The sequence below is a fragment of the Enteroscipio rubneri genome (assembly GCF_002899715.1).
Classification (GTDB): domain Bacteria; phylum Actinomycetota; class Coriobacteriia; order Coriobacteriales; family Eggerthellaceae; genus Enteroscipio; species Enteroscipio rubneri.
The window spans coordinates 1-45029 of the sequence record NZ_PPEK01000017.1; the positions used below are offsets into that span (position 1 = coordinate 1).

Annotated in this window: 32 protein-coding genes; 20 read left to right on the plus strand and 12 right to left on the minus strand. The window is 62.6% G+C overall.

The features are described from left to right. Nucleotides 1–344: 344 nt before the first annotated feature. Nucleotides 345–1340 (minus strand): LysR family transcriptional regulator, encoded by a 996-nt coding sequence (locus C2L71_RS10620; protein ID WP_103265735.1) that lies wholly within the window; start codon nucleotides 1338–1340, stop codon nucleotides 345–347. Nucleotides 1341–1756: 416 nt separating this feature from the next. Here C2L71_RS10620 and C2L71_RS10625 point away from each other — a divergent pair, with 416 nt between their 5' ends. Both C2L71_RS10625 and C2L71_RS10630 read left to right on the plus strand, forming a co-directional pair. After that, nucleotides 1757–3091: a phenylacetate--CoA ligase family protein gene (locus C2L71_RS10625; RefSeq protein WP_103265736.1), complete on the plus strand. Its 1335-nt coding sequence runs from the start codon at nucleotides 1757–1759 to the stop codon at nucleotides 3089–3091. A gap of 187 nt (nucleotides 3092–3278) precedes the next feature. Beyond that, nucleotides 3279–3938 carry a LysR family transcriptional regulator substrate-binding protein gene (locus C2L71_RS10630; RefSeq protein ID WP_103265737.1) on the plus strand — a complete coding sequence of 220 codons (660 nt, stop codon included), beginning with the start codon at nucleotides 3279–3281 and terminating at the stop codon, nucleotides 3936–3938. A 102-nt stretch (nucleotides 3939–4040) separates the two neighbouring features. On the opposite strand, the gene C2L71_RS10635 is transcribed toward C2L71_RS10630, so the two are convergent. Beyond that, nucleotides 4041–5798 carry a lipopolysaccharide biosynthesis protein gene (locus tag C2L71_RS10635; RefSeq protein ID WP_239926636.1) on the minus strand — a complete coding sequence of 586 codons (1758 nt, stop codon included), beginning with the start codon at nucleotides 5796–5798 and terminating at the stop codon, nucleotides 4041–4043. 398 nt (nucleotides 5799–6196) lie between these two features. On the opposite strand from C2L71_RS10635, the gene C2L71_RS10640 reads away from it, so the two are divergent. Genes C2L71_RS10640 through C2L71_RS10650 form a run of 3 tightly spaced genes read left to right on the plus strand, consistent with a single transcriptional unit; the run spans nucleotide 6197 to nucleotide 9506 of the window. Next, entirely contained in the window at nucleotides 6197–7381 is a 1185-nt protein-coding gene (locus C2L71_RS10640) for a 2-oxoacid:acceptor oxidoreductase family protein (RefSeq protein WP_103265738.1), read from the plus strand. Further along, nucleotides 7378–8583, plus strand: coding sequence for a transketolase C-terminal domain-containing protein (locus C2L71_RS10645; protein ID WP_103265739.1), 1206 nt, complete (start codon nucleotides 7378–7380; stop codon nucleotides 8581–8583). Before C2L71_RS10640 ends, C2L71_RS10645 begins: the two co-directional genes overlap by 4 nt. 2 nt (nucleotides 8584–8585) lie before the next feature. After that, nucleotides 8586–9506, plus strand: a complete 921-nt coding sequence (locus C2L71_RS10650) for a thiamine pyrophosphate-dependent enzyme (RefSeq protein WP_103265740.1) — start codon at nucleotides 8586–8588, stop codon at nucleotides 9504–9506. A gap of 178 nt (nucleotides 9507–9684) precedes the next feature. Here C2L71_RS10650 and C2L71_RS10655 read toward each other — a convergent pair whose 3' ends face one another. Beyond that, nucleotides 9685–11415 (minus strand): FAD-dependent oxidoreductase, encoded by a 1731-nt coding sequence (locus C2L71_RS10655; protein WP_103265741.1) that lies wholly within the window; start codon nucleotides 11413–11415, stop codon nucleotides 9685–9687. 283 nt (nucleotides 11416–11698) lie between these two features. Here C2L71_RS10655 and C2L71_RS10660 point away from each other — a divergent pair, with 283 nt between their 5' ends. Beyond that, nucleotides 11699–13090 (plus strand): LuxR family transcriptional regulator, encoded by a 1392-nt coding sequence (locus C2L71_RS10660; protein WP_103265742.1) that lies wholly within the window; start codon nucleotides 11699–11701, stop codon nucleotides 13088–13090. A gap of 154 nt (nucleotides 13091–13244) precedes the next feature. Next, nucleotides 13245–15818, plus strand: coding sequence for a leucine--tRNA ligase (gene leuS, locus C2L71_RS10665; RefSeq protein WP_103265743.1), 2574 nt, complete (start codon nucleotides 13245–13247; stop codon nucleotides 15816–15818). A gap of 31 nt (nucleotides 15819–15849) precedes the next feature. On the opposite strand, the gene C2L71_RS10670 is transcribed toward leuS, so the two are convergent. Further along, nucleotides 15850–17325: an ATP-binding cassette domain-containing protein gene (locus C2L71_RS10670; protein WP_103265744.1), complete on the minus strand. Its 1476-nt coding sequence runs from the start codon at nucleotides 17323–17325 to the stop codon at nucleotides 15850–15852. A gap of 609 nt (nucleotides 17326–17934) precedes the next feature. Between C2L71_RS10670 and C2L71_RS10675 the strand changes: the two genes are divergently transcribed. From C2L71_RS10675 to C2L71_RS10690, 4 genes are all read left to right on the plus strand, one after another. After that, on the plus strand, nucleotides 17935–18615 hold the full coding sequence (locus C2L71_RS10675) for a SanA/YdcF family protein (RefSeq protein WP_103265745.1): 681 nt from the start codon (nucleotides 17935–17937) through the stop codon (nucleotides 18613–18615). Between the two features lie 492 nt (nucleotides 18616–19107). Further along, a complete protein-coding gene (locus C2L71_RS10680) occupies nucleotides 19108–20640 on the plus strand; it encodes an MDR family MFS transporter (protein WP_239926639.1) in 1533 nt (510 codons plus the stop codon). Continuing rightward, the gene (locus C2L71_RS10685; RefSeq protein ID WP_103265746.1) at nucleotides 20637–21113 is read left to right on the plus strand and encodes a CBS domain-containing protein; all 477 of its coding nucleotides are present in this window, start codon (nucleotides 20637–20639) and stop codon (nucleotides 21111–21113) included. The genes C2L71_RS10680 and C2L71_RS10685 overlap by 4 nt, the downstream gene beginning before the upstream one ends. Before the next feature lie 221 nt (nucleotides 21114–21334). After that, a complete protein-coding gene (locus tag C2L71_RS10690; protein ID WP_103265747.1) occupies nucleotides 21335–22348 on the plus strand; it encodes a DmsC/YnfH family molybdoenzyme membrane anchor subunit in 1014 nt (337 codons plus the stop codon). A gap of 66 nt (nucleotides 22349–22414) precedes the next feature. Here C2L71_RS10690 and C2L71_RS10695 read toward each other — a convergent pair whose 3' ends face one another. Further along, complete coding sequence (locus C2L71_RS10695) at nucleotides 22415–24034, minus strand: helix-turn-helix transcriptional regulator (protein ID WP_420841327.1); 1620 nt, start codon at nucleotides 24032–24034, stop codon at nucleotides 22415–22417. Between the two features lie 253 nt (nucleotides 24035–24287). Here C2L71_RS10695 and C2L71_RS10700 point away from each other — a divergent pair, with 253 nt between their 5' ends. The 6 genes from C2L71_RS10700 to C2L71_RS10725 all read left to right on the plus strand — a co-directional run bounded on the left by C2L71_RS10700 (nucleotide 24288) and on the right by C2L71_RS10725 (nucleotide 31102). After that, nucleotides 24288–25226 carry a DmsC/YnfH family molybdoenzyme membrane anchor subunit gene (locus tag C2L71_RS10700; RefSeq protein WP_103265762.1) on the plus strand — a complete coding sequence of 313 codons (939 nt, stop codon included), beginning with the start codon at nucleotides 24288–24290 and terminating at the stop codon, nucleotides 25224–25226. Between the two features lie 279 nt (nucleotides 25227–25505). After that, nucleotides 25506–27902: a DMSO/selenate family reductase complex A subunit gene (locus C2L71_RS10705; protein WP_103265749.1), complete on the plus strand. Its 2397-nt coding sequence runs from the start codon at nucleotides 25506–25508 to the stop codon at nucleotides 27900–27902. 27 nt (nucleotides 27903–27929) lie between these two features. After that, complete coding sequence (locus C2L71_RS10710) at nucleotides 27930–28550, plus strand: 4Fe-4S dicluster domain-containing protein (protein WP_103265750.1); 621 nt, start codon at nucleotides 27930–27932, stop codon at nucleotides 28548–28550. Between the two features lies 1 nt (nucleotide 28551). After that, complete coding sequence (locus C2L71_RS10715; protein WP_103265751.1) at nucleotides 28552–29412, plus strand: dimethyl sulfoxide reductase anchor subunit family protein; 861 nt, start codon at nucleotides 28552–28554, stop codon at nucleotides 29410–29412. A 106-nt stretch (nucleotides 29413–29518) separates the two neighbouring features. Further along, on the plus strand, nucleotides 29519–30160 hold the full coding sequence (dmsD, locus tag C2L71_RS10720) for a Tat proofreading chaperone DmsD (RefSeq protein WP_103265752.1): 642 nt from the start codon (nucleotides 29519–29521) through the stop codon (nucleotides 30158–30160). 6 nt (nucleotides 30161–30166) lie between these two features. After that, complete coding sequence (locus tag C2L71_RS10725) at nucleotides 30167–31102, plus strand: dimethyl sulfoxide reductase anchor subunit family protein (protein WP_103265753.1); 936 nt, start codon at nucleotides 30167–30169, stop codon at nucleotides 31100–31102. An 87-nt stretch (nucleotides 31103–31189) separates the two neighbouring features. Here C2L71_RS10725 and C2L71_RS10730 read toward each other — a convergent pair whose 3' ends face one another. Then, nucleotides 31190–34729 (minus strand): EAL domain-containing protein, encoded by a 3540-nt coding sequence (locus C2L71_RS10730; RefSeq protein WP_103265754.1) that lies wholly within the window; start codon nucleotides 34727–34729, stop codon nucleotides 31190–31192. 194 nt (nucleotides 34730–34923) lie between these two features. Between C2L71_RS10730 and C2L71_RS10735 the strand changes: the two genes are divergently transcribed. Beyond that, nucleotides 34924–35403: a universal stress protein gene (locus C2L71_RS10735; protein WP_103265755.1), complete on the plus strand. Its 480-nt coding sequence runs from the start codon at nucleotides 34924–34926 to the stop codon at nucleotides 35401–35403. A 101-nt stretch (nucleotides 35404–35504) separates the two neighbouring features. Here C2L71_RS10735 and C2L71_RS12455 read toward each other — a convergent pair whose 3' ends face one another. The 4 genes from C2L71_RS12455 to C2L71_RS10755 form a co-directional block, all read right to left on the minus strand. After that, a complete protein-coding gene (locus C2L71_RS12455; RefSeq protein ID WP_275664991.1) occupies nucleotides 35505–36953 on the minus strand; it encodes a helix-turn-helix transcriptional regulator in 1449 nt (482 codons plus the stop codon). A gap of 38 nt (nucleotides 36954–36991) precedes the next feature. Further along, on the minus strand, nucleotides 36992–37729 hold the full coding sequence (locus C2L71_RS10745; protein WP_103265757.1) for a TorD/DmsD family molecular chaperone: 738 nt from the start codon (nucleotides 37727–37729) through the stop codon (nucleotides 36992–36994). A 68-nt stretch (nucleotides 37730–37797) separates the two neighbouring features. Next, nucleotides 37798–38379 carry a 4Fe-4S dicluster domain-containing protein gene (locus tag C2L71_RS10750; RefSeq protein WP_103265758.1) on the minus strand — a complete coding sequence of 194 codons (582 nt, stop codon included), beginning with the start codon at nucleotides 38377–38379 and terminating at the stop codon, nucleotides 37798–37800. Nucleotides 38380–38381: 2 nt separating this feature from the next. Beyond that, a complete protein-coding gene (locus C2L71_RS10755) occupies nucleotides 38382–41084 on the minus strand; it encodes a molybdopterin-dependent oxidoreductase (protein WP_103265759.1) in 2703 nt (900 codons plus the stop codon). 298 nt (nucleotides 41085–41382) lie between these two features. On the opposite strand from C2L71_RS10755, the gene C2L71_RS10760 reads away from it, so the two are divergent. Continuing rightward, nucleotides 41383–42462 (plus strand): hypothetical protein, encoded by a 1080-nt coding sequence (locus C2L71_RS10760; protein WP_103265760.1) that lies wholly within the window; start codon nucleotides 41383–41385, stop codon nucleotides 42460–42462. 20 nt (nucleotides 42463–42482) lie between these two features. Here the strand turns inward: C2L71_RS10760 and C2L71_RS12370 are convergent, their stop codons facing one another. After that, nucleotides 42483–42713, minus strand: coding sequence for a 4Fe-4S binding protein (locus C2L71_RS12370; protein ID WP_420841326.1), 231 nt, complete (start codon nucleotides 42711–42713; stop codon nucleotides 42483–42485). A gap of 92 nt (nucleotides 42714–42805) precedes the next feature. Further along, nucleotides 42806–43261 carry a flavodoxin family protein gene (locus C2L71_RS12375; RefSeq protein WP_239926643.1) on the minus strand — a complete coding sequence of 152 codons (456 nt, stop codon included), beginning with the start codon at nucleotides 43259–43261 and terminating at the stop codon, nucleotides 42806–42808. Between the two features lie 110 nt (nucleotides 43262–43371). Between C2L71_RS12375 and C2L71_RS10770 the strand changes: the two genes are divergently transcribed. Beyond that, complete coding sequence (locus C2L71_RS10770; protein ID WP_103265761.1) at nucleotides 43372–44046, plus strand: DNA-3-methyladenine glycosylase family protein; 675 nt, start codon at nucleotides 43372–43374, stop codon at nucleotides 44044–44046. Nucleotides 44047–45029 lie beyond the last annotated feature (983 nt).

Here is a 45029-nt window from a genome sequence, read left to right on the forward strand (position 1 = left end):
AAGTACGTGGCCGAGAGCGAGTGGGGCTCGAGGCGCTATCTGGACGTGACTCTGCTGGAGGGGTAGCCGCACCGGACGGCGGGCTTATGAGGCTGTCGGAAAAGTGCGCAAGATTCTTGACGGTACCAAAGAGCATTGTACGTACGAAATAGGTACGCTCAATGCTCTGCGACGCGCATCGTACGTGCCAAACCGGCCTGTTTTCTGGCAGTCCGAAGGACGATGCTTTAGCATGCTAAAGCATCCCGACCACGTTCTGCGGCTACTTCTGCGTTCTGTACGTGCTCTGCATCCTGCGGCTGCCCTTCGTTCTCGGCGCCTGGGTTCGAAGGCCGGTTGGCTAATCATCGGCTGCGCCGAGGTTCGTCCTGCGGATGACGCGCCCGGGTTGCGCTCGATGTGGAATGAGGCTCGCCATCCTCGCGCGCGGCGACGGTCGGGTTCTGCTTGATGATGGCGTGCAGCTCGTCGATGTAGCGCAGGAGAAGTGGACTCGGACGACGTTCGTTATGCATGATATAGCCTACTTGCATGGTCTCGTCGACGTCGAGCGGGATGCTCGCGATTCCCGACTGCATTTCGGCTGAAAGCACGCCGGTGGATAGGGTATAGCCATTATGGCTGGTCAGCAGGTTGGTAAGCGTGCCTCGGTCTGAAATGCGGATGTTTCCTTTGTGCGGCAGGTAGCTGAGCGGCTCTTCCGAATAATAGAACGAGTTGGCGGTGCCCTGCTCGAACGAGTAGCGTGGATAGCGTTCCAAGTCTTCAGGACGCAACAGCTTGGCTTGCGCGAGAGGGTGCTGCTCGCCGACGAACACATGGGCCCGCGCGTCGAACAGAGGATTGTAGGCTACGTTTGCGTCCGCGAATGCCTTGTACAGCACGCGACGGTTGAAGTCGTCGGTGTAGAGGATGCCTACCTCGCTGCGAAACGACCGCACGTCATCGATAATTGAGGCCGTCGTGCTCTCGCGCAGGATGAATTCGTAGTCGTCGTTCTCGCATGCCTCTACCACGTTGACGAAGGCTTGCACGCTGAATGCGTAGTGCTGTGTGGAAACGGCGAGTCGAAGGTGCGCGGCGTTCTTGTCCGCATAGCGGCTTTCCAGCATGTCGGCCTGCTCGATGACCTGGCGGGCGTAACCGAGAAGCTCGGTTCCGTCGTTCGTGAGCGTGACGCCTCGATTGCTTCGGGTGAAAATGCCGATTCCCAGTTCTCGTTCGAGCTCTTTGATGGCGGTGGAAAGATTCGATTGCGAAGCGTACAGGTTCTGAGCTGCGGCGTTGATGGAGCCGTACTCGGCTATGGCGATGAGGTAGCGCAACTGCTGCAAGGTCATGATGTCTTCCGTCCTGTCGTCCGAGCGACCGCAGCGGATCGATACTCTCGAGCGGCCGATCCGAGTACCCTTAGCTTGCGGCCTTCTTCCTGTCATTGTACCGGGTTATAGTAAAGAACGATAGCGGCGCATCAAAACATCGAATGACCTGAGCGGTTGTGTTCAGCACGCGTTCGTGGTTTCATGCAATACGCTGCATGTTCCGGAGGGCGGGCAGATGCGCCTGGGATAAGCAAACGTTCCACAGTGAATATCCGAAGACTGAAATGCTCCGGCGTTTCAGCAGCGGCATCCGGACAAAGAACGAGCTTGACGAACAAGGCTGGCGAATGCAGGGCGATGCAAGAGGCGACGGCCGCCGGCCAACGTGGAGTGCGAAAACGGCGACGAAAAAGCATGACGAACAAGGAGCAACCATGGCGAAAAACATCCCCTACGATCAGAAGTACTACGATCCGGAGATCGAATGCATGCCGCGGCCGGAACTTCAGGCGCTGCAACTGCAACGCCTGAAGGATATGGTGGCCTATGCATACGACAACACGGTGTACTACCAGCGCGCGTTCGACGAGGCCGGCGTGAAGCCCGCCGACATCCAGACGCTCGACGACATCGCGAAGTTCCCCTTCTGTGATAAGAAGACGGAGCGCGAGACGCAGCATGTGGGAAGCTTCTTCGGCGAGATGTGCAGCGTGCCCGAAGAGGAGGTCATCTTCATGGCCACCTCATCAGGCTCGACGGGCGTCCCTACGGTCAGCCCCTTCACGCAGGAGGACTTCGACCTGTGGCAGGATACCGAGGCGCGCCTGTTCTGGCAGGCGGGCATGCGCCCGAACGACCGCTACGTGCACGGCCTGAACTTCGCCCTGTACGTGGGCGGCCCCGACGTCATCGGCGCGCAGCGCCTGGGCGCGCTGGCCATCTGGGCGGGGGCCGTGCCGTCCGACCGCCTGCTGTTCGTGCTCCAGCAGTACCAGCCCACGGTCATCTGGACGTCGCCGTCCTACGCGTGGCACCTCGGCGAGATTGCGAAGCAGAAGGGTTTCGATCCGAAGGCGGACTTCAACATCCACACCATCATCGTGGCCGGCGAGGCGGGCGGTTCCATCACGTCCACACGCGAGGCCATCGAGAACCTGTGGGGCGCGAAGGTCGTTGACTTCTACGGCCTGTCCGACATCTACGGCGCGTGTGCGGCCGCCTGCGAGGCGCACGACGGCCTGCACATCGTGGAGGACCAGATCCTCGTGGAAACGGTGGATCCGACGACCGGCAAGGTGCTGGCGCCGGGCGAGACGGGCGAGCTCGTGTACACGACGCTGTGCAAGAAGGCCCGCCCGATGATCCGCTTCCGTACGGGCGACATCGGCTACGTGAGCACCGACACCTGCGAATGCGGCCGCACGCTGGCCCGTATCCACGTGACAGGCCGCAAGGACGAGATGTTCATCGTGGGCGCCGTCAACGTGTTTCCCAGCGACATCGAGTACGTGGTGCGCGGCCTGGACGGCCTCACAGGCGAGTACTCCATCCGCGTGTACGAGAAGAACTTCACCTGCAAGTACGAGGTGTCCGTCGAGCGTTCGCTCGGCAGCGACGAGCCCTACGACGAGGTGGCGAGCCGCACCGAAGCTGCGCTCAAGGCGCACACGGGCGTGCGCCCGGCCAAGGTCATCGTGTATGATGCAGGTAAGCTGGGCACGTCGTCCGAACACAAGGCATCGCGCTTCATCGACGAGCGCTGTCAGTAGGTTCCGCCGTTCTGCCGAACGGCGGAACGGCTCGACGCTGCGGCTTCGCGTGACGCTCGATCTCCGCACGCTGACGAAGACTCGCGTACCGAAGTACGCTTCGCCTTCGCCATCGCACGGATCTCGGGCACCACGCGAACCCTCGCTGACTTGTTTGGACCTATAGGATTACAAGAAGGGACCTCCTATGACCACTGAAACTACCTTCGCCGTTTCTGGCCAGCATTATCTGTTCAACGTGCAGACATTCGCGCACACGGTGCTTGCCCTCGGTGGCGATTCCTTTCGCTATGCCTTGCGCGACCGCACGACGCAGGGCGTCATTGACGACGTCGTGAGCGGGAAGAGCGAGCTGGGCGTGTTGTTCGAGACGTCGGCCACGGCCGACGAGGTGAACGCCGCGCTCGACGCGGCGGGTCTCGAGTTCGTTGAGCTCATCCAGTCGGCTCCGCGCGTCGCGCTGCCGAAGAGCCACCCGATGGTGAACGCCGCTAGCTTGACGCTGGAGGACATGGAGGATTTCCCGTACCTCTACTTCGAGCAGGACGAGGACTCGCCGGTCGCCTTTGCCGAGGAGGCGCTCGCCAGCGTGCCGCGCGCCAAGAGCATCGCGTGCACTGACCGTGCGTCGCTGTCCGAGCTTATCGTGGCGCTCAACGGCTACACGGTGACCAGCGGCATCCTCGTGGGCATCTCCGACGGCGCGGGCCTCAACACCGTGCCGCTCGACACCGACGTGAAGCTGCATCTCGGCTACGTGGTGCGCAAGGGCGAAGCGCTCAGCGACATCGGCCAACGCTTCGTCGACACCCTCAAGAAGAACCTCGTGAGGTACGCGCGGTTCTAGGGGTTCCGGCGATCGGCCGACCACCGGAATGAAGCCGACGCTGCGGCCGGCCTCGCTGACTTACTACGCCAATCGGGACGCCTTCTCGGTCGATCCCGCAACTTACTGCGGCTGCGGGTTCTCGTCGTCGGGGGCGCTCAGGGCGCTGAAAGGCTCTTCGGAGCGGGCACGGGCCTTGGCATGGGCGGCTGCGCGGGCGGGGGACATGGAGCGCGTCGTTGCTGCGTCTTCGACCTCCAGCTCGGCCTTGATCGCGCGGACGCGCACCTTCTCGTGGGCAGCGGCGCGCGCCGCTGCCGTCGCGCCGGAACCACGGACGCCGATCGGGCTGCTGACTCCCGCCGCCGCGTCTTCGGTCTCCTTCGAGAACCCGAGTCGGATGCCGATGTACTCGCTCACCAGCAGCACCAGCAGGATGCACATGACAATGAGGTAGCCGATGACCGCGCCCGGCAGCCCCGTGAAGTTCACCAGCAGAAGCGGCACGAACAGCGAGAACCCGAACGTGATGATGTAAAGCCTCGTCACGGCCCGCTGCCGCCGCAGCACGGTGATGACCTGGTACAAAAAGTCGATGGCCGCCGTTACGCCGCCCGCGGCAATCATGATGAACAGGAGGCCACGGAACTGCTCGAAGTCCAGTCCGTACAGGAAGCTCATGATGGGAATGCCGATCCAACCCATGACGAGCGCCGTCGCGCCCGTGTACGCTACGATCACGCCCATGATGGCAACGATGATGAGGTCGAACTTCCCCCGTTTGGCGGGGTCGTTCCACGCTTCGGCCATGCGCACCAGAAGCGGCTTGTAGATGAGCCCGATGGTGAGCAGGATGCCCTGCGCGGGGAAGTACAGCGCGTTGAAGTACAGCTGGTTGTCGTAGCTGAGCACGCCCTCCATGACGAACTTCGGCATGTTGTCGATGAGCGCGTACAGGAACAGTGCCAAGAACAGCGGAAAGCAGTTTTTAAACAGCATGGTCACGCTCGAGGGGCTCACGCGGCGAGATTTCGGCGTTTCGAACAGCGCAAGCGGGAAGGTGAGCACCACGAATGTGACGATTGCCGCCACGGCCATGACGATGCAGGCTACGGCGAGATTGTGCGTGACGAGCAGGGCGAGCGAGAACACCACGAGCACCACGATAGAGCGGAACGCCTGCGAAATGCCGGCGAGGTACAGCTTGTCCACCTGCTGCAGGCGGCCTTCGTACACGTCGGCCAGTCCATCGACCATCTTGTACATGTACACGCCCAGACTGATGGTGAACATGTCGCTGGCATATCCGCGGATCGAACAATACGCGAAACCGACTGCTACCATGATGGCGCAGGTGATCCAGCGATTCAGCTGGTAGTCGGAGAACGAATGCCGCTCGTCCAAATCCGACACCTGGTAGGTTCGCACGCCGTAGTTCGCCAGGTACATGAGCAGCATGCCGGTGACGAACGCCATGGAGAACATACCGGCCTGCTCAACGCCCACCAGCTGCGTGACCACGACGGTGAGGATGGGAAACACCATGCCCCAGGCCCCGATGCCGATGGAGTTCCACACGTAGTCGCGCGTGGTGCGATGCGCGGCGTACTGCTCCTCCTGGGCGGCCAGTGATCGCTCCGACACGGCGCCGAGCAGGCGGTTGCACCAGTGGTTTACCTGTCGAGTGATGAAGTTGGGCTTGCGGGGTTTCTTGGTGGCCTCGTCCTGGCGGGCGCGCGCGGATGCGCCGAGGAAGGGCGTGGTGTCCGAAGGGGAGGCGGATGCGTGGGCGCCGTGTCCGCGCGCGGACTGCGCATCGTCCTCGGACGTGCGGACATGGCGCGCGGAGAGGCCGCGATCGGCCGGGCGCGGGTCGCGCATCTCGGCTCGTCCGTTCTCGCGCGCATGACTGCGGGGTTTGGTGGCTGGATCCTTCTCAAGACGTCTCATAGCTCCGAATTATAGTTCATCGTCCGCGCTATTCCCGATATCCACAGCAGCATCAAACGCGGTTTTCGACGCGCTCCTCGAAGCTGATTGGCAGGTTGATTCGTGTGCATTGCCATGGTGGAAGACTTGCGCGCCAAAGGGAGTAGAAACGCGCTCGAATTTGCTCGCATCGGCTCGCGCTCAGGTCTCTTGGCGCTCGAATGCCTGTGCGATCCAGACCGCTTGCCGTCGGCAGGGTTCTGCGAGCTTCGCGCCAGGCTTCGCGAGGCTATTCTGCGCCGGAGCGCTATACTTGCAGGGATATTATCAAGGGCGTACGGGAGAAGCTCATGATCGAAGTACTCTGGCATGGCCGAGGGGGGCAGGGCGCGTTTACGGCAGCGCGCCTGCTCGGCGCGGCGGCATCGTTGATAGATGGGAGGCACGCGCTCGCGTTTCCTTCGTTCGGACCCGAGCGACGCGGCGCGCCCATGCGCGCATTCACGAAGTTGGCCGATGAGCCCATTGGCGATCGGAGCGCTGTTGCGCGGGCTGACTACGTGGTGTATCTGGACGATACCCTGCTCGGTGATGAGTGGGCCGACGAGCTTAAACCCGGCGGTCTCGTGCTTGTGAACAGCGTGCTCGCTTTTCACGACCCTCGCATCCTGTCTATCGATGCCGACGGCATGTCCGCCGCCGTCCTCGGGCGGCCCATTCCCAACACGGTGTTCCTGGGGGCGATTTCGGCCTTGTGCGAGCACGTGAGAGCCGAGGATGTGAAGGAGGCCATACGTCAGTACATGCCACCCAAGCTGCATGCGAAGAACATATCCCTCGTGGATGCGGCGCGCGAACTGGTGGAGCGGCTCAGCTGCGACGGCGCGTTCGGCAGCGCGTGCTCCGAGGCGGATGGCGCGCCGCATGCAGGAGCGGCCGATTCCGAGCGCTCGGAAAGTGCAGCTGCGGAATCCGTTGATCGAACCATCGACCGCTTCGTCGCTCTCGCGGGTGCTCCGCAGCCGCCGCGACCGGACGGTTGCGCCATTCCTACGCTGCGCTGCGATGAGCTGCAACCTGAGAAGTATGCGCGCTCGACATGCTATGAAGCAGGCTTCCTCGTTGCGAAGAACGCCGGGTGGCGCAACGTCCGCCCCGTGGTGGATCGCGTTGCGTGCACCGGTTGTTTGGAGTGCTATATGCACTGCCCGGATGGAACGATTTACAAGGTTGATGCGGACTTCGACGATGCCGTTGGAGCGAGCACAGGCGCAGATGCAACCGAGGTGGACGGTGCGAAACCGAAACGGCGACGGCCGGCGCTTGTGGCGGTGGACTACGATTTCTGCAAAGGATGCGGCGTGTGTGCGAAGGTATGCCGTTTCGAGGCGATCGCCATGGTATCCGAGCGAGAGGCGCTTGCCTCTGAGCGCACAGCTGATGCGCCGACTGCTGTCGAAGGCTCTGCCGCGACTGCGGGAATCGCGTTTGCATCGAACGCAAGCGAGCAAGCGAAGGGGGCGGATGCCCGATGAAGCGGTTCCTTTCCGGCGACGAGGCCCTCGCCGAAGGCGTGCGGCTGGCGCGCCCGCAGGTGATCAGCGCGTATCCCATCACGCCGCAGACGGTGGTGGTGGAGCGCCTGAGCGAGATGGTGGAGGACGGCTCGCTGGCCGCCGAGTACGTGCACGTGGAAAGCGAGCACTCGGCGCTCTCGTGCGCCATCGGCGCGTCGGCCACGGGCGCGCGCACGTTCACGGCCACGTCGAGCCAGGGCCTGCTGTACATGGCTGAGTGCCTGACCTACGCGTCGGGCGGCAGGTTCCCCATCGTCATGATGAACGCGAACCGTGCGACGGCGCTGCCGTGGAACATCTACGGCGACCAGCGCGATTCACTTGCGCTGCTCGACCACGGCTGGATCCAGGTGTACGCCGAGAACAACCAGGAGGCGCTCGACCTGGCCCTCATGGCCTATGCGGTAGCCGAGGACCCGGCCGTGCGCACGCCCGTGATGGTGAACCTGGACGGCTTCGCGCTCACGCACACCTACGAGACGGTGGACGTGCCTGCGCCCGAGCAGGCCGACGCGTTCCTGCCGCCCTACGACGGCGTTGGCAACCGCTTCGACTTCGATCACCCGACGAACATCGGCTATTCGGCCGGCCCCGAGTACAACCGCTACTACAAGTACTGGGAACATCGCGACATGATGAACGCCCCGGCGGTCATCGAGCGCGTGGAAGCACGTTTCGCCGCTGTGTTCGGCAGGCGCTATTCCGGTATGATCGAGACAGTGGCCTGCGACGATGCGGATTTCATTATTGTGACGCTGGGATCGACGGCGGGACTCGTACGTTCAGTGATCGAGCAGCTGCGCGCAGAGGGCGTGCGCGTGGGGCTCGTGCGCATCCGATATCTGCGCCCGATGCCAAGTGCCCTCGTCGTGGAGGCGCTGCGCGGTGCGAAGGCCGTTGGCGTGCTCGAGCAGGACATTTCGTTCGGGGCAGAGGGCACGGTGTGTACAAACGTGGATGCTGCCCTGCATCAGGCGGGCGTTATGATGCCTACGTACAATTTCGTGGGCGGTCTGGGCGGCGACGACATATCAGAGGCACAAGTGGCCGGTATCTTCCGCGTACTGCAGCAGGCGGCCGAGGGCGCGGACGTGCCCCGCGTTTCATTTCTGGGAATTGATTCGCCGGCGGATGTGCTCGGTGCGGAAGGGGGCCGATAGCCATGGCCGTGAACGCGAGAACCATCGCCGACGACGAGTTCTTCTTCGGGCACAAGGCGTGCGCCGGCTGCGGCGGGTCGCTCGCCGTGCGCGCAGCACTTAAGGTGCTCGGGCCGAACGCCGTGGCCGCTCTGCCGGCCGGCTGCATGAGCGCCGTCGGGTTCAACTTCCCGCAGCTCTCATTCGCGAATAACGCCATGATCACGCCCTTCGCCGCCACGGCCAGCGTGCTGACCGGCATCGAGGTGGGGCTGCGCGCGCAGGGCAAAAAGCCCGACGATTGCACCGTGGTGGGTTTCGCGGGCGACGGCGGTACGGCTGATATCGGCATCCAGGCGCTCTCGGGCGCCATCGACCGCAACGACGACGTGCTGTACATCTGCTACGACAACGAAGCATATATGAACACGGGCATCCAGAAGAGCTCGCTCACGCCGTTCGGGGCCAAGACCACCACCACGCCAGTCGGAGCGAACGCACGCGGCTGCCTGACGCAGAAGAAGAACCTGTTCGAGATCGTGGCTGCTCATGGCATTCCCTATGCCGCTACCGCGAGCGTGGGGTATCTCAACGATTTCATCCGCAAAGTGGAGCGGGCACGGGATATCGAAGGCACGCGCTACATCCACGTGATCGCCCCGTGCCCGACCGGCTGGGGCCGCGCCGAGGACGAGATGGTGGACATGGCGAAGGATATCGTGGACTGCGGGCTGTGGTATCTGGCCGAGTACGAGGGCGAGCAGCTGAGCGGCCAGCCGGGTGGGCGCTTCCATCTGAGCCGCAACCCGAAGGAGTTCGGCAGCGTCGAGGCGTACCTGAGAAGCCAAGGCCGCTTCAAGGCGCTCACCGACGAGGATATCGCCGTCGTCGAAGCCGCCCGCGATGCGAAATGGGAGGTCATGCAGAGGGAGTGGCAAGGGTAGGCGGATACCTAAATCGGTGGGTGAAAGTCTGTTTCGGCGGCGGACCTGCAATTGGCTTTCGGTATGCTGCAGGAATGCCGCTGGAGCTTCTCGCGCAGCAACTGCGCTTTCGAAAGCGGCATCGCGTCCTGAACATGCTGGGACGCGATGCCGCCAGAGGGGTAACAGGGGAGCCCCGTTAAGCGCGCGCGAGATCCCTGCCAACCAGATAGCCGAACGTGATGCAGTTCATGCCTAGGTTGTGGCCTTCCACGCCGAAGTTGTAGAGGGTGCCGTACGAATCGCCCACCATAACGCCCAGGTTGTACAGGCCGTCGATGGGGACGTCGTTCTCGTCGCAGACCTGCATGTTCTCATTGGTGCGGAGGCCGCCGGTGACGCACAGGAACGCAGAGGGATCAACCTGGTACTTGAATCCGAAGAACGGCCCCGTTTTCACGGGTGCCAAGTAGCGCGGATCCTTGTGGAAGTCCTCGTCCACGCCGTTTTCGCAGTACATGTTGTACCGCTCGAGCGTGGCTTTCGCCTGCTCGGCATCTATGCCGTCAAGCTGTGAGAGCAGCTCTTCGATCGTATCGGCCTTCACGTACGCCCGATTTTCCGCTGCAGCCTCCCATTCAGCCAAAATCTCCTCCGACGTCTTCGGCTTGGGGCCGTTGTCCTGGTCGATGGTGGTTCCGCCAACGCACCAGGTGTCATAGCGGTATGCGTAAGCGGCTTCCCAGATGAAGTAGGCTGTGCGCTCCGGCTGGTTCATGACGCTCATGACCGAGTAGGTTGCCGTGGTGTCTTCGTTCATGTAGCGCTCGCCGTTCATGTTGAGGTTTGGCCCGGTGTAGTTTTGCACGCCGATCTGGGACGGCAGCTGGGCGGCTATCATGCCCAGAATCATGGGGGCGTTTGGATACACCTTCTGCCAGCCTGCCCCTACCCACAGCCCCATCTTCTGGCCGTCGCCGGGATAGAGGCCCCCGAATTGAAATCCCGCATCGTAGTCAAGGCTCCAGTTCTCATCGAGCAAGTCCATCGCCCACGGGCAGTACTTCTCCATCATCTCCCGGTCGCCGGAGAAATCGCCTGTCGCCAAGACGACGGCTTTTCGGCCGATGTACTTGACGTAGTCGCCCGCCTCGTTCTGCGCAACGACCGCGCTGACGCGGCCGGTGTTATCGTCATCGCGAACCAGGTGCTGCGCCACGGTCCGGTAGTCAATCCGGCAGCCGTTTTCGAGGATGATCCTCTCCAGTTCGGAGACGACCAGCCCTTGGCCGTTCGCGGATCCGTTGGTCACCTCGTCGCTGATCCAGTTGTGGGCTGACGGCTGGAAGCTGAACACGCCGTCAGGGTCGTCGTAACCGACTTCGATCGTGGTTTCCCAGCCGGCTTCTTCCATGACGTCAATGAGCCAATCCATCGATTCGGAGCTGTGGTTGATCCATTTCCACCATTTCTTTTGATCGATCAGATACCCCGCGTCGGCCATCTGCTTCTTGATCATGGGCGACAGGTTGTTCGCGTTGTAGTCGATGCCGTAACGCTTCTGGGCTTTGGTCCCGATGCCATGGTTCGAGCCGCCCCTGAACACCGGTGCCGTGCTGGCGGCGAACAGAATCACGTCCGCCCCCTCCTGCGCTGCGGACGCGGCGCACACCATACCGGACACGCCGGCGCCGACCACGACGATGTCCGCTTCATACGTCTCTGCGATCTGGGATTCCTCGATAGACTTGGGCGGCGTTTCGAACGAATAGCGCTTCGCGCCCGCCTCGGCGGACGCCGATGCATTCCCAGACCCTGACGCAGCTCCGCCCTTGTTCGGGGCGGCCGCGCATCCGGCGAGGCCTGCTGCGGTCGCGGCGACTCCCGATACTGCCATACCCTTAATGAAAGAACGACGATCCATGCTCATAGCTCCCTCCTTGTTTCATGCGGCCGGCTTTTTCGCCGATGCATGCATCGTAGGGTTGTGGGGCGCAGCGGGCTTCCTCCCCCGTGCGGGAAAAGCGCTACGGGGCCTCACATCCCAGATGTGAATTCCAGCATTGCATATATGACGGAGGTGAACGAACGGGAGGCGGGAAACCTTCGGGGCTTATAATGGGGTTGGGAAACGGATAAGCGTGCAGGCTTCATGCGGCGGGTTTTTAAAAGGGGACGCATCGGAGGCGCGCGCGTTTCTGGAGGGGGTTTCGATGCGCCGGCATGTCGCGCCGTGTTTGGGGTGGGCCTTTTACCTGCTGTCCGTTACCATCCTCGTATGGGACGGCTCTCGCACGCCGGAATCGAGCCTGCTTTCAGGAGAGGCCGCGTTCACGTTCGGGCTTGTGCGCCTCCTGTTCTTTTCAGGTGGCTTCTTCCTCGGCGCGTACTGCGCTTGGAAGCGACGCGGGTCGTATCGATTCGGGCGCGTCCTCTGCGTCGCCGCTGGCCTTATCGCTCTCGGGGGCCTGTCGGTTCTGGCGGCGAGTCTCGTGTCTGTTTGGATGGCCATGCTGGGGGCAGGCTTCATAGGGATTGGGAGCGCCGTGCTCTTTATGCTGTGGCAAAAGGCGTTCTCCCTGCGTGGAATCTTCGTTGCTGGCTACTGCCTTATGATTGCAAGTGCCTTAGGGGTCCTGCTGTTCTTGGCGGTTTCGCTCGTCGGCTTTTTCGGTTATCCGATTACGATGAGCGTGTGCGCAGCCCTGGTGTCGGCTGGCATCCTATGGGCGGTGGGAAAAGACGCTCCATCAGATGTGTATCCTGCGATGCTCGGATGGGCGCGTAAGACGCCCTTTCGGGACCTTTGGAAGCCTGTACTGTGTGTCTCGGCGTTCGGGTTCGTGTGGCAGATCGTGTATGCGCTCGGTTTGAGCAATCCGTCGCTCTCTGCTGTCCTGCAGAGCTCGTTTGTGTTTTCCCAGCTGCTTGCCTCGCTCGCTCTCGGCATTGCTTGGTATCGGTTTCACGAATACGTGCATATTGAGCTGGTATTTCAGCTTCTGTTCCCCATTATGGCGACGGGGTTTCTGCTGATGCCCTTTTTCGGATACAGCTATCGGGTGGCTTTCATATCGTTTTCGCTGTTTGCGTTCGGCGTCATGTCCATCCTCATGCAGCTCGCCTGTCTGCAAAAATCGGAGAGCCTGCACGTCGACCCCATTATTGTTGTGGGCGTGTTTGCGGGATTCGTGTACTCTTCGATGACGGCCGGATTCGTGGTGGGCCACGCGCTGCAAGGCGGCAGCGACTTCGGTTTTGCCCACCTGCTGGTTTTGGCGCTCGTGTTGGTGTACGGCCTCTCAGCCGTATTCTTCGCGATCAAGTTCCGCTGGAGGGAGTCGAAACCGGCGGGTGCGGTGGATGGCGAAGTCGAGGGTGCACGGGATGTATGCGGCGCCATTGCGCGCGATGCGGGTCTGTCGGCGCGCGAGACGGAAGTGTTCGGCCTCATCGTGAAAGGGCGTGATCTGCCCTACATCGCCGATAAGCTGGTGGTGTCCAAGAACACCGTGCGAACGCACATGAAGAACATCTACGTGAAGCTGGGTGTGCATAGCAAACAGGAGGTCATCGACCTCGTTGATGCGTTTGAAAAGAGATAAGCTGTTGATCGCTTTGCTTTCAGTGGGTGCGAAGCGCTTCATCCGTGTATGCCGCTTGACCGGCAACGTAAGCGAATAACTTCCTGCGCGCTTGCCACACCTGCTACAATAGGCAATTACGATTCGCCCCGCTCGTCCAAGGAAAGACACCGCCATGAAACAGTACAACCCGCATGAGATCGAGCCCCGCTGGCAGAAGGCGTGGGCCGACGCCGACCTGTACAAAGTGACCGAGGATGCCTCCAAGCCGAAGCGCTACGTGCTGGAGATGTTTCCGTACCCCTCGGGCGACATCCACATGGGGCATGTGCGCAACTACACCATCGGCGACGTCATCGCGCGCTACTCCAAGATGCGCGGCTTCGACGTGCTGCACCCCATGGGCTGGGACGCGTTCGGTCTGCCGGCGGAGAACGCGGCCATCAAGCACCACAGCCATCCGGCGAAGTGGACCTACCAGAACATCGACACGCAGAAGGCGTCGTTCAAGCGCATGGGCTTCAGCTACGACTGGGACCGCACCGTGGTGGCGTGCGACCCCGAGTACTACCGCTGGGGCCAGTGGATCTTCCTCAAGATGTGGGAGAAGGGCTTGGTGGAGCGCCGCAACAGCCCGGTGAACTGGTGTCCGAACTGCGAGACGGTGCTCGCGAACGAGCAGGTTACCGAAGGCGAGTGCTGGCGCTGCCACGGCGCGGTGGAGAAGCGCGACCTCACGCAGTGGTACCTCAAGATCACCGACTACGCCCAGGAGCTGCTGGACGACCTGGACCAGCTGGACGGCTGGCCCGAGCGCGTCAAGCAGATGCAGGCCAACTGGATCGGCCGCTCCGAGGGCGCCGAGGTCACGTTCACGCTGTGCGGGCCCGACGGCGAGGCGCCCGCCGAACCGACCGAGGACGACCTCATCACCGTGTTCACCACGCGTCCCGACACGCTGTTCGGCTGCTCGTTCTTCCTGTTGGCGCCCGAGTACAAGGGCCTCATGGACCTCGTGGCCGGCACCGAGTACGAGGCCGGCGTGCGCGAGGTGGTGGAGCAGGCCGCCAAGGTGAGCGCTGTGGAGCGCGCCCAGGGTGACCGCGAGAAGCACGGCGCGTTCACCGGGCGCTACATGGTGAACCCCATCAACGGCGAGAAGGTGCCCGTATGGGTGGCCGACTACATCGTCAGCGACTACGGCACCGGCGCGGTCATGGCTGTGCCCTGCGGCGACCAGCGCGACTTCGAGTTCGCGCGCAAGTACGACCTGCCCATCATCCCCATTATCCTGGGCGAGGACGACCCGCTGTATCCCCAGCTCAACGGTGTGCAGGAGCGCCGCGTGACGTCGGTGGACTGGGACCATGCCTACGACGCCGAGGGCATTCTCGTGCAGTCCGGCACGTACACCGGCATGGTGGGCGGCAAGCACAGCCCGGCCGTGGACGCCATCATCGCCGACCTCGAGGCGGCCGGCCGCGGGCGACGCAAGGTGGAGTTCCGCCTGCGCGACTGGCTCATCAGCCGCCAGCGCTACTGGGGCAATCCCATCCCGGCCGTCTACTGCCCGGAGTGCGGCCTGGTGCCCGTGCCCGAGCGCGACCTGCCGGTGCGCCTGCCCAAGGACATCGACCTGGCCGCCGGCGAGACGCTGGCCACGCACGAGGCGTTCGTGAACACCACCTGCCCCGTGTGCGGCGGCCCGGCCAAGCGCGAGACGGACACCATGGACACGTTCACGTGCTCCAGCTGGTACTACATGCGCTACACCGACCCGCATAACGAGGAGCTGCCGTTCGCGCCCGAGAAGGCGAACCGCTGGCTGCCGGTGGACCAGTACATCGGCGGCATCGAGCACGCCATCCTGCACCTGCTGTACAGCCGCTTCTACACGAAGGTGCTGCGCGACCTGGGGCTCGTGGACTTCGACGAGCCGTTCGCGAACCTGCTCACGCAGGGTATGGTGCTGGACGAGCACGGCGAGGTCATGAGCAAGTCCAAGGGCAACGTCATCTCGCCCGAAGAGATGATCGCCGGCTACGGTGCCGATGCCGTGCGCACGTACATCCTGTTCATGGCGCCGCCCGACAAGGAGCTCCAGTGGAACGAGGACGGCCTGGCGGGCATCTACAAGTTCATGAACCGCGCGTGGCGCATCGTGAACGACCTGGTGGGCCAGGCGGGCGACGAGACGTTCTACCAGGAGGGCGCCTCGCGGGAAGAGGGCGAGAAGGCGCTCGAGAAGTTCGTGCGCGAACGCCACCGCGTGGTGGGCAAGGTGGCGGACGACTTCGACCGCAACAACTTCAACACCGCCATCGCCGCCATCATGGAGCTGTGCAACGCCGCGGGCGACTATCTGCGCAAGTGCTCGGCGGATCAGCGCGCCGCCTGCGCGTTCTCGCGCACGTTCGACCACGAGGCCGCCGAGGTCATCGTGAAGCTCATGGCCCCCATGGCCCCGCACTGGGCCGAGGAGCTGTGGCGCAGCGTGCTGGGCCGTGAGGGCTCGGCCTACGAGCAGCCGTGGCCGGAGTTCGACCCCGAGCAGGCCAAGGCCGACGAGGTGGAGCTGGCCGTGCAGGTGAACGGCAAGGTGAAGGCCAAGATCACGGTGGCCGCCGACGCCCCCGAGGACGACGTGCGCGCCGCCGCCCTCTCCGCCGTCGAGGCGGCGCTCGGGGGCAAGGACGTGAAGAAGGTCGTCGTCGTCCCTGGCCGCCTGGTGAACATCGTCGCGAAGTAGGGGCGCGGCAACGCGCACTCCAGTTGTCGGATCATCTCGCGTTCACACGCCCTTCTTCGACGGTCCAGCGGATGCTCGTGCAGGCGTCCAGGAAAGCCTCGTCGTGCGAGACGACGATGAGCGCGCCGGGGTACGCGGCAAGAGCTCGCTCAAGCGCTTCTGCTGAATGGAGGTCCAGGTGGTTCGTGGGTTCGTCCATCACAATGAGAGACGGGCCGTCGAGAACCCCCTCGGCCAACATGAGCTTGCGCATCTCGCCGGGGCTGACGTCGCGGCCGGCCAGGATGCGCTCGGCGCTCGAATTGAGCTGCGTGACAAAGGAGAGCAGCCTGCCGCGTCGCATCTCATCGGCGTCATGCAGGCGTGCGAGAACGCGGCCGGCCTCGTCCCGTTCCACCTCCTGGGGAATGACAAGCGTGGGCACGTCGGCGGGAAGCTGCTCGAGCACATGCCGCACGAGAGTGGATTTGCCGCCGCCGTTCGGCCCGCTCACGCCCACGTGGTCGGTGTGACCCAGCGTTAGCTTCGGCAGCTGCAGGCTTCCTTGGCCGCAGGCGATGTCGTGCTCGTCCATGAATAGGAGCGTCGCGCGTGGATGGGGACGCGCATCCATCCAGAGCGATCCATCGTAGCGTTTCGCGATGCGGATGGCGGCGGCCTTTTCGCTCGCCCGGGCAGCGCGGGCGTCCATGCGCGAGGCGAGCACGCCGGCCTGGCCGTCTTTTCCAGAGTACACGGCCAGTTGCCTACGCACCCGTCCGTCACGGTCGTGCCTGTCCAGATGCCGCGCGCTCAGGCGGCTGGCCGTGCGCGCTGCCAGGTGCGCTCGGGCGTCGGCTTCCGACGCGAGGCGCGCGGCCTCGCGCTTGGCGGCCTCTTTGCAAGCCGATGCCTCGACACGCTCGCGCTCCTGCTCGCCATGCGCCCGGTCATAGCCGCCGGGGCGCATGGTCCAACTGCCTGCTTCGTGCATGAGGCAACGATCCGCCAGCCGATTCAACAAGGCGCGATCGTGCGAGATGAGCAGGCCGATGCCGCGAAAGCCTTCGAGCGCGTCCGCGAGGGCATCGCGGCAGGGCGCGTCGACATGGTTCGTAGGCTCGTCGAGCGCCAGCACGGTGGGATTCTGCCAGAGCGCACACGCCACCTGGAGCTTCTTTTGCTCTCCGTAGCTCAAGGCGCCGAATCGCCAGGGCATGTCGTCCTCGATGCCAAGGCTCTCGCGCAGGCGCTGGGCTTCGCGGGAGAAGTCGCAGGCAAAGTCTTCCAGCATCTCAGGCGGGGTGGACGCGTCCTGAGGGCAGTACGCGGCCGACAGGCGCGGGAACGTCGAACCGGAATCGGGTGCGAGCAGACCGCAGGCGATGCGCGCGAGCGTGCTCTTGCCGCAGCCGTTGTCGCCTACGATGCCGCACCAGCCTTCCGCAAACGTGGCGGATACGAGGTCAAGCGCCGGTGCAGGCGAGCCGGGGTAGGTGTAGCGGATGTCGTGCAAAGTGAGAACCATGGAGGCCTCCTTCGTGAAGGGGCCTGTGCGGATGCTCGCGGGCGGCATGCGTGCGAAGCGCGTGAGGGAGAGGGCGGGATGCCTATGAAGCTGCGATGCGGATCCGCGCAAGCCCGGCGCCATGCAACGCCAAGGGATACGTCGAGATGGGGGCATCGCTACAACTTCATGTATCGCTCTCCTTGCAGAAGCGGCCGCTTGGCATTGGGGCGGCTGCGGGGTGATGATGCCGTCCAGTGTAGCATGCGTCGGGATATGACGGCAAGTTGCACGTTCCTATGCCCATGCCGATGCGATACCGGATCGAGCGATCCGAGAGTTTGCTTGTCGGCGGACTATGCTGCATGCCTGCATTTGAGCGGGGAAGATGGATGCCGGCGCGCAAAGGCCGTCGAAAGGCAGAGGACCGAAGGCTTATTCTCGTCAACGGCGGCCAGCATACTCCGTCTCCGTATGCTCGGCCCATTCGGCACTTGCGCTTCGGGGGCAAGATCTTTGCACGCAGGCACCGTCTTCGCCCCGCAATTTGCGTGGATTCGGCTTCGAGTTTCGATGGCGAGGCGGCTTGCTCCGTTCGGGCGTGCAGCGTCTTTGCTATCATCGGGATCTATGAGCGCTCATGGAAACAAACGGTGGTTGAAGCGTGCGGCTGGCGTGCTGCTTGTCGGCGCGGTTGCGGCTGCCCTTGTCGTTGCGTGCACGAACGCCGCAGTGATCGCGACCTCGAAGCCCGCCATCGTCAGTATCGAGGAGACGACCGCCTACGATGCCGACGCCATCGTGGTGCTGGGCGCTTCAGTGCTCTCCGACGGCACGCCGTCTCGCATCCTGCAGGATCGTCTCGATGTGGCCATCGAGCTGTATCTTGCTGGAGCAGCGCCCAAGCTCATCATGAGCGGCGACAACAGCACGGTGTCATACAACGAGGTCAGAGGCATGAAGAACTACGCTATCTCGCAAGGCGTGCCGAGCGAGGACGTGTTCTGCGACCATGCCGGGTTCTCCACATACGAGACCATGTATCGTGCCAAGCATGTATTCGGAGCCGAGCGCATCATCATTGCGACGCAGACCTACCATCTGTACCGCGCAATCTACGACGCCAACGGGCTGGGCATGGAAGCCGTGGGGGTGGCGAGCGACTCCCGTTCATACAGCGGTCAGACGTGGTACGATCTGCGCGAGATCCCCGCTCGCACCAAAGACTTCTTTTATGTGATCGCGCAGACGCCCTCGACGTTCGTCGGCGACTCTATCAGCCTGCACCAGTCGGGCGACGTCACAGACTAGCACGTTGGTCCGACCGCCCTGCCGGTTGGAGTATCGCGCTCGACTGCATGAGCGGGATTGTGAAATTCGCTTGAAGCGGTGCACTTTCTCGGAACCACGGGGGGTTGCGGCTCCGCTATACTTGCCCGTCATGCAATCGACTTCCTTCGCATATTCCTTGGCTGCCGGCCGCCGTCGGCGCGCCTGTTCGGGCGCGTTCCGTTTGGCGGGCGAGGTAGGCCCGGGCGTGTGGAAAGGCAGCTTGTGAGCGCGCACGCACGTTTCATCGCGCCGCTCGATACGCAGCTTTTCAGCATGAGAGCGTAGGCCCTCGGGCCGTTCGGCCTTTCGAGAGCTTCGCTGCGACCGCGTGCGAATTTCCATCTCCAACGTTCCATACGGTACATACCCTGTCGACGGCCTCGCGATAGCGTCTCGGCTGCGTTCCGTCTGTACGCTTGGCTGCGTACGCCGTCAGGCCTGTCGACGTGCGATTAGGAAGATGATGTCATTTTGAACGAGCAACAATTGATAGCCCAACAGCACAAGGTAACCCGCAAGGAGATCACCGTCATCGGCATCGTGCTGGCCGGTGCGTTCCTCGCCATCCTGAACCAGACCGTCCTGTCGCCCGCGTTGCCGAAGCTGATGGACGCGTTTTCCATCTCGGCCGGCACTGCGCAGTGGGTGACGTCCATCTACATGCTGGTCAACGGCATCATGGTGCCTATCACCGGGTTCCTCATCGACCGTTTCTCCACGCGCAAGCTGTTCTTCGTCTCGCTCGTCTCGTTCATCGTGGGCACGGCGCTGTGCGCGGCGGCCCCCTCATTCGAGCTCCTCATCGTGGGCCGTGTGCTGCAGGCGGCCGGCGCAGGCGTGCAGCTGCCGCTCGTGGGCGTGGTGCCCATGCTCATCTTCCCGCCCGAGAAGCGCGGCACGGCCATGGGCATGGCCGGCATCGTGATGAGCTGCGCGCCGGCGGCCGGCCCCGTGCTGGCCGGCGGCATCATCGACGCGTGGGGCTGGCGCATGATGTTCTGGGCGATGATCCCGCTGGCCATCCTCGTGCTGGTGGTGAGCTTCTTCCTGCTCACGAACGTGGGCGAGCTCAAGCGCCCGCACCTCGACGTGCCGTCCATCATCCTGTCCACGTTCGCGTTCGGCGGTCTGCTGTATGGCTTCTCCAGCGCCAGCACGCTGGGTTGGGGCCATGCCGTGGTCATCGGCAGCATCGTGGTAGGCGTGGTCGCGCTCGCGTGGTTCATCCATCGCCAGCTGTACATCGACGAACCGCTGCTGCAGCTGCGCGCCCTCAAGACGCCCACGTTCGCGTACTCGGCCGTCATCGTGACGGTGGTCAACTCGGCGCTGGCCGTGGGCAGCGTCATCCTGCCCATCTACCTGCAGAACGTTTTGGGACTGACGGCGTTCGAAACCGGCATCCTCATGACGCCCGGCGCCGTGGCCACCATTTTCCTCAGCCCTATCAGCGGCATGCTGTTCGACAAGTTCGGCCCGCGCGTCATCGCCATCGTGGGACTGACGGGGCTCACCGCCTCGCTGGCGGCGCTGTCCTTCGTCGACGACAAGACGATGGTCGCGTACCTCGTGGTGTTCTACGTCATCCAATCCTCGGGGCTGACGCTGGCGAACATGCCGGTGACCACCTGGGGCATCAATGCGCTGTCGAACGACATGATCGCGCACGGTAACGCCATCAGCAACACGGGTCGCCAGGTGGGCGGCGCGGTGAGCACGGCGCTCATCGTGACGGTGATGACCATGGTGACTGCGGCGAACGCCGAGGCTGGTCCTGTGCTGTCCACGGCGGCGGGCATCGACGTGGCGTACGGCATCTCTGCGGCGGTGGCGGCGGTCGCGCTGATCATCGCCATCTTGAAGGTGCGCAATCCTAAGAAGCCGCTTGTGCAGGCAGGGGCGAAGGCGCCGTCTGCCCGACCGGACGAAGGCGCGACGGGGACTGTGGCGGTCGCATCGTCGACCGCATGCATGGAGGAAGCGACGGAAGGAGCTGGACGATGAGCCAGACGATCGGCGACATCATGGAGCGGGACGCGTTCACGTGCCGCTACGACCAGACCCTCGGCGAGGTGGTGGCCCTGTTCAACGAGCTGGGCACGAGCGGCCTCGCCGTGGTGGACGAAGAGCTCCACGTGGTGGGGTTCATCAGCGACGGCGACATCATGAAGGCGGTGGCCGCGCAGAAGACGCGCTCCATCTTCGGCGGCGGCTACGCCAACATGGTGCTGTACGACAACGAGTCCTTCGAGGAGAAGGCTCGCGCGCTCAAGCATCGCAACGTCATGGAGCTGGCCGTGCAGAAGGTGCTGTGTGCCACGGCCGACCAGACCGTGGGCGAGATCGCCGACGTGCTGGCGAAGAAGAAGTTCAAGAAGGTGCCGGTCATCGACGAGGACGGCAGGCTCATCGGCGTGGTGCGCCGCGCCACCATCACGCGCTACCTGTTCGACGTGTTGTTCGGCGAGGAGGGGTAGGCTGCGAGCGTCAAGGTTACTGCGAACGCCCGCAGATCGCGCACTTTTTACAACCGAATTCACCGGCACAGGCATCGTACGCTCATCGCGGATTCGCTTCGAAGCGGAAACATCTGAGAGGAATCGAGACGAGCGCCGCGACAGCATCTTCTCGAGTGCCTACGATGGCCGCACTGTTCCTGCGACCTAAGAGCGTTCGGCTCTGAGGAGGTTGATGCCCAATGGATTTGGTGTACATGCAACTACCGCTCGTGTTCTTCACGGCGGCCGCGCCCATGGCATCGGGCGCATTCATCGGTTTGGCCTGTGCGTTTCTCACAACGCGTTTTTCGGTCGACACGCTGAGGCGTATCGACCGCTGGACGCTTCTGCCTCTGGCTATCCTCGCCGTCGGGGTCGTTGCCGCTGTCGTATTCCTCGCTTCTCCGCAAAGCGAGCTTCTGGTTATCCAGGGGATCGATCCCGGAGCGTTCGGGTTTGCGGCGTTCATGGCGGTCGCATTCGCCGTCGTGGCTCTGGTGTACTGGATCGTTGCGATGATCGGACGCCTGTCATATGGAGCGCGTAAAGCGTTTGCCACGGTTGCGGCCGTATCGGCCGTCGTGTATGCGGTTTCCATCGGCGTGGCCTACATGATGTCGGCTGTGCCGCTGTGGGCATCCATCATCGTGCCCATCGGGTTCGCCGGCTTCAGCCTGGCAAGCGGCGTCCCGCTGGGCATGCTCGTGCTGGCGCTGGCGAAGGCGCTTCCCGAGGCGCGGGCGACCCGGTTCGGTGCAACCGCTCTGGTTGTTGCGCTCGTGGGCACCGTGGCGGCCATCTTTGCAGTGACGGTGCAGCTCCTCAATGCGCAGGCCACGATAGCTGCATTCTTCCCGGGCGCCGACGCCGTGCCGGGCTCGTGGGTGTGGCTCATCGTATCCATCGCGGGCTTCGTCGCGACGCTGGCGCTGATGCGCGGCTCTCTGAACGGTCCGCGCGTGGAACGTTCCGCCGCTCCTCTCGGCAGTACCGCCGGCGCTGCCGCCATGCCATGGGATTCCGTCGATGCGCTGGACGACGATCCGATTTCACGTCGCGATGATGCCGGCTTCCGCGTGGTTGGCGCCGAGCGCGCACGTGCGGACGTTGACGCCGATGCGGTGTCGGCTGTGCCGATGCTGGTAATCGCCAATGTCGTCGTGCTCGCAGCCCTTGTCGCGGCTCGCGTGCTGTTCTACGCCCTGCAGTTCTAAGCGCGGTATCGCTATATGCTCTCGGCCCCTCCCGGAAGATAGCCCATCGGGAGGGGCGCTTTGTATTCAGGAAGCGGAAGGCGGCTTTGGCCGCATGCAATCCGTCAGATCGCGCGGGTCGAAGGAATCCACGAGATCGAGCAACTCCTGTTTCTTGTGGATGGCGAGCTTTGCGTAGATGCGCTTCGAATGCGTACGAATGGTATTCTCCGACACGACGAGGTCCTCGGCGATGCGTGCAACCGTGTTTCCGCGTGCGATGAGCTCCATGACCTCAGTCTCGCGGGCGCTCAGACGGTAATGCCGCTGAAGGAGGGCAGCCTGCTTCGAAATGCGGTCCTGGTACGTCGGCTCTCCCAGGCCGCGCTTTCGTGGGACATCGGGTGTCGTGGACGGCGTCGTGCGGGCGCGCTCTCCTCGAAATCCGCGCGCTTTCATGTCGGCATCGTGACGTTTGCGCGAGTCGTCGAGCGCTTCCGGCGGTCGTAATGCGACGAGCTCGATGCTGGCTGCGTCGTTCTCGCGTCCGAGGACCTTGCGAAATCCGCCCTGACCGACGAAGTACATGAGTCCTAGAAGGTACAAGGCAACAAGCGCAACGACTGCAAGAGGGGCGATGCCCATGATGGTGATCTGCTCCGCGAACGTGCCGCCCAAGAGCCCGGCATCGTGGAGCGTGTACACGATGCCTCCGAAAAACCCGTAGATGAAGATGGGGTTGATGCCGCGGTCGCGCGACGCTTGGGCGCACTGGATCATCATGAGCATGATGGCTGCGCTGTAGACGGCGTATAAGATGGCGGCCAGCCAGCGAGCGTAGGGCAGGGGCAAAAACGGCAGCAGCAGAAACGACGTGATCACGAACGGGAAGACGATGCGGTAGGCGCCCACCACGTTGAGGCGCAGGTTCTTGAATCGCCATAGTGCGAGCACGACGACGGCGACAACAAGTGACCCGCCCATTGAAAGCGCATTCACGAGTGAGCCGACCTGCGGCTCGCCGATTGCCAGCGAACGCATGATGCCCGTGCAGAATCCGAGCGCCCCCACGCACAGCGCACTGCGCCAATAGTCGTGCAGGACGCGTCGGTAGACGTTTGGATGCTCGCGCGGCACGTCCTGGAACATGGCCTGATCCCGGTCGATCTGTCGACTTTTCAGCACAATGGTGAGGCCGAACAGCGGAAGGAACACGAGTGGGATGAGGAATGCCGTCACAGCCACGGGAATAAGGTACAGCGAGAAATACAGCACGGACGCATACGCCGTTCCCACGATGAGGTCGCGATTGCCGGCATCGGAATCCTGGCTTGCGAACAGACGCTGCCATAGCATGTAGAATCCCGCTGATCCCAATCCCAGCTGCGCGCCGCCTGCGATCACGAGAGCAAGCGCGTATTCTTCAAGGTAGATGGCGGCGATGAGGCATCCCCAGCCAGACAGGTAGGGGATCGTCGCCAGCCGCACGAGGAAGGAGCGCGTCGGCCCTGGCAGGAAGTATACGCCCAGCGCGCTGGCGAAATAGCTTGCGGAGAAGACAAGCGCCTGGGCGAGAAAGAACCAGAACACGATTTCCTGAGTCTGGAACTCGAGCGGCAGGAACGGGAACACGCCTCCCCAGACACCGGCGGCATTGATGGCCAAGAAGAGCGCGTAGCCAAGTGACGTGACATTTGGCTTAAGCATACGTGCGAGGGTGCTGACTGCCACGGCGGCTCCTTGAGAATCCGATGCGCATGATGCGCGCGGGCGTCTTCGCGCGAGCGTTCGCCCGTGCGTGCGGCAAGTATACCCGACTTGTCGCTTGACGCGGTGCGCACGCCGCGTCAACGCCTTCCTGAACTTTTCGACGGTGCGGGCAGGGAGGGCGCGCGCACTTTAGCATGGTGGCAGACGATTACTGCAAAGGGATCTCGCAGATCCCAGGAGGTGCATGCTCATGGAACTAGCCACACTACAACTACCCATGGTGCTCTTCACGACGCTCGTGCCTATGGCGTCGGGGGCGTTCATCGGCCTCGCCATCATGTTTTTCACAACGCATTTCTCTGATGCATGCCTCAAGCGCATTGATCTCTGGACGCTGCTGCCGATCGGCATCACGGTCGTGGGCTTCATCGCCGGCGTGGCTTTCCTGGCGGATCCGCGCAGTGCCGTCACCGTGTTCCAGGGCATCGATGCGGGCTCCATGATCGTGCTGTCCATCATCGGATCGCTTCTGGGCTTTTTGAGCGTAGTGTACTGGGTGATCGCGGGAGCGGGCATGCTGTCGTATCGGCCGCGCATGGTGTTCGCTGCTGTGCTCGGCGCCTCTGCGCTCGTCTATTCGCTTGCCATCGGCGCCATCTACGTGGGTTCCTCGGTGCCTACCTGGAACTCAGTGCTCGTGCCTATCGGCATGATGGGCTTCTGCGTGGCGGGAGGCGTGCCGCTTGGGGTGCTCGTCGTTGCGCTCGCCGGCGGCTTGCCCGCTGCTCGCACAACCGCGTTCTCCACTGCAGCCTTTGCGATCGCGCTTGTGGGCGCGGTGGTGGCCGTATTCGCCATTGCGGCCCAACTGCTGTTCGCTCAATCCATCTTCTCCTCTGCGCTTCCCGGCGTGGACGCGGTGCCGGGCGCGTGGGTGTACGTGGCTCTTTCCGTGATCGGCTTCATCGTTATGCTCGCAAGCCTGCGCGCGACATTGCGCCCGAACGGACGCTCGGCTGCGCCGGTTGGCAGGACGGCGGGGGCGGCTGCAGCCATGCCATACGGAATGGTGGAAGAGTCCGAGCCGGTGGGCGTGCGCGCTGCCGTGCCGCTGCTGCTTGTGAGCAACGTGGCGGTGCTCGCGGCCATTTTCGTGGCCCGCATGCTGTTCTACGCGTTGCAAGTGTAGAGGAGCAACCGATTGATTCCGGGGCCCGCAGCGATGCGGGTCCTTTCGCGTGGGGGAGCGCGAATGCGGTCCGATCTGATACCATGACATGTTGAAACATATTTCTGATCAGGTCTTTCAAGAAATTCCCACGTTTTATGTGACAAGCTCTTGCACGAGTGCGAGTATGGTTTCCCCGGTTTCAGACCGGTATCGGCACCGTGAGGATGCCGAGCGGTTCCGCAGCGCGTCCGATAATCTAACGTGACGCGCGGATCGCATGGAAAAGGGGGAACACCTATGCAAGAATCGATGCCGCGCATAAGCCGACGCTCCTTCGTGAAAACGACGGGTGCGCTCGGAGCGCTGGCGGCGGCGGGTGGTGCTGCGACGGCGACGGGTTCTCTGTTCGGCGTCGGAGCCGCGCATGCCGACGCCGACGCGCCGGACGAGGTGGTGTGGGGTCACTGCGCCATCAACTGCCCGAGCCGTTGTCCGCTCAAGTTTCACGTGAAGGATGACGAGATCGTTTGGGTGGAGGCCGACACATCGTCCGACGCTGCGTTCGAAGACCGCCAAGCGCGCGCCTGTTTGCGCGGACGCTCCTATCGGCGTTGGATGAACAGCCCAGATCGTCTGAGCTACCCGCTCAAGCGCGTCGGCGCTCGCGGCGAGGGCAAGTTCGAGCGCATCAGCTGGGAAGAGGCGATCGACACCATCGCCGGCGAGTTGACTCGCGTGATCGAGTCGTACGGCAACGATGCGGTGTACATCGACTATGCGACCGGAGTCGAGGGCGTAACCACGGGCCAGCCGTTCCAGCGCCTGCTCAACCTGTGCGGCGGCTACCTCGATTACTATGGCAGCTACAGCGCGGCGCAGCTGGCGTACATGCAGGCGACGGTGTTCGGCGCATCCGGCGGAGGCAGCGCGCTCAAAACGGCTGAGGACGCCGAACTCGTTCTCGTATTTGGCAGCAGCCCGATCGAAACGCGGCAGGGAGGTCTGCACACCCACTACGATTACGTGGCCCTTCGCGAGAAGACAAAAGGGAAGATCATCGTCATCGATCCCCGCTTCAACGATTCGCTTTCAGGTCATTCGGATCAGTGGCTGCCCATCAACCCGGGAACGGACGCAGCGCTTGTTGCGGCGATCGCGTACGAGCTTATCGCCGCAGATCGCATCGATGTGGACTTCTTGCATACATACTGCTCTGGCTTCGACGAGGAGTCCATGCCCGAAGCCGCGCGCGGCAAGCATCTCAGCTACAAAGACTACGTGTTGGGCGAAGGCTACGACAAGGTGGAGAAGTCGCCCGAATGGGCCGCTCCCATCACCGGCATCGACGCGGACGCCATTCGCGCGCTTGCTGCCGAGATAGCCGAGGCATCTCCGTTGTTCGTCACACAGGGCTGGGGTCCTCAGCGGCGCAGCAACGGAGAGTGGAATTTCTGGTCCATCTGCCTGCTTCCCCTGCTCGTGGGCCAAGCGGGCAAGCCGGGTACGAACAACGGCAATCGTGAGAGTCGCTTCATCATTCCTCTGACCGACTTCCCCTCGGGCGAGAATCCCGTTGAGGCGTCCATCTCGTGCTTCCTGTTCACAGACGCCATCGACCACGGCACGGAGATGACCAAGACGAAGGACGGCGTGCGCGGTGCGGATCGTCTGTCCAACAACATCAAATTCCTCATCAACTACGCAGGCAACTGCCTGACGAATCAGCACTCCGACATCAACAAGGCCCACGACATCCTGGCCGACGAGTCGAAATGTGAGTTCATCCTGGCCGTCGACACGGTCATGTGCGACTCCGCGAAGTACGCCGACATCCTGCTGCCCGACCTCTTCCGCTCGGAGCAGGTGTCGCTGGCCAGCACCGGCAGCAATACGGCCTACATCGTGACGGCCCAGCCGTGTACGTCGCCGAAGTTCGAGCGCAAGACGGCCTATGAGATGTGCGAGATGCTGGCCGAGAAGCTGGGCGTGCGCGACGAGTTCACCGAAGGCAAGACGCAGGCAGAGTGGATCGAGGAACTCTACGAGGCCGACCGCGAGGAGGACCCCGAGCTTCCCAGCTATGCCGAGCTCGTCGAGATGGGGGTGTACAAGCGGGAGCGTCCCGGCAATATCGCGCTCGACAAGTTCGTCGCCGATCCGGTGGAGAACGCGCTCGCCACGCCTTCGGGGAAGATCGAGATCTTCTCGCAGAAGATAGCGAAGGCCATGGAGGAGTGGGAGTTCGCCGAAGATGAGACGGTGTACCCCGTCCCCGCCTACGTTCCCGAATGGCACGGCGTCGAGACCACGACCGACGAATTCCCGCTCGCCCTCTCCGGTTTCCACTATCGCGGACGCGTGCATTCCTCGTGGGGGAGCATCGAACTGCTCAAGGAGGCCAACCCCCAGGAGCTTTGGATCAATCCGGTTGACGCCGAGTCGCGTGGCATCAAGCAGGGTGATCGGGTGTCCGTGAAAAACGAGTTTGGCGAAACGCAGCTGCTTGCAAAGGTGACGCCGCGCATCGTTCCCGGGACCGTGGCGATGGCGCAGGGAGCCTGGCACGACGCCGACATGCAGGGCGATCGCATCGACCGCGGAGGCTGCATCAACACGCTCACGACCCAGCGCCCCTCGCCTCTGGCGAAGGGCAATCCCCAGCATAGCAACATCTGCAACGTATCGAAAGCCTAAGCGCGCCAAGAAAGGAGATGATCGACGATGAGCCAGTACGCATTCCATTTCGACGGCACGCGCTGCACCGGTTGCAAGACGTGCGAGTTCGCTTGCAAGGACTTTCGCGACTTGCAGGTGGGTTTCGCGTATCGCAAGGTGTACGAGGTGACGTACGGGGAGACAACCAAGGACAGCAACGGCTGCTTCGCCACCTCGTGCACGAGCTATCCGCTTTCTCTGGCGTGCAACCACTGCGACGATCCAGCGTGCACGCACGTGTGCCCGACCGGGGCCATGCACAAGGACGCCGAAACGGGACTCGTGTCCGTGGACGCAGAGAAGTGCGTCGGCTGCGGGTACTGCCATATGGCCTGCCCCTACAATGCGCCGAAGGTCGACCGCGAGAAGGGGCACTCCGTGAAGTGCGACGGCTGCGCCGAGCGTGTGGCTGCTGGCCGCAAGCCGGTATGCGTCGAGGCCTGCCCGGCCCGCGCGCTCGATTTCGGCATCGCGGAGGACATGGCTGCGAAGGGCGAGCGGGCTGCCATCGCGCCGCTTCCCGAGCCGTCGTACACGAATCCGAACCTGTACGTCAAGCCTTCCGTTGACGCCCTGCCCGCAGGCAGCGCCGACGGCAAGGTCGTTAATCCCCTGGAGGTGATGTAGCATGGAGGCCGCTTTCGCAGAACTGCCTTTGGCGCTGTTCACGACCCTGGCCCCGATCGGCGCCGGCGCGTTCGTCGCGCTTGCGATCGCCTTGCTCACGACGCCGTTCAGCGACGAGCAGCTCAAGCGCATCGATCGAATGACGCTCATCCCGCTCGTAGTGGTGATCATGGGCTTCGCGGCGTCGTTCTTCCATCTTGCATCGCCGCTCCATGCTCCCGGTGTGTTTGCGGGTGTAGGGGGTTCGCCGTTGTCGAACGAGATCCTCGTCGGAGCGATTTTCACGGTGCTCGCTGTCGTCTACGTCGTCTGCGCGCTGACCGGCAGGCTCTCAGGCGGAGCGCGGAAGGTGCTCGTGGTCGTCGTGGCGGCGTCGGCACTCGTGTTCGCCTGCTTCACGGGGCTTGCCTATGTGATGGAGACCATCGCGTCGTGGAACAGTCCGCTTTCTCCCGTCCAGATAGTCGGTTTCGCCCTTGCAGGTGGCATCGCGCTCGGCACGCTCGTCCTGGCGCTTTCCGGAGCGTTGCCGACTGCGCTTCAGGGAGCGTATAGGCAGGCGGCCCTGATCGTGGTGGTTGCAGGCGCCGTGCTTGCTCTCGTCGGATTGTGCGGCCAGGCTGCGCTCGTGGGCAGTCTGGCCAACCCGCACGTGGCGGGCGCCGATCTCGTGGCTGCGGCCATGCCGTGGCTTGCAGGCGCCGTCGTCTGCCTCGTCCTCGGATGCGCTGCGACGGTCGTTGCGCTTCGCGGGCGCAGTGCCGTCGTTGCAGCGGTCTCGGCCTCGACGCTGGTCGTCGTGGGTGTGTTCGTTGCGCGTCTCGTGTTCTATGGCTTGCAGCTGTCGGTGGGGCTGGCCTAGGCGTTCGAGGCTGTTTTCGAAGCGGAAGGCAGGGTGCGCTACAATGGGGGCGCATCCTGTCTTCTTACCGATTGCGTGCACCGTGCACGACCACAAGGGGGGTTCGATGAACGACAACGATACCATGATGGAAGCCGTGGCCTTCGTCGGGGAGACGCTCGCCCCGTTCTTCCTCCAGGATCCGCGCACGGGTGATGCGGGTCCTTCCTTCCAGGTGCTGTCTGCTCTCGATGCGCCCATCGCGGCAGCCGAATGGCCGTTCGTCGACGAGGTGGTGGCGCGCGATACGCTCTGCCTCATGGTCGAAGGTCTTTCCGCAGGCGTCGATGATGACGCCCTTGTCTGGGAGTATCGCCGCCTATTCGTCGGGCCGGCGGCGAAGCCGGCTCCTCCATGGGGTTCGGTCTACACCGATCGGGAGTGCGTGGTGTTCGGCGCGAGTACTCTCGCTTTGCGCCAGTGGATGCGCGATCAGGGCATCGAGCGCACGACCGACGATCGCACGCCGGAGGATCATATCGGCCTCATGCTCGCTCTGATGGCATGGATTGCGCGCAATCGGCCCGAGGTGCTCGACGAATATCTGCGCGAGCATCTGCTTACCTGGTCATCGCACTTTCTCGACGCGTTAGCCGCCGCATCAGAGCACCCGTTCTACGAAGGACTCGCGCGCTTGACCAAGGCAAGCCTCGAGGGCATTCGCGACGAGTTGGGCATCGATGTCGTCTACTCGAGGTTTTTCCGGTAGGCTGGCATGGTCTCGGGTATCGACACGGCGCTCGGTGAGATCACGCTCGTGTTGTTCACGACGCTGGCCCCTTCGGGCGTTGTCGCGTTCGCCATCATGGGGCTATTCATCGTGCGAGGCGGCCTGTCAGACGAAGCCCACCGTCGCATTGATCTGTTCCTCGCCATCCCTCTCGTCGTTTCCATGGTGGGGCTGGTTGCTTCGGCGACGCATCTCGGGAATCCGGCAAACGCGCTTTTCGTGTTCATGGGCGTGGGGCGGAGCCCGCTTTCGAATGAGGTGTTCTGCGCTGTCGTGTTTCTGCTGCTGGCCGGCGTGTACTGGCTGTATTCATTTGCCGAACGGCCGCACCGTGCGGTGCAGCGGGTTTGGATGGCGCTTTCGATTGTGGCCGGAATCGTGTTCGTGACCTCTGTTGCGTTCGCGTACAACGCCGAGACCATTGTGTCGTGGTACACCGTCTATGTTCCGTTGGGCCTCTGGCTTAATGCGCTGACAGGGGGTCCGGTGCTGGCGATGCTCGGTCTGCGGGCGGCGGGATGCGCGTCGGCGGAGGGACGGTGCGGTCGCATGCTGGTGCTCTGCTCGGTTGCCTCGCTTGCGGCGAACATGATGGTCTATGCGATGCAGGCTTTCCAGCTGCCCTATCTGGAGAACTCGTTTACGACGGCGGCCGAACTCGTGCCCTGCTACGGGGGTATGATCGCGGCGTTCGGCGTGCTGGGCGGTGCGGGGATAGCGCTCGTGGCGCGTACGCTGCGAGACGGCGACCCGTCTGCGTCGCGGGAGGATGGCGACGTGCGCGGTTTCCCAGACAGTCGGCGTGATGCCCTTCGCTTGACGGTGCGCTCCGCGTGGGCCAGCGCCCTCGTGCTGGCTGGCATCTTCGTCATGCGGTTCGCGTTCTACCTGATGCACATGACGGTCGGCCTTGGCATTTGAGCGCTGTTGCGAGGCCATGCGCATGGCGCAGCGCGGTCGCGTCCTTTTCTGAGGGCATGCCCGGCCGCGGCTCTTCGTTGCGGGACATTACGCGGAAGCGTTCTTGCGGCTCGTTTCGCCCTCGTCGCGATCATGTGCGGTTATGTGGGGCTGCATACCGGTCTCGTACAAACGGAACTGTGCTTTACCCTCCGATTTTGCCTGATAGAGAGCCGCATCGGCCCGCTCGTAGACCGTGGTAAACCGCGTGCCGTGCTCGGGTACCATTGCGACGCCGGCCGATACGGTCAGCGCGACGGTTGCGCCGGGACCCGCCTCGGTCTCCCAGGTTTCCGTGCAGAGCCCGCGCACACGTCGCTCGATGTCATCGTAGCCGATGTCGTTGCAGTAGACGATGAACTCGTCGCCGCCCCAGCGGCAGATCAAATCTTGCTTGCGGAAAGCGGCCTTCAGGTGCTGCCCGATACCGGAGAGCACCCGGTCGCCCATGAGATGGCCGTAGCCGTCGTTGACGTTTTTGAAGTCGTCGAGGTCGACAATGACGAATGCTCCGGTCTTCCCGTCGTTGATGGTGGCGGCGAATGCGTCAGGTATGCGGGCCGATGCGGTCTGGCGGTTGAGCAGCCCGGTAAGGGAATCGCGTTGAGCCTGGTCGGCAAGCCGCAACTCGCGGCGTTTACGCTCGTCGATGTCGATGACGTAGAGATAGGCGTACACGTCGTCGCTTTCGTCAAAACGCATGAGATGGTAGCGGAGCTCCGCCCAGCGCTCCTGCGGCGCAGCGCCTTCGCGTGCTCCTGCGGTGTTCTGCGGAGGGCAGGCATCCGATGAGGGCGCATCCGGGCGCTCTGCCGGGTCGGAAAGCCGTCGGTACTCCATAACGTGCGAGGAAAACCCTTGAGCGAAGCGGGCGAGCATATCGTCGAGATTCAGGAACTCCGCGACGGCTTCATATCCGCCGGCTGGTCGTACGCCGGCTCCGATGGTCGCTCTCAGGTCGTAGTCCAACCAATCCACGAACCGCATATCTAGCTTTGCGCCGAGCAGCTCCCGATCGAAGGCGTTCAGAAAGCTTCCGCGCGTCACGTTGAAGCACCAATGATGGGCCGATTGCGCGTTGAGCAGTTCGAATAAACGTGCGTCGCTGTTGACGGACCCGATGATCGAGAGCTCGCGCTGCCGTTGCTCCGTGACGTCTTCCACGGCCGCGTAGAACAGTCGCCGATCTTCCTGGCGGCTCAGGAAGAACACCCTCAACTTTAACCACATGAGCTCGCCGTTCAGGCGGTAGCGCCTGATGGTGCCTTCGGCTCCCGATATCGGATGCTGTTCGGCCGCATCGAACAGAGACAGCATGGCATCGCGGTCCTCGGGATGCGTCTGCTGCCAGATGCAGGTCTGCCGCTCTTTCAGATCTACCGGGTTGCATCCTGTGACGTGGTAGTATTCGTTGTTAACCTGCATGAGCTCGTACCGGTCGTCGTACACCGCGTACACGGCCATGCCTCCGATGAGATTGTCCACGATGGTGCGGCTCATGGCGTCTTCGTGAACGAGCGCGTCCACATCGATGGTATCGACCATAGGACTCAGCACGCCTCGGTAGTCGACGACATCCTGATCCTGTATGAGTTCTTCGAGCGATTCGGTGCTCATCGGTCGGTAGAAGTAGTAGCCCTGCGCGTAGTCGCATCCGATGCTCTTCAGGAATTCCACCTGATCGGCCGTTTCCGCACCCTCCGCGATGATGCGGAGGTCCATGAGGCGGGCCATAGACACGATGGTTTCGAGAATGCCTTCGCCACGCTGGATATTGTGCTGGCGGTTCAGGAAGTTCATATCGATCTTGATGACGTCGACGGTGATGTCCTTCAGCATGTTGAGCGACGAATAGCCGCTGCCGAAGTCGTCCATGAGAATGGTGAACCCCAGCTCCTTCAGTTCGTTGACTGCCTGCGTCATCCGCTCGTCCTCGGCATAGGCGCTCTCGGTGATCTCCAGCTCAAGCAGCCCGCGTTCGATGCCGTAGAGATTCACGAGGCTTTCGATGGTGTCGACGACATCGATGGCGTAAAGGTCGGCACGGGAAATGTTGACCGATACGGGAAGCGGCGTGCCACCGCGATCGAGCCACGACCGGATGTGGCGGCACGCTTCCTCCCAGACGTACCGGTCGAGGTTGGCGATGAATCCGGTGCGTTCGAGGATGGGGATGAACGCACCGGGCATGACAAGGCCGCGCTCGGGATGGTTCCAGCGCACAAGCGCCTCCAGGCCCACGATGCGGCTCGTGCGCGTGCTGCATTGCGGTTGCCAGTGCAACACGAACTCGCGGTTCTTGAGAGCCTGCCTGACTTCAAGCAGGGTCTTCGTCTCGTCTTCCATCTCCTCTGACATAGACGGCTCGTACCAGGCAATGCGCTTGCCGTACACGCTCTTCACCGAGTTCATGGCGATCATGGCATGGTCGCAGGCGGTGACGATGGCATCTCCGTTGCCCTCAACCGGGCATACGCCCGCCAACGGCTGGAAACCGAGGGCGTCTTCGGAGGCGAGAGGCTTTCTTCGCAGATCCTCGTCGATAAGGTCTTGCGTGGCCGTTCCTTGTGGGAGGATCAGGGCAAAGTCGTCGCCGCCCAAATAGCCGGCGACACCGCCCTCGCGCGTCAGCCGCGCTATGCTTTCCGCGACAGATTGCAGCGCCTCGTCGCCAGCCTCGCGCCCGTACCATTCGTTGAAGAGCTTAAAGTGCTCGATATCGAGGTAAACCGCCTCGTAGCGCTTCGAAGGGTTGTCCGCCACGAATTCGTGAGCTTTACTGAAGAACGTGCTTGCGTTGTACAGTCCTGTCAGAGGATCGCGTTCTTTGAGAAGCAGCATCTGCGCATCCTGGGCGCGCGCTTCTCGTTCGCGGACTTCGTCGTCGATATCCGATATGAAGCACATGACCACCGTCTCGCCGCCTTCGCCGCGCTTCACGGACACGATGGTCTGCGCCGCCCAACCCCATCCGCCTGCGGTGAGCAGCTTGCGGAACTCTGCACGTAGCGCGCCGCCCGACTGCTCGATCCGTTCGAGCAGGGTCTCGAAATTCCAGAACTCGATGAATCGGGCACGGTCTTCGGGGTGGATCATGTGCTCGAGCACGTCAGCGAACATGACATCGAGCGCGCCGGCGGACGGCGGCATGACGTACTTGTCGGGTTCGCTGTAGAGCACTTTGTACGCGTTGCCGGTGACATTGATCTCGAACAGCTCGTCATATGACGAAGGCTCGCTGAGCGTTGCGAACAGGCTGCGGCTGCTATCGTCGACCGACCGACCCGAGAATAGCACGCAGGGCCCCTCGTCAAGCCATTCCAATTCGACGCACGTGATCTCGTACCATTGATCGAGCCGCTCGCTGTAAATGACGGTCTGATTCACACTCGCGTGCGTGTCGGCCTGCCAAGGGCAGTCGTGGCAGGGCTCGGATGCGCCTCGGAAGCATTCGTAGCAGAGCGCTCCGATGCGCCCTCCGGGAAATACCCGTCGCGAGGCTCGATCCATATAGACGACCCGGTAGGATCGGTCAATGACGTAGGTGTGGCCCGGCTGCGGTGCTTGTCGGTTTGCGTCGGCCGGCATGCGCGCTCCTTTTCTCGATCTTGTCCATATTGTAGGGCCTTGCTGCTCGGTTGTGCCTGCCAATCGCAAAAAGCTTCGCATGCGGCACGCGTCGGCGAGGTTGAACGCGCCTGCGATAGTGCACGAGGATCGCCGTGCACGCAGCGCCGCGAATGTGCGATACTGGATGTGTGATGCGGCGGGAAGGAGACGTCATGAAGTTCGCCAACATCCTGGTTCCCTTCGACAATTCCGAGCATGCCCAAAGCGCTCTGCGCATTGCGCTCGACCTTGTCGGGGACGAGGCGTCTGCTGAATTGCACGTGATAACCGTGCTGCCGACGGCAACGCTGGCCGCGACCTATGACGCTTCGGGGAATCCGCTCGCGCGATCGGCGCTCAGGTTCGCGAACTACGATGTGTACGAAAACGTGATGGGCAGCATCTTGAGCAATGCGAAGGAAGAGCTGCTCGATAGCATCGGCGATGCGCTCGATGAGGTATCCTGCTCGGTTACGGTAGAGGCCGTGGTATCCGCCTCGCCAGCCGACGGCATCACCGAATACGCCGAAGATCATACCTGCGATCTTATCGTTATGGGCCGGCGGGGCCTGGGAGCATTGCGGGGCATGCTCGGTAGCGTCAGCTACGCGGTGCTTCGAAACGCGGATATGCCGGTGCTCACGGTGAAATAGCGTAAGGCCCGTTTTATCGGGCCGCACGCTCTGCGGCTTTGCATTGCAGGTTTTGGCAAAGGTGTTCCGGCGGCGTCGTTCCGGCACCGATTATCCGGCGTTCAGCTGTTCTCCAAAAACGCCGCGAGTTCGCTTCGGCTGTGCACGCCCAGCTTCCCGTAGATGCTCTGGACGTGAGCGCGCACAGTGTTGATGCTGATGAGTAGCTCGTCGCGTATGTCCCTATTGCTGCGCCCACGTGCGAGCATGATGAGCACGGTCAGCTCGCGGTTCGAGAGGCTGTATTCGGCGGCCATGCGTTCACACAGGTTGCGCAGGTGCTCCTGGCGCGCTTTCTCGAAGTCGATCCCTTCATGTTCGTACGCTTCGGGCGAATCGTTCACAGCTGATTCGACGAGGTTCGCGAGGCTGCGGTTCGAGAAGACGAGGGTGATTCCCGCGACCAGCAGCATCACTGCTACGATGATGCAGATGAGAAAGATGCCGTTATCGTATAGGGAGGGAAGGAAGCTATACCCGATGGCGTAGCCCAGCACGGTCCCTCCGATGAACGAGAAGCGCCCGAATGCCATGATCTTCATGCGAATGCCCCGGTGCTGATACGCGGCGGCCGCGATGAGGCACCATGATATGATGTCGAAGACGATGTACAGCATATTCACCGGGATGAACAGGAGCGGCGAATCGGCCCCGATGACGAGCGAGACCAGCACCGCGATGACCACGCAGAACGTGAGCAGGTAGTACATGCGCTCCACCAAGCGGTAGGACAGGCCCAATGCGGCGACGCATGTCAGAACCATGCAGCCTATGAGCGCCCAGAACAGCGTGATCTGAGGATAGTCAAACCCCGTCGACTCGCTGAACATCGTTTTCGTGATGCCGGTGATGAGGGCGAATAAGCAGAACACGATGGAGAAGCGCCAGAAGTCATGCGGCACGGCTTCTGGCGGATCGTTTTGCAGCTTTTGGCAGTATTTCCTGAGAGAGGATCCCGATCCGGTGAGAAGAAGGGCGCTCAGCAGCAGCGGCACGGCAACGAACAGGACGACGGAGTAGCCGAACGGCACGCCGATACCGAGGAACCAGACAAGAAGGGCAAGAGAGCTCGAAACCGCGACGTAGAGCAGCGTGCGTCGTGCTCCCTGCTCGCTCAGCAGATAGGCGAGCCTCAAGGTGAGAAGCGAAGTGCCTGCTCCGGCAGCCAGGCATCCTGCGATGAGGAGCTGCTCGCTTCCAGCACCTTGCGTGGAGAGAACCATCAGAAGATCGCCCAAGGCGGCGATGCATCCGGCTAGTGGAATAGTCCATCGGCGATAGAGCATCGCGCAGACGTGCTTTTGAAAGAGAAAGCACAGCAGGAACGCTGCTACCGATACGCTGTTGGGCACCACGAATATAAGCAGAGGCGCTCGCTCGCTTGCAAGGCTCCAGTCTATCCAGGGGTTTCCGTAGAAAGCCAAATATACCCAGGCCAGCAAGAACGTGAAACTGAGAAGCTGCAGATTCGGCCACCGTTTCCCCACCTCTGCGAATACGCTCTTCCGCATGCGGAACGCCCCTTCCACGTGCTGCGAAACCTCCCTCGTCAGGGCTTCGCCATCTCTCGGGCCCTGCCCTCCCATAGAGGCCGGATCTCCTTCGCCAAGCTGCCGCAGGCCCGCGCGAACCGGACGAGCAACCGTGCGCATACAGCATAGTACCCCTGCGGGGCGTCGCAGCTGAGCGCGCGCGAAAAACGGGGGAGCCATGTCAGAAGATGCTCGTTGACGATTCGATCCATGCCTATTGCAAGAGACGACAGGGCGGGGTAATCTGCACGAGCGCCGTTCGCAATGGTTTCTTGCGCCCGACTCGAAACAAGATAGAGGAAGGCGAGCTCTAAGGCCACGTGATCGTCCGCCACGGCGGGATAGCGCGCCGGCAGCGCGCCCTGCGAGCGATACAGCGCGCGCACCTCAAGGGTCGAGTTCTGCAAAAGCAGGCGGTCCTCCCCCCGATAGACCGACTCCCATGGCGGGGCCGGTAGACGCGCGGGGCCTATGAACAGGCGCGTGTACTCCATCTTCAGGCGCTCGACGGCTTCGTCTCTGCGGTCGGCGGTGCGTGCGAGAAACGCGTGGGCGTCGGCCGTGGTATCGCCTTCGTCCAGCGACATCATGCGGAAGGCGGCCTCGACGGCGGGACTGTGCAGCGCCGCGAGTTGAGCGGCCGTCGGTTCGACGCCGAACACACTTTGGAAGGTCCTCGCGAGCACCGCCTGGGCGGAAAGCCGTTCCGCAAGATCGGAAGGCGTGCAGGTACAATGCGTGCTGGTCGTATGCATGATGGCTCCGATCGTGAGGGCGCGCCGCCCTTGAATGCGGGGCGGCGCGCAGGGAGGAAGGAGGGGTCTTAAACGAACTTCTCGGCGAATGCGCTCTCGAGCGCGGCGGGCCGGGGGTTGATGCGCAGGGAGGGCGCCGTCTGATCGGCTGAAGGCAGGATGGGCAACTCGTCGACCACGCTGTCCCCGTGAATCTTCTGCAGTTCGTCGACATCGCCGAACTCAAGACAGCGCATGAGGCAGGCGTCCACGCATACCGGGTTGCCTCCCTGATCGCGCACGTCTTTGCATGCGTCGCACTTCCTGACGACGTTCTCTTCCTCGAAGTACTGCGGCTCCCCGTAGGGGCATGCAGCGACGCATGCCTTGCAACCGATGCACGTCTCCTCGTCGTATTGCACGGTGCCGTCGTCCTCGTCGATGTGCATCGCACCGACGGGGCAGCTGGCTACGCAGGCCGGACTGAAGCAGTGGTTGCATGCACCTGAGTAGTGATAGAATCCGGGGCGGGGGTAGTCGCCCGTTTCGAACGAACGCACGACGCGGTAGCTGATGCCCGCAGGAAGGCCGTTCTTGTCCTTGCAGGCCACCTGGCAGGTTCTGCATCCGATGCAGAGCGTGCTATCGAAGTAAAAACCGAGTTTTCCCATGGCTAGTCCTCCTGATCCTCGGCTTGGCATGCGGGCATGACGAGGGGCCTCTCCCAGTCGACGGGCTTGGCGTCGACCTTGGCGATGGAGCAGACCTGCGTGTTATAGCCCGAGGTCCCGCATCCGGTGGCGATGGGCGCGCACAGGGTGTTGCCCGAGCCTCCGAGATCGAACCCTGTTTCAGGATCTATCTCCACCCAACCGCCGTGCGGCAGCGCCACCACGCCTTCGCAGATGCGGTTCGTGACGCACGCCTGCCTGACCACGGTGCCGTAGTCGTTGGAAGCCTGCACTGTGTCGCCCTCTTCGATGCCGAGGGCTGCCGCATCGCGCGCATTGATGTACAGGGGACGCTTCCATGCCTCGCGGAGCTGTGCGACATCGTCGAAGTGGGAATGCGAGGTGCGCGGATAATGAGGGTTGTACACTTGGAAGGGATACGCGCCTTTTGTCTTTGAGGCGACGTCGCTGAACGTGTCCCCGTATCCGCCGATTGGAGGCGTGTAAGTGGGCAGGGGAGGAACTTCGCTAAAGCCCATTCGCCGCGATACCTCGTTGACGCGCCGGCAGTAGAGTTCCATCTTACCGCTCTCGGAGTTCATGGGATGCCCTTCCGGGTCGTCGTGGAACTCGCGGTAGGCGATATGCCCGTACGGGTCTCCCTCTTTGCGGGGGACGGCGAATACGCCTTGCATTCTCATCTCGGAAAACGCAATGCGGCCCTCCTGCGGCTGCCCCTCCACGCCGAGCTCGTCGATATCCTGCTGGGTGAAGGAGATGAGCGGCTCGTAGCCGGAGCCGTCCTCGGTAGCCACCATCGCGCTCGACATCTGGAAGAACGACTGCTGCTCGTCGGAGTACGGGTACACGGTGTCCGGATCGAGGCCCCAGCGCGTGAGCAGCTCGCGTCCGATCCAGCTTGCGCGCTTTGTCTCCCATAGAGGTTCGCACACCTGGTTGCCAATAAAAGCCGATTCGCGTCCGGTGAACATGGCGAACTGCATAGGCGACTCCCATGGCGTGGCAAGGGGAAGCACGATGTCTGAGTACTGTGCATTCACGTTAAAATTGATAGCCTGCGTGACGACGAAATCGACGCTGCGGTAGGCTTCGATCGCCTGCATGAGGCCTTCGTGGCGGTGCATCATGTTGAGGGAATAATTGTATATGCAGTGAATGTCCAAGTCCCGTTCTTCGGCTTGCAAGAACTGCGCCATGCCGTTGTAGGTGTAGTGCTTGTTCAGTACCGCTGGCCAGATGATGGGGTCGTAGATGCAATCGTCTACAGGGTTGGGAATGTAGGGGAGCTTGCGCATGCCTGGGGTGATGAGGAAATCGCCGCCGTTGACGCCGGTGTCGCGTATGGAGCAGCCGGTCATATGCCCTGATTTGCCGAAGTGCCCGCCGAGTGCTGCCAGGGCCATGAATATCTGGGGCAGGCTGTCGGCGTTGTTTCCGCGCGCAGGTGCCCAGCTGGACAGTAAAGCCACCTTGTTGTCCTTGCCGAGAATGCGAGCGATGCGCTCGATATCTTCGGGCGCGATGCCGCAAATGTCCGCTGCCCATTCGGGAGATGCGGGAACGCCGCTGTAGGTGCCCAGCACATGATCCTTAAAATTCTGCTGAGGATCGCTGCCTTTGGGCATGCGGCCGGCGTCGAACCCGATGGTGCAGCGATCGACCACGTCCCAATCGATGAGCGGATTAGTTTCGGGATCGTCTTCCATAATCATGACGTAGGCGCATGCCAGCAAGAAGGCGGTGTCGGTTCCGGGTCTGATGGGTATCCATTCAGCCCCCAGCACCTCGGCGCTGTCCGTGTAGAACGGGTCGATGCTGATGAACGTACAGCCGGATTCCTTCATGGGCAGGTAGTTCGCCCAGAACGTCGTGCCGTCAGCGCTCCAAGCGGGGTTTACGCCCAGCATGATGGCGTACTCGCACGTGCGGGCGTCCATGCGGTCGTTCATGAAGTCTTTACCGCCGCTGTTCGATCCGGTGCCGTAGCCGAACATCTGCGGAACGCATTGGTACGAGCCGGCTGAAGCGGTGCCGTAATGGTACACCTGTCCACCAAAGGCGTTCAACACGTTGCCGAAATCGAGTCCCTTGATAAAGTATTCGGCGAAGTCGGGCAGCTCTTTCGCCTCCAAGAGACTTGCGTCTGTCGGATTGAAGCCGCTACCCAGGATGCTGCGATTCCCATAGGCCTCTTTGATGCGGGCGATCTCGTCGGCAACGTAGTCGAGCGCCTCGTCCCAGCCGATGCGCTCCCACTCGTCAACGCCGCGCATATCGCCGTGGGAATTCTCGCCACCACCCGGCTGCCAATGCTTGCGCTTCATGGGGTATTTGATGCGGTCGGCAGAGAAGACGTCCATTCGACGAGCACGTCCGCGCAGGCACGCGCGGTGCTGAGGGTAGTCCTGGTTGTCTTCGTGAGTATCATCCGTTTTCAGCCGGATGACGGCTCCGTCCTTCACAAGCGCTTTCAGTCCGCACTTGCCTCCGCAGTGTGCCCAGCAGACGACCGGCAGCCAAGTTTCATCTTGGGATGCGGTCCCGTTTTCCGCAGGCGCTTCGGCAAGGTCGTTCTCGCATCCTGCAAGGCCCGCGGCGCAGAGTGCTGATGTGGCAGCCGCGCTGAGCGCGATGAAGCTTCGGCGGTCGAGCGTGATGGCGGATGGTGTTCGCAGTTCGGTCATACAAGCCCCTCTCGTTTTTCGATGCCGCTGCACCGGTCGATCGCATACTAGACGCCGGGGGCGAGGTTGCCATCCTCCAAGTAGCTATTTCTAGCCTGCAGATATAGTCCTTTTCGACTAGTGTCGCGATCATGCGGCCCTGACGTGGCAGGCTCTCCTTTTCGTAATGGCGGCGCAACGGCCATGCAACGCTCTTGAACGCTGCCGCCTGAAAGAGGCGGACGAGGGGACAATGGGCGCACCGAGCAATTCTTGCCGCAGCGCAGTGCGTGCGGCTCGCGTCGAAAGGATCCGCCTTATGCCTGCTTCGATTCATCCTGCCGTACAGCTTCATATTGTGCTCGACGAGGAAAGCTACGAGGGGGGCGACAGCGTCGAGATGGCGCGCCGCTTCGCCGCCGTGGCGCCGACGGAGGTCGTGCGCGCCAGCAAGGGCTCGCAACGTTCGAATGTGCTGCGGTTCGATCTGAGCGACGATGCAGCCGTCGAGCGGGCCGGCGACGACTCGGTTTGGCGCGATGCGCTCACCGCCTGGCTGGACGAGGAGTTCGATGAAACGACGGCGCTCGTGGCGCGCGAGAACGATGCGAGACGCAATAACGGGCAGCAGACGGTGCCGTTTCAATGGGCCGAAGTGAAGTTCGGCATGGGCCCCGTCATCGCCATTCGCATGAAAGGCTCGGCGATTCCGGCAGAGGCGGCAGGCTATGTGGCGCGTGCCCGGACGCTGCTCGTGCAAGGGGCCTTCGGGGCCGATCCTGTCTCGTCCATTCGTATCCCGGCGTGCGCCGCCATTGAGGTGCAGCGTGCGGAGTCGGAGGCGGCGGATATCATCCGCGAGGCCGAAGACGATCCGCGCGAATCCGATGTCGTTCCAGCAAAAGGAGTCCCTGCTGAGGCGCTCAAGGACATCGGACGGGAAGAGCGTTCGTCGACTTCGGCGTCCGACATTATCGAGGCCGTGAACGAAGCCGCGGGCTTCAGCGACGACTCGCGCGGATGGGCGGCTGCCGATCCCGATGCTCAGAACGCCTGGGCTTCCTCTTCGGTACAGCGCGACGAGCCGACACGGGCCGATATAGAGGCGGCAGTCGCCGAGGCTGAAGCAGCCCTCCGACGGGGCGATGATCCCGCCGACGCCGGAAACGAGCCGATGATGCAGGTTGTTGAGGTGGATCTGGGGCAGGACGATGCTGCATCCACCGCCGAGCTTTCGCCGAGGGACGAGGCGCGCGATCTTGACGCGGCTGAGGAAGCGTGTGCGCTATCCGACGAGGATGTGCCCGACAGCTTGGACTACCGCGTGTGGAACATCGCATACGCCGACGGTACCTCGGTACGGTTCGATTCAGTTCTCGGCGAAGCGCTGCTCGACTGACGGGACGAGGCGCCGCAGGATCAGAGAAACAGCTCCGGCTTCCGAGGCTCCCGGCATGTGGTTTCAAGCATAGCGACGATCTTGTCGGTCAGCTCGCTCTCGAAGTGTTTGGCGTTCTCGGGGCAGCGCTTGACGCACGCGTTGCAGCGCAGGCATCCGGCTTGTACAAGCCTGGGATCTTCATGGTCGATGATGCCCATCGGGCACACGGTTGCGCATATCCCGCACGACGTGCAGTCGTCCGTAGTCAAAGGACGGATATCGGCGGGTTCGGGGCGCTTCTTGTAGGGGCGGTTGCCTGCGATGGCCGGCGCTTCTGCGGTGCCTGACGCTATAACGAGGGCTATGCTGCGTCCGAAGCTGCGCGCGGCTTCTGATCGGACGCATCGGGACGTCCCGCAGCCACGTGCGCGGTCATGGAGTGCTCGCCTATAAACGTCCCCGCCGCCACAATGCGGAAGCCCCGTTCTTCGAGCGCGTCGGCGGCTTCCTGCAGGGCATCGTCGTAATGGCGGTTGCCGTACATGCCTATGATGACGGCTTGCGCGCCGCCGCTCGACATCCGAGCAATTTCGCTGGTCACAAGCTCCGGCACGCGTCCCGCGTACACCGGGAACCCGAGCACGAGCACGTCGCCGGCGTCGCATGATACGCTGGCGGGGCGCTCGTTGGGCAGCGTGAGGCTCACGGTTGCAGTTTCCGCGGAGAGCGCGGTGGCCAGCTCGTTCGCCACATCTGATACGATGGTCTCAGTGGTATGCGTAGGGCTGAAATATACGGCGCGAACGATCGGCGGCATGGCGCTTCCTCTCTCATGGGACGACGTTGTCGATGATAGCGCTTTTCCCGGCGCCGCGATACGTCGAGCTTCCGCTATACTGACGGAATTGATGCGAAGATGGAGGCGAGATGGGGCGAGAGCTGCGCTATTTCGAGTATGGAGACGAGGAGACGTCATACTTGGCCGCTCGCGATCCTCGGATGGCTGAGGCCATCGAGGCGGTGGGGTTTATTCGCCGAGAGGTGCACCCGGATCTGTTCGCTGCGCTCGTCAATGCCATCATGGGGCAGCAGATATCCACGAAGGCGCAAGCCACCATCTGGAAGCGCATGACGGACTCGCTCGGCGACGTGACGCCCGAGTGCATCGATGCGCTTTCCAACGATGAGCTGCAGGCGTTCGGTCTATCGTTTCGCAAGGTGAGCTATATCAAGGGTGCAGCAAAGCGCGTGCTTGCAGGGGAGCTCGACCTGGATGCGATCGCCGCGCTGCCCGACGACGAGGTGCGCCGCGAGCTCTCGGGTTTGCCGGGAATCGGAGCATGGACGGCCGAGATGCTCATGACGTTCTCCCTGCAACGTCCCGACATCATGAGCTTTGGCGACTTGGCCATCCAGCGCGGCCTGCGCATGCTTCATCATCATCGGCGCATCACGCCCGAGCTGTTCGCGAAGTATCGCCGTCGCTACTCGCCCTACGGCACTGTGGCCAGCTTGTATCTGTGGGAGATTGCCGGCGGCGCGGTGTCGGGCCTGCGCGACTGGGCTCCGAAGACCAAGCCGAAGCAGGAGGGGCGTTCGTAAAAGCTCGGCTCGCAAAGACGCTTCTTTTTCAGGTGAAAACGAGCGGGCCATCGGCGAGGAAGCTCGATGGCCCGTATCTGGCATGGTGGCCGGTACAGGATTTGAACCTGTGACCTTGTCCTTGTAAGGGAGGCAAATACCCAGGTCAAAAGGCATTTTTAGAGTGATTTGCTTGTGTCATGGCTATAGGTGGCTATAGGTAAAACGAGGTAGTTTTAAGTGCATTGTGTCCTGATTGTGTCCTGGGGCACAACGCGATTCGCGGCGCTTCCCGGCGGTCAGACCGGGGCGCTCGGGCGGCGAGCACGCTCTCTTCATGGCTCCACATTGCGCTACAATGGGCGCGGTGCTTCGTCGCCCGCGGCGGCTTCGAGAGATCGGAGAAGCCTATGGACACACAAACGATCATTGCGGTATGCGCGCTTCTTACGGTGGTAATCGGAATCGTGAGTTTGGCCAGAAGGGAGTGACGAACGGCCTTGGAAAGAAAAGCAGCCGGGATATACTTTAGCGAGCATCCCGGCTTGCGATAACTGAACAAGTGCTGCCCGGGTGTGCGGGGCACCGTTCGTCATGAATTATACCACATCCGCATCGATGGTGCAGGGCATCCCAGCGCCCCGCTGCAACATTTCACGTGATTCCCAAGTTCAACAAAAGTCAACAGGCGCGCGCCGGAACCCAACGGCTTGGATGCGCGCGGCCGAGCCGTTTTCCGCTTCGGGCATCTTCCAGCCCCATGGGCGAGCGCGTAATCGCCCGGATACGCGCTGCAACGCCCCTCTCGCGCCCGCTGGCGCTTCGGACGCACTCGGGAGCCGTCCAAAAGCAAGATGGCGGCTCTAACGGGCTAAGGATCGCTCCATGGGAATATCCCCGTATTCGTCCCCGAACAGCTCGGCGCAAGCGGGACGCTCGAACATCTTGCACGACCTTGTGAGCGTGCAGCCGCAGCCGTAGGAGAAGCTGCCGCAGGACTGCGA

What these genes read in the sequence shown, in the direction of transcription:
- C2L71_RS10620 (WP_103265735.1), bottom strand. Translation starts at nt 1,340, where the DNA reads ATGACCTTGCAGCAGTTGCGCTACCTCATCGCCATAGCCGAGTACGGC.
- C2L71_RS10625 (WP_103265736.1), top strand. Translation starts at nt 1,757, where the DNA reads ATGGCGAAAAACATCCCCTACGATCAGAAGTACTACGATCCGGAGATC.
- C2L71_RS10630 (WP_103265737.1), top strand. Translation starts at nt 3,279, where the DNA reads ATGACCACTGAAACTACCTTCGCCGTTTCTGGCCAGCATTATCTGTTC.
- C2L71_RS10635 (WP_239926636.1), bottom strand. Translation starts at nt 5,798, where the DNA reads ATGCGCGACCCGCGCCCGGCCGATCGCGGCCTCTCCGCGCGCCATGTC.
- C2L71_RS10640 (WP_103265738.1), top strand. Translation starts at nt 6,197, where the DNA reads ATGATCGAAGTACTCTGGCATGGCCGAGGGGGGCAGGGCGCGTTTACG.
- C2L71_RS10645 (WP_103265739.1), top strand. Translation starts at nt 7,378, where the DNA reads ATGAAGCGGTTCCTTTCCGGCGACGAGGCCCTCGCCGAAGGCGTGCGG.
- C2L71_RS10650 (WP_103265740.1), top strand. Translation starts at nt 8,586, where the DNA reads ATGGCCGTGAACGCGAGAACCATCGCCGACGACGAGTTCTTCTTCGGG.
- C2L71_RS10655 (WP_103265741.1), bottom strand. Translation starts at nt 11,415, where the DNA reads ATGAGCATGGATCGTCGTTCTTTCATTAAGGGTATGGCAGTATCGGGA.
- C2L71_RS10660 (WP_103265742.1), top strand. Translation starts at nt 11,699, where the DNA reads ATGCGCCGGCATGTCGCGCCGTGTTTGGGGTGGGCCTTTTACCTGCTG.
- leuS (WP_103265743.1), top strand. Translation starts at nt 13,245, where the DNA reads ATGAAACAGTACAACCCGCATGAGATCGAGCCCCGCTGGCAGAAGGCG.
- C2L71_RS10670 (WP_103265744.1), bottom strand. Translation starts at nt 17,325, where the DNA reads ATGGTTCTCACTTTGCACGACATCCGCTACACCTACCCCGGCTCGCCT.
- C2L71_RS10675 (WP_103265745.1), top strand. Translation starts at nt 17,935, where the DNA reads ATGAGCGCTCATGGAAACAAACGGTGGTTGAAGCGTGCGGCTGGCGTG.
- C2L71_RS10685 (WP_103265746.1), top strand. Translation starts at nt 20,637, where the DNA reads ATGAGCCAGACGATCGGCGACATCATGGAGCGGGACGCGTTCACGTGC.
- C2L71_RS10690 (WP_103265747.1), top strand. Translation starts at nt 21,335, where the DNA reads ATGGATTTGGTGTACATGCAACTACCGCTCGTGTTCTTCACGGCGGCC.
- C2L71_RS10695 (WP_420841327.1), bottom strand. Translation starts at nt 24,034, where the DNA reads ATGCTTAAGCCAAATGTCACGTCACTTGGCTACGCGCTCTTCTTGGCC.
- C2L71_RS10700 (WP_103265762.1), top strand. Translation starts at nt 24,288, where the DNA reads ATGGAACTAGCCACACTACAACTACCCATGGTGCTCTTCACGACGCTC.
- C2L71_RS10705 (WP_103265749.1), top strand. Translation starts at nt 25,506, where the DNA reads ATGCAAGAATCGATGCCGCGCATAAGCCGACGCTCCTTCGTGAAAACG.
- C2L71_RS10710 (WP_103265750.1), top strand. Translation starts at nt 27,930, where the DNA reads ATGAGCCAGTACGCATTCCATTTCGACGGCACGCGCTGCACCGGTTGC.
- C2L71_RS10715 (WP_103265751.1), top strand. Translation starts at nt 28,552, where the DNA reads ATGGAGGCCGCTTTCGCAGAACTGCCTTTGGCGCTGTTCACGACCCTG.
- dmsD (WP_103265752.1), top strand. Translation starts at nt 29,519, where the DNA reads ATGAACGACAACGATACCATGATGGAAGCCGTGGCCTTCGTCGGGGAG.
- C2L71_RS10725 (WP_103265753.1), top strand. Translation starts at nt 30,167, where the DNA reads ATGGTCTCGGGTATCGACACGGCGCTCGGTGAGATCACGCTCGTGTTG.
- C2L71_RS10730 (WP_103265754.1), bottom strand. Translation starts at nt 34,729, where the DNA reads ATGCCGGCCGACGCAAACCGACAAGCACCGCAGCCGGGCCACACCTAC.
- C2L71_RS10735 (WP_103265755.1), top strand. Translation starts at nt 34,924, where the DNA reads ATGAAGTTCGCCAACATCCTGGTTCCCTTCGACAATTCCGAGCATGCC.
- C2L71_RS12455 (WP_275664991.1), bottom strand. Translation starts at nt 36,953, where the DNA reads ATGCGGAAGAGCGTATTCGCAGAGGTGGGGAAACGGTGGCCGAATCTG.
- C2L71_RS10745 (WP_103265757.1), bottom strand. Translation starts at nt 37,729, where the DNA reads ATGCATACGACCAGCACGCATTGTACCTGCACGCCTTCCGATCTTGCG.
- C2L71_RS10750 (WP_103265758.1), bottom strand. Translation starts at nt 38,379, where the DNA reads ATGGGAAAACTCGGTTTTTACTTCGATAGCACGCTCTGCATCGGATGC.
- C2L71_RS10755 (WP_103265759.1), bottom strand. Translation starts at nt 41,084, where the DNA reads ATGACCGAACTGCGAACACCATCCGCCATCACGCTCGACCGCCGAAGC.
- C2L71_RS10760 (WP_103265760.1), top strand. Translation starts at nt 41,383, where the DNA reads ATGCCTGCTTCGATTCATCCTGCCGTACAGCTTCATATTGTGCTCGAC.
- C2L71_RS12375 (WP_239926643.1), bottom strand. Translation starts at nt 43,261, where the DNA reads ATGCCGCCGATCGTTCGCGCCGTATATTTCAGCCCTACGCATACCACT.
- C2L71_RS10770 (WP_103265761.1), top strand. Translation starts at nt 43,372, where the DNA reads ATGGGGCGAGAGCTGCGCTATTTCGAGTATGGAGACGAGGAGACGTCA.